At 66.8% G+C, this 57,141-nt stretch carries 50 protein-coding genes, 1 tRNA gene and 6 pseudogenes (2 of these 57 cut by a window edge); 28 read left to right on the top strand and 29 right to left on the bottom strand.

Features of this window, described 5'->3' with window-relative positions:
• Window positions 1-171 carry the 3' portion of a DUF2510 domain-containing protein gene (locus ACVWWN_RS18795; RefSeq protein ID WP_457149185.1) on the top strand. 204 nt of this gene lie to the left of the window's left edge, so 171 of the gene's 375 nt are visible here — the last part of the coding sequence; its start codon lies beyond the left edge, outside the window; it ends in the stop codon at window positions 169-171.
• Complete coding sequence (locus ACVWWN_RS18790; RefSeq protein ID WP_457145205.1) at window positions 168-497, top strand: DUF4352 domain-containing protein; 330 nt, start codon at window positions 168-170, stop codon at window positions 495-497. Before ACVWWN_RS18795 ends, ACVWWN_RS18790 begins: the two co-directional genes overlap by 4 nt.
• A 356-nt stretch (window positions 498-853) precedes the next feature.
• Here ACVWWN_RS18790 and ACVWWN_RS18785 read toward each other — a convergent pair whose 3' ends face one another.
• From ACVWWN_RS18785 to ACVWWN_RS18765, 5 genes are all read right to left on the bottom strand, one after another.
• Window positions 854-982 carry a hypothetical protein gene (locus tag ACVWWN_RS18785; protein WP_457145204.1) on the bottom strand — a complete coding sequence of 43 codons (129 nt, stop codon included), beginning with the start codon at window positions 980-982 and terminating at the stop codon, window positions 854-856.
• Window positions 983-1,744: 762 nt separating this feature from the next.
• Window positions 1,745-1,819: transfer RNA gene (locus ACVWWN_RS18780), tRNA-Val, on the bottom strand.
• Between the two features lie 44 nt (window positions 1,820-1,863).
• The gene (locus tag ACVWWN_RS18775; protein WP_457145203.1) at window positions 1,864-2,328 is read right to left on the bottom strand and encodes a peroxiredoxin; all 465 of its coding nucleotides are present in this window, start codon (window positions 2,326-2,328) and stop codon (window positions 1,864-1,866) included.
• A gap of 31 nt (window positions 2,329-2,359) precedes the next feature.
• A complete protein-coding gene (locus ACVWWN_RS18770; RefSeq protein WP_457145202.1) occupies window positions 2,360-2,785 on the bottom strand; it encodes a DUF3052 domain-containing protein in 426 nt (141 codons plus the stop codon).
• 104 nt (window positions 2,786-2,889) lie between these two features.
• Window positions 2,890-3,468, bottom strand: coding sequence for a hypothetical protein (locus ACVWWN_RS18765; protein ID WP_457145201.1), 579 nt, complete (start codon window positions 3,466-3,468; stop codon window positions 2,890-2,892).
• A 146-nt stretch (window positions 3,469-3,614) separates the two neighbouring features.
• Here ACVWWN_RS18765 and aceE point away from each other — a divergent pair, with 146 nt between their 5' ends.
• From aceE to ACVWWN_RS18730, 7 genes are all read left to right on the top strand, one after another.
• A complete protein-coding gene (aceE, locus tag ACVWWN_RS18760; protein WP_457145200.1) occupies window positions 3,615-6,404 on the top strand; it encodes a pyruvate dehydrogenase (acetyl-transferring), homodimeric type in 2,790 nt (929 codons plus the stop codon).
• Between the two features lie 52 nt (window positions 6,405-6,456).
• Complete coding sequence (locus tag ACVWWN_RS18755; RefSeq protein ID WP_457145199.1) at window positions 6,457-7,743, top strand: PucR family transcriptional regulator; 1,287 nt, start codon at window positions 6,457-6,459, stop codon at window positions 7,741-7,743.
• Window positions 7,744-7,870: 127 nt separating this feature from the next.
• On the top strand, window positions 7,871-8,779 hold the full coding sequence (locus ACVWWN_RS18750) for an ACP S-malonyltransferase (protein ID WP_457145198.1): 909 nt from the start codon (window positions 7,871-7,873) through the stop codon (window positions 8,777-8,779).
• Window positions 8,780-8,852: 73 nt separating this feature from the next.
• Window positions 8,853-9,152 carry a meromycolate extension acyl carrier protein AcpM gene (gene acpM / locus ACVWWN_RS18745; RefSeq protein ID WP_457145197.1) on the top strand — a complete coding sequence of 100 codons (300 nt, stop codon included), beginning with the start codon at window positions 8,853-8,855 and terminating at the stop codon, window positions 9,150-9,152.
• Window positions 9,149-10,399: a 3-oxoacyl-ACP synthase KasA gene (gene kasA / locus ACVWWN_RS18740; protein WP_457145196.1), complete on the top strand. Its 1,251-nt coding sequence runs from the start codon at window positions 9,149-9,151 to the stop codon at window positions 10,397-10,399. The genes acpM and kasA overlap by 4 nt, the downstream gene beginning before the upstream one ends.
• Window positions 10,400-10,438: 39 nt before the next feature.
• Window positions 10,439-11,701: a 3-oxoacyl-ACP synthase KasB gene (gene kasB, locus ACVWWN_RS18735; protein WP_457145195.1), complete on the top strand. Its 1,263-nt coding sequence runs from the start codon at window positions 10,439-10,441 to the stop codon at window positions 11,699-11,701.
• A gap of 62 nt (window positions 11,702-11,763) precedes the next feature.
• Window positions 11,764-13,185, top strand: a complete 1,422-nt coding sequence (locus ACVWWN_RS18730; RefSeq protein WP_457145194.1) for an acyl-CoA carboxylase subunit beta — start codon at window positions 11,764-11,766, stop codon at window positions 13,183-13,185.
• 10 nt (window positions 13,186-13,195) lie between these two features.
• Here the strand turns inward: ACVWWN_RS18730 and ACVWWN_RS18725 are convergent, their stop codons facing one another.
• A complete protein-coding gene (locus ACVWWN_RS18725) occupies window positions 13,196-14,755 on the bottom strand; it encodes a glycerol-3-phosphate dehydrogenase/oxidase (protein WP_457145193.1) in 1,560 nt (519 codons plus the stop codon).
• Window positions 14,752-15,333, bottom strand: a complete 582-nt coding sequence (locus tag ACVWWN_RS18720) for a TetR/AcrR family transcriptional regulator (RefSeq protein ID WP_457145192.1) — start codon at window positions 15,331-15,333, stop codon at window positions 14,752-14,754. Before ACVWWN_RS18720 ends, ACVWWN_RS18725 begins: the two co-directional genes overlap by 4 nt.
• 59 nt (window positions 15,334-15,392) lie before the next feature.
• On the opposite strand from ACVWWN_RS18720, the gene ACVWWN_RS18715 reads away from it, so the two are divergent.
• Both ACVWWN_RS18715 and ACVWWN_RS18710 read left to right on the top strand, forming a co-directional pair.
• Entirely contained in the window at window positions 15,393-16,973 is a 1,581-nt protein-coding gene (locus tag ACVWWN_RS18715) for an FAD-binding oxidoreductase (RefSeq protein WP_457149184.1), read from the top strand.
• A 20-nt stretch (window positions 16,974-16,993) separates the two neighbouring features.
• Window positions 16,994-17,890 (top strand): diacylglycerol kinase, encoded by an 897-nt coding sequence (locus ACVWWN_RS18710; protein ID WP_457149183.1) that lies wholly within the window; start codon window positions 16,994-16,996, stop codon window positions 17,888-17,890.
• On the opposite strand, the gene ACVWWN_RS18705 is transcribed toward ACVWWN_RS18710, so the two are convergent.
• The 7 genes and pseudogenes from ACVWWN_RS18705 to ACVWWN_RS18675 form a co-directional block, all read right to left on the bottom strand.
• A complete protein-coding gene (locus ACVWWN_RS18705; RefSeq protein ID WP_457145191.1) occupies window positions 17,785-19,035 on the bottom strand; it encodes a 4-hydroxybenzoate 3-monooxygenase in 1,251 nt (416 codons plus the stop codon). The genes ACVWWN_RS18710 and ACVWWN_RS18705 overlap by 106 nt on opposite strands.
• Window positions 19,036-19,068: 33 nt before the next feature.
• Window positions 19,069-20,059: pseudogene (locus ACVWWN_RS18700) on the bottom strand (IS481 family transposase).
• Window positions 20,060-20,187: 128 nt separating this feature from the next.
• Entirely contained in the window at window positions 20,188-20,697 is a 510-nt protein-coding gene (locus ACVWWN_RS18695; protein ID WP_457145190.1) for a DUF3145 domain-containing protein, read from the bottom strand.
• 107 nt (window positions 20,698-20,804) lie between these two features.
• Window positions 20,805-21,629, bottom strand: coding sequence for a serine hydrolase domain-containing protein (locus tag ACVWWN_RS18690; RefSeq protein WP_457149182.1), 825 nt, complete (start codon window positions 21,627-21,629; stop codon window positions 20,805-20,807).
• An 11-nt stretch (window positions 21,630-21,640) separates the two neighbouring features.
• The gene (locus ACVWWN_RS18685) at window positions 21,641-22,561 is read right to left on the bottom strand and encodes a homocysteine S-methyltransferase family protein (protein WP_457145189.1); all 921 of its coding nucleotides are present in this window, start codon (window positions 22,559-22,561) and stop codon (window positions 21,641-21,643) included.
• Between the two features lie 5 nt (window positions 22,562-22,566).
• Window positions 22,567-23,649: a class I SAM-dependent methyltransferase gene (locus tag ACVWWN_RS18680; protein ID WP_457145188.1), complete on the bottom strand. Its 1,083-nt coding sequence runs from the start codon at window positions 23,647-23,649 to the stop codon at window positions 22,567-22,569.
• A gap of 26 nt (window positions 23,650-23,675) precedes the next feature.
• Window positions 23,676-24,446 carry a dioxygenase family protein gene (locus tag ACVWWN_RS18675; protein ID WP_457145187.1) on the bottom strand — a complete coding sequence of 257 codons (771 nt, stop codon included), beginning with the start codon at window positions 24,444-24,446 and terminating at the stop codon, window positions 23,676-23,678.
• 38 nt (window positions 24,447-24,484) lie between these two features.
• Between ACVWWN_RS18675 and ACVWWN_RS18670 the strand changes: the two genes are divergently transcribed.
• Together ACVWWN_RS18670 and ACVWWN_RS18665 are read left to right on the top strand one after the other, a co-directional pair.
• Complete coding sequence (locus ACVWWN_RS18670) at window positions 24,485-25,573, top strand: S-(hydroxymethyl)mycothiol dehydrogenase (RefSeq protein WP_457145186.1); 1,089 nt, start codon at window positions 24,485-24,487, stop codon at window positions 25,571-25,573.
• Window positions 25,570-26,199: an MBL fold metallo-hydrolase gene (locus ACVWWN_RS18665; RefSeq protein WP_457145185.1), complete on the top strand. Its 630-nt coding sequence runs from the start codon at window positions 25,570-25,572 to the stop codon at window positions 26,197-26,199. Before ACVWWN_RS18670 ends, ACVWWN_RS18665 begins: the two co-directional genes overlap by 4 nt.
• A gap of 84 nt (window positions 26,200-26,283) precedes the next feature.
• Here the strand turns inward: ACVWWN_RS18665 and ACVWWN_RS18660 are convergent, their stop codons facing one another.
• Window positions 26,284-27,033, bottom strand: coding sequence for an SHOCT domain-containing protein (locus ACVWWN_RS18660; RefSeq protein WP_457145184.1), 750 nt, complete (start codon window positions 27,031-27,033; stop codon window positions 26,284-26,286).
• Between the two features lie 97 nt (window positions 27,034-27,130).
• On the opposite strand from ACVWWN_RS18660, the gene ACVWWN_RS18655 reads away from it, so the two are divergent.
• A complete protein-coding gene (locus tag ACVWWN_RS18655; protein ID WP_457145183.1) occupies window positions 27,131-28,222 on the top strand; it encodes an SAM-dependent methyltransferase in 1,092 nt (363 codons plus the stop codon).
• 10 nt (window positions 28,223-28,232) lie between these two features.
• Here the strand turns inward: ACVWWN_RS18655 and ACVWWN_RS18650 are convergent.
• A pseudogene (locus ACVWWN_RS18650) lies at window positions 28,233-28,993 on the bottom strand (GlxA family transcriptional regulator); the annotation flags it as partial.
• 42 nt (window positions 28,994-29,035) lie between these two features.
• Between ACVWWN_RS18650 and ACVWWN_RS18645 the strand changes: the two are divergent.
• Together ACVWWN_RS18645 and ACVWWN_RS18640 are read left to right on the top strand one after the other, a co-directional pair.
• Window positions 29,036-29,668 (top strand): annotated as a pseudogene (locus tag ACVWWN_RS18645) (DJ-1/PfpI family protein); the annotation flags it as partial.
• On the top strand, window positions 29,664-29,903 hold the full coding sequence (locus tag ACVWWN_RS18640) for a hypothetical protein (protein ID WP_457149181.1): 240 nt from the start codon (window positions 29,664-29,666) through the stop codon (window positions 29,901-29,903). The pseudogene ACVWWN_RS18645 and the gene ACVWWN_RS18640, both read left to right, overlap by 5 nt.
• Here ACVWWN_RS18640 and ACVWWN_RS18635 read toward each other — a convergent pair.
• The 5 genes from ACVWWN_RS18635 to ACVWWN_RS18615 are packed head-to-tail and all read right to left on the bottom strand — an operon-like array spanning window position 29,885 to window position 35,929.
• On the bottom strand, window positions 29,885-31,630 hold the full coding sequence (locus ACVWWN_RS18635) for an acyl-CoA dehydrogenase family protein (RefSeq protein WP_457145182.1): 1,746 nt from the start codon (window positions 31,628-31,630) through the stop codon (window positions 29,885-29,887). The genes ACVWWN_RS18640 and ACVWWN_RS18635 overlap by 19 nt on opposite strands.
• Window positions 31,631-31,657: 27 nt before the next feature.
• On the bottom strand, window positions 31,658-33,415 hold the full coding sequence (locus tag ACVWWN_RS18630) for an Hsp70 family protein (protein WP_457145181.1): 1,758 nt from the start codon (window positions 33,413-33,415) through the stop codon (window positions 31,658-31,660).
• 56 nt (window positions 33,416-33,471) lie between these two features.
• Window positions 33,472-34,560, bottom strand: coding sequence for an NAD(P)H-dependent amine dehydrogenase family protein (locus tag ACVWWN_RS18625; protein WP_457145180.1), 1,089 nt, complete (start codon window positions 34,558-34,560; stop codon window positions 33,472-33,474).
• Complete coding sequence (locus ACVWWN_RS18620; protein ID WP_457145179.1) at window positions 34,550-35,332, bottom strand: potassium channel family protein; 783 nt, start codon at window positions 35,330-35,332, stop codon at window positions 34,550-34,552. The genes ACVWWN_RS18625 and ACVWWN_RS18620 overlap by 11 nt, the downstream gene beginning before the upstream one ends.
• Window positions 35,333-35,344: 12 nt before the next feature.
• On the bottom strand, window positions 35,345-35,929 hold the full coding sequence (locus ACVWWN_RS18615) for a TetR/AcrR family transcriptional regulator (protein WP_457145178.1): 585 nt from the start codon (window positions 35,927-35,929) through the stop codon (window positions 35,345-35,347).
• Between the two features lie 129 nt (window positions 35,930-36,058).
• Here ACVWWN_RS18615 and ACVWWN_RS18610 point away from each other — a divergent pair, with 129 nt between their 5' ends.
• Window positions 36,059-36,829, top strand: coding sequence for a 3-oxoacyl-ACP reductase family protein (locus ACVWWN_RS18610; RefSeq protein WP_457145177.1), 771 nt, complete (start codon window positions 36,059-36,061; stop codon window positions 36,827-36,829).
• A gap of 3 nt (window positions 36,830-36,832) precedes the next feature.
• Here the strand turns inward: ACVWWN_RS18610 and ACVWWN_RS18605 are convergent, their stop codons facing one another.
• A complete protein-coding gene (locus ACVWWN_RS18605; protein ID WP_457145176.1) occupies window positions 36,833-37,918 on the bottom strand; it encodes a DUF4185 domain-containing protein in 1,086 nt (361 codons plus the stop codon).
• Window positions 37,919-37,928: 10 nt separating this feature from the next.
• Entirely contained in the window at window positions 37,929-38,450 is a 522-nt protein-coding gene (locus ACVWWN_RS18600) for a hypothetical protein (RefSeq protein ID WP_457145175.1), read from the bottom strand.
• A gap of 71 nt (window positions 38,451-38,521) precedes the next feature.
• Between ACVWWN_RS18600 and ACVWWN_RS18595 the strand changes: the two genes are divergently transcribed.
• The 6 genes and pseudogenes from ACVWWN_RS18595 to ACVWWN_RS18570 all read left to right on the top strand — a co-directional run bounded on the left by ACVWWN_RS18595 (window position 38,522) and on the right by ACVWWN_RS18570 (window position 44,356).
• Window positions 38,522-40,063, top strand: a complete 1,542-nt coding sequence (locus tag ACVWWN_RS18595) for an ABC transporter substrate-binding protein (RefSeq protein WP_457149180.1) — start codon at window positions 38,522-38,524, stop codon at window positions 40,061-40,063.
• Window positions 40,060-41,028 (top strand): ABC transporter permease, encoded by a 969-nt coding sequence (locus ACVWWN_RS18590; RefSeq protein WP_457145174.1) that lies wholly within the window; start codon window positions 40,060-40,062, stop codon window positions 41,026-41,028. The genes ACVWWN_RS18595 and ACVWWN_RS18590 overlap by 4 nt, the downstream gene beginning before the upstream one ends.
• Window positions 41,025-41,906 (top strand): ABC transporter permease, encoded by an 882-nt coding sequence (locus ACVWWN_RS18585; RefSeq protein ID WP_457145173.1) that lies wholly within the window; start codon window positions 41,025-41,027, stop codon window positions 41,904-41,906. The genes ACVWWN_RS18590 and ACVWWN_RS18585 overlap by 4 nt, the downstream gene beginning before the upstream one ends.
• A complete protein-coding gene (locus ACVWWN_RS18580) occupies window positions 41,903-43,519 on the top strand; it encodes a dipeptide ABC transporter ATP-binding protein (protein WP_457145172.1) in 1,617 nt (538 codons plus the stop codon). The genes ACVWWN_RS18585 and ACVWWN_RS18580 overlap by 4 nt, the downstream gene beginning before the upstream one ends.
• Window positions 43,520-43,549: 30 nt before the next feature.
• Window positions 43,550-43,908, top strand: a pseudogene (locus tag ACVWWN_RS18575) (SDR family oxidoreductase).
• A gap of 232 nt (window positions 43,909-44,140) precedes the next feature.
• Complete coding sequence (locus tag ACVWWN_RS18570; protein WP_457145171.1) at window positions 44,141-44,356, top strand: hypothetical protein; 216 nt, start codon at window positions 44,141-44,143, stop codon at window positions 44,354-44,356.
• A gap of 25 nt (window positions 44,357-44,381) precedes the next feature.
• Here ACVWWN_RS18570 and ACVWWN_RS18565 read toward each other — a convergent pair whose 3' ends face one another.
• The 4 genes and pseudogenes from ACVWWN_RS18565 to ACVWWN_RS18550 all read right to left on the bottom strand — a co-directional run bounded on the left by ACVWWN_RS18565 (window position 44,382) and on the right by ACVWWN_RS18550 (window position 48,196).
• On the bottom strand, window positions 44,382-44,945 hold the full coding sequence (locus ACVWWN_RS18565; RefSeq protein WP_457145170.1) for a TetR/AcrR family transcriptional regulator: 564 nt from the start codon (window positions 44,943-44,945) through the stop codon (window positions 44,382-44,384).
• An 81-nt stretch (window positions 44,946-45,026) separates the two neighbouring features.
• Window positions 45,027-46,048, bottom strand: a pseudogene (locus ACVWWN_RS18560) (NAD(P)H-dependent amine dehydrogenase family protein).
• A 59-nt stretch (window positions 46,049-46,107) separates the two neighbouring features.
• Window positions 46,108-47,143, bottom strand: a pseudogene (locus ACVWWN_RS18555) (Rieske 2Fe-2S domain-containing protein).
• Between the two features lie 84 nt (window positions 47,144-47,227).
• Window positions 47,228-48,196 carry a hypothetical protein gene (locus ACVWWN_RS18550; RefSeq protein WP_457145169.1) on the bottom strand — a complete coding sequence of 323 codons (969 nt, stop codon included), beginning with the start codon at window positions 48,194-48,196 and terminating at the stop codon, window positions 47,228-47,230.
• Here ACVWWN_RS18550 and ACVWWN_RS18545 point away from each other — a divergent pair.
• Window positions 48,174-48,713: a hypothetical protein gene (locus ACVWWN_RS18545; RefSeq protein ID WP_457145168.1), complete on the top strand. Its 540-nt coding sequence runs from the start codon at window positions 48,174-48,176 to the stop codon at window positions 48,711-48,713. The two genes, ACVWWN_RS18550 and ACVWWN_RS18545, sit on opposite strands and share 23 nt — an antisense overlap.
• Before the next feature lie 912 nt (window positions 48,714-49,625).
• Here the strand turns inward: ACVWWN_RS18545 and ACVWWN_RS18540 are convergent.
• The gene (locus ACVWWN_RS18540) at window positions 49,626-50,927 is read right to left on the bottom strand and encodes a glycosyltransferase (RefSeq protein ID WP_457145167.1); all 1,302 of its coding nucleotides are present in this window, start codon (window positions 50,925-50,927) and stop codon (window positions 49,626-49,628) included.
• Window positions 50,928-50,980: 53 nt separating this feature from the next.
• Here ACVWWN_RS18540 and ACVWWN_RS18535 point away from each other — a divergent pair, with 53 nt between their 5' ends.
• From ACVWWN_RS18535 to ACVWWN_RS18525, 3 genes are all read left to right on the top strand, one after another.
• Window positions 50,981-51,637, top strand: a complete 657-nt coding sequence (locus ACVWWN_RS18535; RefSeq protein WP_457145166.1) for a TetR/AcrR family transcriptional regulator — start codon at window positions 50,981-50,983, stop codon at window positions 51,635-51,637.
• A 123-nt stretch (window positions 51,638-51,760) separates the two neighbouring features.
• Window positions 51,761-52,510, top strand: coding sequence for a PAQR family membrane homeostasis protein TrhA (gene trhA, locus ACVWWN_RS18530; protein ID WP_457145165.1), 750 nt, complete (start codon window positions 51,761-51,763; stop codon window positions 52,508-52,510).
• 114 nt (window positions 52,511-52,624) lie between these two features.
• On the top strand, window positions 52,625-54,169 hold the full coding sequence (locus ACVWWN_RS18525) for a DUF222 domain-containing protein (RefSeq protein WP_457145164.1): 1,545 nt from the start codon (window positions 52,625-52,627) through the stop codon (window positions 54,167-54,169).
• A gap of 25 nt (window positions 54,170-54,194) precedes the next feature.
• Here ACVWWN_RS18525 and ACVWWN_RS18520 read toward each other — a convergent pair whose 3' ends face one another.
• Window positions 54,195-55,697, bottom strand: a complete 1,503-nt coding sequence (locus ACVWWN_RS18520) for a PucR family transcriptional regulator (protein ID WP_457145163.1) — start codon at window positions 55,695-55,697, stop codon at window positions 54,195-54,197.
• A gap of 278 nt (window positions 55,698-55,975) precedes the next feature.
• On the opposite strand from ACVWWN_RS18520, the gene ACVWWN_RS18515 reads away from it, so the two are divergent.
• On the top strand, window positions 55,976-57,141 hold the 5' portion of the coding sequence (locus ACVWWN_RS18515; protein WP_457145162.1) for an APC family permease. The gene runs 310 nt beyond the window's last position; 1,166 of the gene's 1,476 nt are visible here — the first part of the coding sequence; its start codon is at window positions 55,976-55,978; the stop codon falls past the right edge of the window.

Raw genomic sequence — 57,141 nt, 5'->3', positions numbered from 1 at the left:
ACCGTGACGGCTTCGACGACAACGACGTCGCCTGCACCGCTAGTCGCTGACACCGCGACACAGCCCGCGACGCCGCCAGCCCCGATGGCGACAGTGGGCCAGGAAGTACGAGACCGCAAGCTTGCGTTCACTGTCGCGAGTGTCGACCGGTCCAAAATTGGTGTGACGTGAGCAACCAGTTCATGCAGGTGACTGCTCAGGGCGAATTCATCAACGTGCACATGACGGTTCAGAATATCGGCGATCGCTCACAGACGTTCTTCGCGACCAACCAGAAACTGACCGCCGCCGGCCGTCAGTACGAGGCCGATGACATGGTGTCAGTGTGGACCAGCTCGGCGAACGTAGAGATCAACCCCGGCAACAGCATCGATGCGGTGGCGTCGTTCGATGTCCCGCCAGGCACTGTCCCCGACGTCTTAGAGGTCCACGACTCGATGTTCTCGGGCGGTGCTGAGATCAGCCTCAGCGACCCTAGCGGTGGCGGGTGGGGATAACCGACTCGCCATAGGTTCGGCGGACGTCACCGGCAAGAGCCCACGCACGCTGCTAGGCGGCTCGTGCCGCGATGGCCGCTCGCTCAACCTTAAGTTCGGCGGCGCGCTGGCGCTCCGCAGGACACGGTCAAGTTGTTGAGATCTCCCCTGTCCGTGCGGCAGACGTTAGTTTCAACTCTCCAACACCGCATAGCAGCCCGTGCTAATCGCCGCAGTGGCCAGCGCCGGCGATTCTGGCAAATCGTCCACGCAACCTTTGCAACCAGAAGACTCGGAGTCGTCAAGGCCACCGGAGCCCGGTGGGCGGGCCTGTCAGGGCGCCCCCGCACGTAGGAAACTGCTCAGACGTCTTGCGTCTACCCATCTTCTGCGGCTCTGACGCCCACCCAGGCGATCCACTGTTTGGCGACCACGCTGGGAACGTCGGCAAGCTGGCCGTCGCGCCACGTCTTGCCGTCGTGACAGACGTGCAGTCCGTCAGCCACCTCGAACCTTCACTACGCGGTCAGATCGCCGCCGACAACAACACCGAGCGGGCCGGAACACGCTTGTGCCGAAGCGGCCTAGCAGTGAGCACGGATCAATTTCTTGGACCAGTCGTCAGCGTTCTATGTCTCCGACCACTGCACACCCCACCCTGGTTGTCGGTGTCCACGACGACTGCATCCTGGGCACGGGTGTGTGGGAGACGCCAGCCGCCTGCGACACCGTCGTCACAATCGGCACACCAAACAGGCGCCGTGGCGGTCATCGTAGGGCAGGCTCATGTGCTCGACCGCGTTCGTCGTGGACAGCGGCAGCTCGACGCCCTCCCGGTCCGACGGGTCCAGCACGATTGCTGGCGGGCAGTCACACTCTTGCCTCGACTGCCATATTGGGGGGCGTAGCCCAGCTCGTTGGTCATGAACGCCTGCAGCGAATCGTTGTCGATGAATTAATACCGCGGCACCGCCGCAGACAGATGGGCCCCTACAGCGACCGACTGCTTAACGCTGGTCAACGAGTACACCGACGTGGGTTTCCTGTCGCCCGCAGCATTTGTGCGTGCGCGTTGTCTGCCGCAGATACGAATACTCGGCGCCGGGGTGCGCCTCCACCGGAAGGCCGTCGAGCAGCCCGCCACTACACCTGGATCATCGCCGCGGCATCCGCCAACAAGTTGGCACGCTGAAACTGCGTTGGCACATTCTTGGCACAACGGGGGTTTCGCAAATCCGGATCAAGTGGTCCTGACCTGCAGAACCATTTGGTGGGCGCGGACGGTATCGAACCGCCGACCGCTGGTGTGTAAAACCAGAGCTCTACCACTGAGCTACGCGCCCGTGCCGGAAAAACTACACGGCAACAACCTGCGACCGGAAATCCGTCAGCCCGATTTCAGCGCCCCCAGCGCCTCGGCCCATATCGACTGGTCCCGTTGCTCTCCCGGCTGCTTCATCTCGGCGAACCGGATGATGCCCGCGCGGTCCACGACGAACGTGCCGCGATTGGCGAAGCCGGTGTCGTCGTTGAAGACGCCATAAGCCTGCGCGACGGCACCGTGCGGCCAGAAGTCGGACAGCACCGGAAAGGCGAAGCCGCTCTGCGTCGCCCAGACTTTGTGGGTAGGCGGTGGACCCACGGAGATGGCGAGCGGCTGCGTCCGGTCGTTCTGGTATTCGGACAGCCGGTCGCGAATCTCGTCGAGCTCGCCCTGGCAAATGCCGGTGAAGGCGAGCGGAAAGAACACCAGCAGCACGTCCTTGGCATTGCGGAAACCGCTCAGCGTGACGGGCTGCTGGTTCTGGTCCTTGAGCGTGAAGTCGGGAGCCGGCCGGCCGACGTCCAGCACTAGCCGCTTCGCCCGCTCTTCGAGCCAGCGCTCATCGCCTACCGGCGGCTTTTGATTTCGGCTGCACCAGCCGGCTCGCGATCCAGTCCCCGAGGTTGGCCGACGATGTCTGCATCAGCCCAGCCGTCGGCGCCGACTCGGCGATCTCGGCGGGCTGGACGTGGCCTGGTTTGCCGGTCTTCGGTGTGACGACCCAGATCACCCCGTCGTCGGCCAGCGGGGTGATGGCGTCCATCAGCCGGTCGACCAGGTCGCCATCGTCGTCGCGCCACCACAGCACTACGACATCGACGACCTCGTCGGCGTCTTCGTCGAGCAGTTCGCCTCCGCACGCATCCTCGATGTCGAACCGGATGTCGTCGTCGGTGTCCTCATCCCACCCCAACTCCTGCACAACCTGATCTTTTTCGATGCCCAGCCTGAGGGCGTAGCTCGGGGCGTCATCCGCCGCGACCACGGTCGGTCCTCCTTCAGCCAACTCGGGCGCACGATGCGCCCCCCACGATGTCGTGAGCCCTATCGTCGCACGCCGGGCACGCGTGCACGTGCGTGGCGGCAGGTTTACCGGTACGCGGCGTCGCACTTGTTCAGTGCGTCGGTCTTCGAATCGTTCAGTTTGGTGATCGCATCGTTGAATTGATCGGCCCCGTAGTTGCCCCCGATCGCGGTGGCGACACCCCTCGCCGCGTCGACCCAGCTGTTCAGCGCGTCCCTCAATTCAGGCTGTAATGCGTCCGACAGGCTGCCTGCCACCACGTCGGCGCTGTGGTTGAGCGCGTCGACGGCGGGACCGGCGCTGGCCGCGGCACCGGCGGCGTTCTGGTTGAAGGCGTCGACATAGTTGTTGACCGCCGTGATCGCGTCCACGCTGCTGGAACTCAGCGCCTCACACGACGTGTGCACGGCCTCCGTGGTGAGCGAGGCCTGGCGCTGCGACTCCCGAGAACTCGAGCTGGCGGCCGACTCCTCGACCGACGCCGACACCGAGGCGCGGTAGACCTGGCCTTCTCCCGAGACCACCGTCGCGCTGCCGTCGGTGACGCTGGTGCAGCCGACGACGATCATTGCCAGTGCGGCCAGTGTGCCCACCACACGGGCGGCGATGCGCGTCCGCTTATCGCGTCGCCAACCGATCAGCACGGTCTGCAGACGTTACCGGTTCCATCCGCCGGTCGTCGGTTCATTCCACTCGCCACCCCAGCGATGCATATGCGGCACGATAGGGGGACGATGGTGCTGCTACGCCGATCGCGTACACCCCTTTACCGCCTAACAAGGAGCGGAAGTTGACCACCGAGTTCGTGCGCCACGACCTGGCCCAAAACTCCTCCCACGCACCCGAACCCGATCGAGTCCGGGTCATCAGGGAGGGCGTCGCATCGTATTTGCCCGATATCGATCCAGAAGAGACCGGCGAATGGCTGGAATCCTTCGACGAGTTGCTGGAACGGTCCGGGCCTGCACGTGCGCGCTACCTGATGTTGCGGTTGCTGGAACGCTCCGGCGAACAGCGCGTCGCCATTCCCGCGCTGACCTCGACCGACTACGTGAACACCATCCCGACCGAGCTGGAGCCGTGGTTCCCCGGCGACGAGGATGTCGAACGGCGCTACCGGGCATGGATCCGGTGGAATGCCGCCATCATGGTGCACCGGGCACAACGCCCGGGAGTTGGTGTCGGCGGGCATATTTCGACATATGCCTCATCCGCGGCGCTCTACGAGGTGGGCTTCAACCACTTCTTCCGAGGCAAGTCCCACCCCGGCGGCGGCGATCAGATCTTCATTCAGGGACACGCCTCGCCGGGCATCTATGCGCGCGCGTTCCTCGAGGGCAGGCTCACCGCCGAGCAGATGGATGGCTTCCGGCAGGAGCACAGCCATCCCGGCGGAGGATTGCCGTCCTATCCGCACCCGCGTCTGATGCCGGACTTCTGGGAGTTCCCCACGGTGTCGATGGGTCTGGGTCCGATGAACGCGATCTACCAGGCCCGGTTCAACCACTACCTGCTTGACCGAGGCATAAAGGACACCTCCGACCAGCACGTATGGGCGTTCCTCGGCGACGGTGAGACGGATGAACCGGAGAGCCGCGGCCTGGCCCATGTGGCAGCACTGGAGGGCCTCGACAACCTCACCTTCGTGATCAACTGCAACCTGCAGCGCCTGGACGGCCCGGTGCGCGGCAACGGCAAGATCATCCAGGAGCTGGAGTCGTTCTTCCGGGGCGCCGGCTGGAACGTGATCAAGGTGGTGTGGGGACGCGAATGGGACGCCCTGCTGCACGCCGACCGCGACGGCGCCCTGGTCAACCTGATGAACACCACCCCCGACGGTGACTACCAGACCTATAAGGCCAACGACGGCGGCTACGTGCGTGACCATTTCTTCGGCCGCGACCCCCGGACCAAGGCCCTCGTCGAGCCGATGACCGACCAGGAGATCTGGAATCTCAAGCGCGGCGGCCACGACTACCGCAAGGTGTATGCCGCCTACCGCGCGGCCACCGAGCACAAGGGCCAGCCGACGGTGATCCTGGCCAAGACCATCAAGGGCTACACGCTGGGCAAGCACTTCGAGGGCCGCAATGCGACGCACCAGATGAAAAAGCTTGCGTTGCAAGACCTCAAGGACTTCCGCGACAGCCAGCGCATCCCGATCAGCGACGAGGAGCTGGACAAGAACCCCTACCTGCCGCCGTACTACCACCCCGGACCCGAGGCCCCCGAGATTCGGTATCTGCTGGAGCGGCGGCGCGCACTCGGCGGGTTCCTGCCAGAGCGGCGAACCAAGTCCAAGGTGCTGACCCTGCCGGGCCGTGACACCTACAAGGCGCTGAAGAAGGGCTCGGGCAATCAGGAGGTCGCCACCACCATGGCGACGGTCCGCACATTCAAGGAACTGTTGCGCGACAAAGAGATCGGGCCGCGCATCGTGCCCATCATCCCGGACGAGGCACGTACGTTCGGCATGGACTCGTGGTTCCCGAACCTCAAGATCTACAACCGCAACGGACAGCTCTACACCGCCGTGGACGCCGAACTCATGTTGGCGTACAAGGAAAGCGAGAGCGGCCATATCCTGCACGAGGGCATCAACGAGGCCGGCTCGACGGCGTCGTTCACCGCCGTCGGCACGTCATACGCCACGCACAACGAGCCGATGATCCCGCTCTACATCTTCTATTCGATGTTCGGGTTCCAGCGCACCGGCGACGGGCTATGGGCGGCCGCCGACCAGATGGCCCGCGGCTTCATCCTCGGGGCAACGGCGGGCCGCACCACGCTGGTCGGTGAGGGGCTTCAGCACGCCGACGGGCATTCGTTGCTGCTGGCCGCCACCAACCCGGCCGTGGTGGCCTACGACCCGGCGTTCGCCTACGAGATCGCCTACATCGTCGAGAGCGGCCTGCACCGCATGTTCGGGGAGAACCCGGAGAACGTCTACTTCTACATCACCATTTACAACGAGCCCTACGTGCAACCCCCGGAGCCCGACGGCATCGACGTCGAGGGACTGTTGCGCGGCATCTACCGCTACCGTCGCGCACCCGAGCAGAAGGCGAACGTCGCGCAGATCCTGGTGTCCGGCGTGGCGATGCCCTCGGCGCTGAAGGCGGCGCAGTTGCTCGCCGACGAGTGGGATGTCGCCGCCGACGTCTGGTCGGTGACCAGCTGGGGCGAGCTCAACCGCGACGGCGTGCAGATCGAGAAGGAGGCACTGCGCCATCCCGAGCGCCCTGCTGGCACGCCGTACATCACCACGGCGCTGGCCGATGCGGCCGGGCCGGTGATCGCGGTGTCCGACTGGATGCGTGGGGTCCCCGAGCAGATCCGCCCGTGGGTGCCGGGCACGTACATCACGCTCGGCACCGACGGGTTCGGCTTCTCTGACACCCGGCCCGCCGCACGCCGGTACTACAACACCGACGCCGAATCGATCGTCGTTGCCGTCCTCGAGGGCCTGGCCAGGGACGGGAACATCGACCAATCGGCCGCGATCGAGGCCGCACGCAGGTACGAAATCGACGACGTGATGGCGGCACCCGAACAGACCTCAGACCCGGGCGTCGCCTGACCGGACACCGCGTTTGGAGATAACCACCAGAAGAATCGCGTAGCTTTTAGGCGTGACGGACAATCGGTTCATCCCGCCGAAGTCCACGGTGGAGGTGCTGGAGACCGTCCCGGAATCCGTGCTGCGACGGATGAAGCAGTACTCGGGGCGACTGGCCACCGAAGCGGTGCATGCCATGGAGGAGCGGCTGCCGTTCTTCGCCGAGCTCGAGGCGTCGCAGCGGGCCAGCGTTCAGTTGGTGGTCCAGACCGCGGTCGTCAACTTCGTCGAGTGGATGCGTGACCCACGGAGCGACGTGAGTTATACGGCCCAGGCCTTCGAGGTGGTCCCGCAGGACCTCCGGCGGCGCATCGCGCTTCGGCAGTCCGTCGAGATGGTGCGAACCACGATGGAGTACTTCGAAGAAGTGGTGCCCATGCTGGCCCGCACCGAGGAGCAGCTGACCGCGCTGACCGCCGGAATCCTGCGCTACAGCCGCGACCTGGCGTTCGCGGCGGCCACTGCCTACGCCGACCAGGCCGAGGCACGTGGCGCCTGGGACACTCGGATGGAGGCCAACGTCGTCGACGCCGTCGTGCGCGGAGACACCGGACCCGAACTGCAGTCCCAGGCCGCCGCGCTCAACTGGGACGCCACGGCGGCGGCCACGGTGATCGTCGGGTTGCCGCGGCCCGACCGGATTGACCTCACCACCGAGGACGTCCACGACGTGGTGACCCGCCACGGCCGCGCGGCGCTGTCCGACGTGCACGGCACCTGGCTGGTGGCCATCGTGTCGGGTGCCCTGTCACCGACCGACCGCTTCCTGACCGAGATGATGGGCGTCTTCGCCGACGGCCCAGTGGTGATCGGACCGACGGCGACCGCGTTGAGCACGGCCCATCTCAGCGCGGCCGAGGCAATCGCCGGCATGAACGCGGTCGCCGGCTGGACCGGCGCGCCCAGGCCGGTATCCGCCCGTGAGCTGCTGCCCGAACGGGCCCTGCTGGGTGACGGCACGGCGGTGGCCACGCTGGAGACCGAGGTGATGCGTCCACTGGCCGACGCCGGCCCGGCGCTGACCGAGACGCTGGACGCCTATCTGGACTCCGGAGGCGCCATCGAGGCGTGCGCTCGCAAATTGTTCGTTCATCCAAACACCGTCCGCTACCGGCTCAAACGGATCGCCGATTTCACGGGCCGCGATCCCATGCTTCCCCGCGACGCCTATGTCCTGCGCGTCGCGTCGACCATGGGCCGTCTTAGCCGTCAAACGAACCATGCCAGCACGACAAACACCGCGATGCAGCTCCTGCCTGTGACCCGTCGCACACCCGCAAAGGGAAATCGGGCGGGCTGACAGATTGCAGCAAGGTATCGATGGAGTCGCATCACATGCTGTTTTGTGGAGAGTCCACAAAAACATAAGACAAGGTTCATAATCTCTTACACCGCGCAAAACCGTCTTCACAGTGTTCTCTTAAACAGTGCTCGCACTGCTTGCGCCCGGACAGGGCTCCCAGACACCCGGCATGCTCGCCGCTTGGCTCGAGCTGCCGGGTGCGGCTGACCGTCTCGCAACCTGGTCGGAGATCAGCGGCCTCGACCTGACCACCCTGGGCACCACCGCGACCGCCGACGACATCACCGACACCGCGGTGACCCAGCCGCTGGTGGTGGCCGCGACGCTGCTGGCCTACGAGGAGCTGACCCGGCGCGGGCTGCTCGCCGGTAAGGACATCACCGTGGCCGGCCATTCGGTGGGCGAGATCGCCGCATACGCGATCGCCGGGGTCATTTCCGCCGACGATGCGGTCAAGCTGGCCGCCACCCGCGGCGCCGAGATGGCCAAGGCATGCGCGCTGGAGCCCACCGGCATGGCCGCGGTGCTCGGCGGCGAGAAGACCGAGGTGCTGGGCCGGCTCGAGGCGCTCGATCTGGTGCCCGCAAACCGCAACGCGGCGGGTCAGATCGTCGCCGCGGGCGCGCTGGCCGCACTCGAGAAGCTGACCGAGGATCCGCCGGAGAAGGCCCGTGTTCGCAAATTGGCTACCGCAGGCGCGTTCCACACAAAGTTCATGGCCTCTGCCATGGACGGCTATTCGGCCGCGGCCGACGGTGTGGCGACGGGCGAGCCAACGGCGACGCTGCTGTCGAATGCCGACGGCAAGCCCGTGGCCTCGGCTGCCGACGCGATGACCAAGCTGATTTCACAGCTGACCCGGCCCGTGCGCTGGGATTTATGCACCGAAACAATGCGTACAAACAATGTGACGGCGATCGTCGAGTTCCCGCCGGCCGGAACGCTGGCAGGAATCGCCAAACGTGAACTTCGGGGGGTGCCGACGCACGCCGTCAAGTCCCCCGCTGACCTGGACGGGCTGGCGGGTTTGTAACCCACCGGCCGACCAGACAACCGCATAACCAACGTCAATTTCGCAATATCAACACGAATAAGAAGGAGCCACTGTGGCCACCACTCAGGAAGAAATCATCGCTGGTATCGCCGAGATCATCGAAGAGGTCACCGGTATCGAGCCCTCCGAGGTCACCCCGGAGAAGTCCTTCGTCGACGACCTGGACATCGACTCGCTGTCGATGGTCGAGATCGCCGTGCAGACAGAGGACAAGTACGGCGTGAAGATCCCCGACGAGGACCTCGCCGGCCTGCGCACCGTCGGTGACGTGGTCGCCTACATCCAGAAGCTCGAGGAAGAGAATCCCGAGGCCGCCGCGGCCATCCGGGCGCAGATCACGGAGCCCAAGTGACCAAGCCTTCCACTGCTAACGGCGGTTTCCCCAATGTTGTGGTGACCGCCGTCACGGCGACGACGTCGATCGCGGCGGACATCGAGAGCACGTGGAAGGGTTTGTTGGCCGGCGAAAGCGGCATCCACGTCCTCGAGGACGAGTTCGTCACCAAATGGGACCTCCAGGTGAAGATCGGTGGGCACCTCAAGGAGCCGATCGACCCTCAGATGACTCGCCTCGACATGCGCCGCATGTCCTATGTGCAGCGGATGTCGAAGCTGCTCGGCAATCAGTTGTGGGAGACCGCGGGCACACCCGAGGTCGATCCCGACCGGTTCTCCGTCGTCATCGGCACCGGACTCGGCGGTGGCGAGAAGATCGTCGAGACCTATGACGCGATGAACGAGGGCGGACCCCGCAAGGTGTCCCCGCTGGCCGTTCAGATGATCATGCCGAACGGTGCCGCGGCTGTCGTCGGGCTGGAACTCGGAGCCCGGGCCGGGGTCATCACGCCGGTTTCGGCCTGTTCCTCGGGTTCGGAGGCCATCGCCCACGCGTGGCGTCAACTCGTCATGGGCGATGCCGACATCGCCGTCTGCGGCGGCGTCGAGGGCGGCATCGAGGCGCTGCCGATCGCGGCGTTCTCGATGATGCGGGCGATGTCGACCAACAACGACAACCCGGAAGGGGCGTCGCGGCCGTTCGACAAGAACCGCGACGGATTCGTGTTCGGCGAGGCCGGCGCGCTCATGATCATCGAGACCGAGGAACACGCCAAGGCCCGGGGCGCCAAGCCGCTGGCCCGCTTGTTGGGTGCGGGTATCTCCTCCGACGCGTTCCACATGGTGGCGCCTGCGCCGGACGGACTGCGGGCCGGACACGCGATGAAGCGGGCCATGGAGACGGCGGGACTGTCCCCCTCGGACATCCAGCATGTCAACGCGCACGCCACGGCAACACCGATCGGCGACACCGCAGAGGCCAACGCCTTGCGGGTCGCGGGTGTCGGGCACGCCGCGGTGTACGCACCCAAGTCGGCACTCGGCCACTCCATCGGTGCGGTCGGTGCGCTCGAATCCATCCTGACGGTGTTGACGCTGCGGGACGGCGTGATCCCACCGACGCTGAATTATGAGACCCCCGATCCCGAGATCGATCTCGATGTCGTTGCGGGCGAGCCTCGATATGGCGAATATCAGTACGCCATCAACAACTCGTTCGGATTCGGTGGACACAATGTCGCCCTGGCTTTCGGGCGCTACTGAAACGTCAACTGAGGCACTAGAGGAACCATCGGAGCAGTAATGGCAGGCCTGAAGCAGTTATCGACGGGAGACGGTTTCCCCAACGTAGTCGTCACCGGTATCGCGATGACGACGTCTGTGGCGACCGACGCGGAAGGTACCTGGAAGGCATTGCTGGACGGGCGCAGCGGGATCCGCAAACTCCAGGATCCCTTCGTCGAGCAGTACGACCTACCGGTTCGCATCGGTGGCCATCTGCTCGAGGACTTCGACGACCAGCTGTCACGGGTGGAGCTGCGCCGGCTGTCGTACCTCCAGAAGATGTCGACGGTGTTGAGCCGGCGGGTGTGGAAAGACGCCGGCACACCTGACGTCGACACGCGTCGGCTCATGGTCTCCATCGGTACCGGGCTGGGCTCGAGCGAGGAGCTCGTGTTCGCCTACGACGACATGCGGGTCAAAGGCATGAAGGCGGTTTCACCGCTGGCCGTGCAGAAGTACATGCCGAACTCGCCTGCCGCCGCGGTCGCCCTCGAGCGGGAAGCGAAAGCCGGTGTCATCACCCCGGTTTCGGCCTGCGCGTCGGGTTCGGAAGGCATCGCTCATGCGTGGCGCAACATCGTCCTCGGTGAGGCCGACATGGCGATCTGCGGCGGTGTGGAGTCCAGGATCGAGGCGGTGCCGATCGCCGGCTTCGCACAGATGCGAATCGTGTTGTCCAACAGCAACGATGACCCGCCCGGCGCGTGCCGTCCGTTCGACAAAGACCGCAACGGCTTCGTGTTCGGTGAGGCCGGTGCGCTCATGGTGATCGAGACCGAGGAGCATGCGAAGGCACGAGGCGCCACCATTCACGCGCGGCTGATGGGAGCGAGCATCACCTCGGACGGCTACCATATGGTGGCACCGGACCCCAACGGTGAACAGGCGGGCCATGCGATGATGCGGGCCATCCAGCTCGCGGGTCTGCAGCCGGCCGACATCGATCACGTCAACGCCCACGCCACCGGCACCTCGGTCGGCGATGTCGCGGAGGGGGTCGCGATCAACAACGCGCTCGGTTCGCATCGGCCCGCGGTGTACGCGCCAAAGTCGGCGCTCGGCCACTCGGTCGGTGCGGTTGGCGCAGTGGAGTCGATCCTCACCGTGATGGCACTGCGCGATGGAATCATCCCGCCGACACTCAACCTGAAGAATCTCGATCCCGAGATCGACCTCGACGTCGTCGCAGGTGGTGCTCGGCCCGGAAATTACCAGTACGCGATCAACAACTCGTTCGGATTCGGTGGGCACAATGTCGCGCTCGCCTTCGGAAAGTACTAGGAAGCGTGTTCCAGGTATTCCGGTGGCGCAAGCCGACATCCGACCGGCAACAGGAGGTTTAGATGACCATCATGGCTCCCGAGGCCGTCGGCGAATCGCTCGACCCCCGCGATCCGCTACTGCGCCTGAGCACATTCTTCGACGACGGCAGCGTGGAGTTGCTGCACGAGCGTGACCGCTCGGGCGTGCTGGCCGCGGCCGGCACCGTCAACGGCGTGCGCACGGTGGCGTTCTGCACCGACGGCACCGTGATGGGTGGCGCCATGGGTGTCGAGGGGTGTGCCCATATCGTCAACGCCTACGACACCGCGATCGAGGAGCAGAGCCCCATCGTGGGCATCTGGCACTCGGGTGGTGCCCGGCTGGCCGAGGGCGTCAAGGCGCTGCACGCGGTCGGTTTGATGTTCGAGGCGATGATCCGGGCGTCCGGCTACGTCCCGCAGATCTCGGTGGTCGTCGGCTTCGCCGCGGGCGGTGCCGCCTACGGCCCGGCGCTGACCGACGTCGTCGTGATGGCGCCGGAGGGCCGGGTCTTCGTCACCGGGCCCGACATCGTGCGCAGTGTCACCGGTGAGGACGTCGACATGGCGTCGCTCGGCGGCCCCGACACCCACCACAAGAAGTCCGGTGTGTGCCACATCGTCGCCGACGACGAGCTCGACGCCTATGAGCGTGGCCGCCGGCTGGTCGGTCTGTTCTGCCAGCAGGGACACTTCGACCGCAGCAAGGCCGAGGCCGGGGACTCCGACCTGCACGCCCTGCTGCCGGACTCCTCCCGTCGCGCCTACGACGTGCACCCGCTGATCAGCGCTCTGCTCGACGAGGGGGTGGAGTTCGAGGAATTCCAGGCCAAGTGGGCACCGTCGATGGTGGTGGGCCTCGGCCGACTGTCCGGACGCACCGTCGGCGTGCTGGCCAACAATCCGCTTCGGCTGGGCGGGTGCCTGAACTCCGAGAGCGCCGAGAAGGCCGCACGTTTCGTGCGACTCTGCGACGCGTTCGGCATACCGTTGATCGTCGTGGTCGACGTGCCGGGGTACCTGCCGGGTGTCGACCAGGAGTGGGGCGGCGTGGTGCGCCGCGGCGCGAAGCTGCTGCACGCGTTCGGTGAGGCGACGGTTCCGCGGGTCACACTGGTCACCCGGAAGATCTACGGCGGCGCGTACATCGCGATGAACTCCCGGTCACTGAATGCGACGAAGGTGTTCGCGTGGCCGGACGCCGAGGTGGCGGTGATGGGCGCCAAGGCGGCCGTCGGCATCCTGCACAAGAAGAAGCTGGCCGCTGCGCCAGCGGACGAGCGCGAGGCGCTGCACAACCAGCTCGCCGACGAGCACGAGCGGATCGCCGGCGGGGTGGATTCCGCGATCGAGATCGGCGTGGTCGACGAGAAGATCGATCCGGCGCACACCCGCAGCAAGCTGACGCAGGCCCTGGCCGAGGCGCCGGCCCGCCGCGGTCGTCACAAGAACATTCCGCTGTAGGTTTTCCGCGTCATTGGTGCTTCGCGGTGGCGAGCAGTTCCTCGGCCACCGCGACCACCCGATTGCGGTCGGCCTCGACCAGCCCGATGCGGGTGCGGCGGTCCACGATGTCGTCGACGGTGAGCGCGCCCTCGTGGGTGACGGCGAACTCGAATTCGGCCCGGGTCACGTCGATGCCGTCGGCGACGGCTTCCGTTGGCCGGTCACAACTCGCGGCCGCGATCACATTGGGCGCCTCCGCGCCGTAGCGGGCGACCAACGAGCCGGGCAGTTCGACCGGTGACCGAAGCGTGGCAACGGGATTCGAAGGCGCGCCGACCAACGGCAGATTGCGGGTGCGGCACGCGGTCGCGGTCAGTCCGCGCAGCGCAATCGTGTGGTCGAGCACGTCCTCGGCCATATAGCGGTACTCGGTGAGCTTCCCGCCGATCACGCTGACGACACCCGACGGTGACTCGACCACCGCGTGATCCCGGGACACGTCAGCCGTCCGGCCTCTTCCGGCGTCCGCGGCTCCCGCGTCGATCAGCGGCCGAAGCCCCGCGTACGCGCCGATCACATCGGCGGTGCCCAGCCCGACGTCCAGTGCGGTGTTCACCGTGTCGAGCAGGAACGAGACCTCCTGTGGGGTGGGTTCCGGCACGTCGGGAATCGGTCCCGGGGCATCCTCGTCGGTCAGCCCGAGGTAGACCCGGCCGAGCTGTTCGGGCATGGCGAACACGAATCGATTGATCTCGCCGGGAATCGGAATGGTAAGTGCGGCAGTGGGATTACCGAACGCCTTGGAGTCGAACACCAGGTGTGTGCCGCGGCTGGGCCGCAACCGGATCGACGTGTCGACCTCTGCCGCCCACACGCCGCTGGCGTTGACGACCGCCCGGGCGGTGACCTCGAACGACTCGCCGGAACGCCGATCGGTCAGCGTGACCGTGGTGCCCGTCGCGTTGGACGCCGCGACCTGGGTGAGGATGCGGGCGCCGTGCTGCGCCGCGGTGCGGGCGACGGCGGCGACAAGCCGGGCATCGTCGATCAACTGGCCGTCGTAGGCGAGCAGGGCGCCGGCGAGGCCGTCCCGGCGGACGGTGGGCGCCATCTCGATCGCGCGTGGGGCGGCGACCCGCCGGGACCGCGGCAAGATCGAGGCCGGCGTGCCCGCCAGCTTGCGCAGCCCGTCACCGGCGGCGAAGCCGAAGCGGACCAATGCCCGTGACGCCACGGTCATTTCGGGCAGCAGCGGAACCAGCTGGGGCATCGCCTTGACGAGGTGGGGGGCGTTGCGGGTCATCAGGATTCCGCGCTCGACGGCGCTGCGCCGGGCGATGCCGATGTTGCCGGTGGCCAGGTAGCGCAGACCGCCGTGGACGAGCTTGGAACTCCACCGGCTGGTGCCGAACGCCAGGTCGTGTTTCTCGACCAGGACGACCGCCAGCCCACGGGTCGCGGCATCCAGGGCGATGCCGGCGCCGGTGATGCCGCCGCCGATCACGATCACGTCGAGTGGCTCGCCGTCGGCCAGGGCCGCGAGGTCGGCGGCGCGGCGTGCGGCATTGAGGGCGGTGGAGCCGGTCATGGTTTGAGGTATCCGTTCAGCGAGTGCGCCAGTTCAACGGCGAGGGCATCGGCGTCGAGGATCGGCGCGACGATCTGGCCGGACTGGATCACCGACTGGCTGATCAGCAGACACATCGCCGCGAGTTGGCGCGGATCGCCGGGCCGTACGCTGCCCTCATCCTGGGCCAGCTTCACATCCGACGCCACCGCGTCGATGAGGATCTGCTGACTGGTGCCCAGCCGTTCGGCGATGTAGACCATGGCCAGGTCGGGCGCGTTGCGCAGCACCGACATCACGACCTCGTCATGCCGCAGGTGTTCGGCCACGGCGACGATGCGGCTGACCAGAGCCTCGCGGCCGACACCCCGATTCGGCGCCTTGTCGAGTGCGCCGGTGATCCGCGCGGTCAGCAGTGCGGCCAGCACCGACCTGGTGTCGGGCCAGCGTCGGTACACCGTGGGTCTGCTGACCCTGGCGCGGCGGGCGATTTCGGCGAGAGTGACTCGGTCCACCCCGTAGGCCACGACGCAGTGTGCGGCAGCATCGAGGATCCGGTCGCCGATCGTCGGCGACGTGTCGTTACTGATTGACAGCATATGTAAGACTGTAATGCATGACGCGTACGGATGACCAACAGACCGCATTCCTGCCTCCGATGAAGTGGAACGCGTGGGGTGATCCGGCGGAGGTGAAGCCACTCTCCGACGGGATCCGCGCGCTGCTGAAGCAGGCGCTCGGGGTCGACGGTCCGGCGGCGGCCGAACTCCAGCAGGACGAGGTGCGGTTGCGGCCATCCGCGCTCTCGGCGGCCGACCGCTCAGGACTGGCCGGAATCGTCGGTGCAGAGTTCTGCAGCGTGGCCGATCGCGGCCGACTGCTCCGCGCCGGGGGCAAGTCCACTCTGGACCTGTTGCGCCGCAAGGATTCCGGGGTCCAGGATGCACCCGACGCGGTGCTGTTCCCCGGCGATGACGAGCAGGTGGCCGAGCTTCTCCGGTACTGCGCGGACCACAGCATCGCGGTGGTCCCGTTCGGTGGCGGCACGAGCGTCGTCGGTGGTCTTGATCCGATCCGCGGCGACTTCAAGGCGGTGATATCCCTCGACCTGCGCCGGCTGGATCAACTGCACGCGCTCGACGAGGTGTCCGGCGAGGCGGAACTTGGCGCCGGACTCACGGGGCCGGAGGCCGAGCGCCTGCTGGGCGACCGCGGCTACTCCCTCGGTCACTTCCCGCAGAGCTTCTGTTTCGCGACCATCGGCGGGTTCGCCGCGACGCGGTCGTCCGGCCAGGACTCCGCAGGTTACGGCCGCTTCAACGACATGGTCAGGGGCCTGCGCGCGGTCACCCCGGCGGGCGTGCTCGATCTCGGTCGGGCGCCCGAATCCGCGGCCGGGCCCGATCTCCGGCAACTGCTGATCGGTTCGGAGGGCGTGTTCGGGATCATCACCCGGGTCCGGGTCCGCGTGCACCCCGTGCCGGCGGCGACGCGGTACGAGGCGTGGTCGTTCCCCGACTTCGCCGCCGGCGCCGATGCGCTGCGCGCGGTCGCCCAGAGCGCCACCGGCCCGACGGTGATCCGGCTGTCCGACGAGGCAGAGACCGGCGTCAATCTCGCCACCACCGACAGCATCGGCGAACAGCAGATCACCGGGGGCTGCCTGGCGATCACGGTGTTCGAGGGGACCGAGGCGCACGTCGAGAGCCGACATGCCGAGACGCGGTCGGTGCTTGCCGCCTGCGGCGGCGCATCGCTGGGTGACGCACCGGCGCACGCCTGGGAACACGGGCGCTTCGGCGCGCCGTATCTGCGCGATTCGCTGCTCTCGGCGGGCGCGCTGTGCGAAACGCTGGAGACCGCGACCAACTGGTCCAATCTGCCCGCGGTCAAGGCCGCCGTGACCGAGGCACTCACGAATTCACTCGCCGAGTCGGGAACGCCGGCGCTGGTGCTGTGCCACATTTCGCATGTGTATCCGACCGGCGCCTCGCTGTACTTCACCGTCGTCGCCGGGCAACGAGGCAATCCAATCGAGCAGTGGCGCAAGGCAAAGAGCGCCGCTTCCGATGCGATGGTGCGCACCGGCGCGACCATCACCCATCACCACGCCGTCGGCGCCGATCACCGGCCGTGGATGCGCCACGAGGTCGGCGATCTCGGCGTCGCAGTGCTGAGGGCGGTCAAGGCGACGCTGGATCCGATTGGAATCATGAACCCGGGCAAGCTGATTCCGTGACGATCAGCGGTCGCGTCACCATGCTGACCAACCCCGCGTCGGGGCATGGCAGCGCGCCCCACGCAGCCGAACGTGCAGTTGCGCAGTTCCACAAGCGCGGCGTTGACGTCGTCGCGATCGCAGGCACGGACGCCGTGCATGCGCGACGCCTCGTCGAGGGCGCACTGGAGCGCGGTATGGACGCGCTGGTGGTCGTCGGCGGTGACGGCATCATCTCGCTTGCGCTGCAAGTACTCGCCCAGACCGACATCCCGCTGGGCATCATCCCGGCGGGCACCGGCAATGACCACGCCCGGGAATTCCGGGTTCCCACATCCGATCCCGAGGCCGCCGCCGACGTCGTCGTCGACGGAGTCGTCGACACGGTTGATTTGGGCCGCATCAAGGCCGCCGACGGCACCGACAAGTGGTTCGGCACCGTCATGGCCGCGGGCTTCGACTCGCTGGTGACCGACCGGACCAACCGCATGCGGTGGCCGCACGGCCGGATGCGTTACAACGTCGCGATGGTTTCCGAGCTCTCCAAGCTTCGGTTACTCCCGTTCCGGCTGTCATTCGACGGGCGCCCGTTGGAGACTGACCTGACGCTGGCCGCGTTCGGCAACACCCGAAGCTACGGCGGCGGCATGCTGATCTGCCCCGACGCGGACCCGACCGACGGCCTGCTCGATGTCACCATGGTGCAGTCGGCGTCGCGCACCCGGCTGATCCGGTTGTTCCCCACCGTGTTCAGGGGCACTCACGTGGATCTCGACGAGGTGCGCACCGAGCGCGCCCGCACGATCACGGTGGACTCCCCCGGCATCAATGCCTACGCCGACGGCGAGTACGTCTGCCCCTTGCCCGTCGAGGTGTCGGCCGTCCCCGGCGCGCTGAAGATCGTGCGATCCGGCCCCTGGAGGGGCAAGCCCGCGTAGTTCTCGGCCAACCCCGTGGCTGCGGCGTCGCTGCTGAACACCCACCTCAGCTGCGACAGCTGCAGCTGCGCATCGAACGGGTCGCCGCTCTGATGCAGCATCCGGGTCATCCACCAGGAGAAGTGCGTACAGCGCCAGACCCGATGCAGGGCGGCGTCGGAGTACGCGTCGGCCGGTCCGCTGTGGTGCTTCAACAGCGCGGTCAACGCGGGGGCCAGGAGGGCGACGTCGGCGATGGCGAGGTTGAGTCCCTTGGCGCCGGTTGGCGGCACGATATGGGCGGCGTCGCCGGCGAGGAACAGCCGGCCGTAGCGCATCGGGCTCTGCACATAGCTGCGCATCGGCAGCACACTGCACTCGGTGATCGGGCCGGTCTGTAGTGACCAGTCGTCGATGCCCTCGCCGAGCCGGCGCGCCAGCGCATCCCAGATCTGCCCGTGCGACCAGTCATTGACGTCCGTGTCGTCGGGCACCTGCAGATAAAACCGGCTGACGTCGTGCGACCGCATCGAGTGCAGCGCGAACCCGTCGGGATGCCAGGCGTAGATCAGCTCGTCGGTCGAGGGTGCGACATCGGCGAGCACGCCGAGCCATGAATACGGATAGGTGTACTCCCAGACCTGCTTGAAGCCGTCGGGGATCGCGGAGCGGCTTGGCCCGAACGAGCCGTCACAACCGACGACCACGTCGGCGTCGATCCGCTGCGGTGTGCCGTCTGCGGCGGCAAACGTGACATGCGGACGTTCGGTGGTGACGTCGTGCAGGGCGACGTCGCCGGCTTCGTAGAAGATTCGTTGACCGCCGGCGGTACGGGCGCCCACCAGATCCTTCTGCACCTCCGTCTGCCCGTAGACCCAGACGCTGCGGCCCACCAGGTCGACGAAGTCCAGATGGTGACGCTCACCCGGTGTCTGCAGATAGATCCCGCGGTGCTCCATTCCCTCGTGTTCCAGCCGGCGGCCCAGCCCGGCCGAACGCAACAGCTGCACCGAGGACTGCTCGAGAATTCCGGCACGAATACGCGCCAGCACATAGGCTTCCGAGCGGGCTTCGATGATGACCGATTCGACTCCGTCGGCCGCAAGCAGGTGGGACAGCAACATGCCGGCCGGGCCGGCTCCGATGATGACGGCGGGCACTCGCATGACAACCAGTGAACGTCATACCCGCGTCGTCGGCTAGCTGTACTGACCTGAGAGGTTAGGTACGCGGCTGGCGGGTGGTTGACCCTTGAGTGCTGTGTGGCCGCGGTGGTGATTGTAGGTGTGGAGCCATCGCGGGAACTCGTCGCAGCGGTCGGCGTCGCTGCGGTAGAGCCGGGCGTAGGCCCATTCGTCGGCCAAGGTCCGGTGGAATCGTTCGACCTTGCCGTTGGTTTGCGGCCGATAGGGGCGGGTACGGCGGTGCCTTATGTCACTCAAAGCGTCGCGGAATTTATGTGAACGATAACAGGATCCGTTGTCAGTCAATATGGTTCGGACCGTAAAGCCGCACTCGGTGAACCAGGCGTTCGCGCGCAGCCAGAATGCTGCGGCGGTCTCTTTGCGTTCATCTGCGAGCAGTTCGGAGTAGGCCAGCCGCGAGTGTGCGTCGATGGCGGTGTGCAGGTAGTGGTAGCCGCGCAGTGAGTCGCCGTTACGGCTGCGCTTACCGGAGCTCCTATCGGCCCAGGCGTTGCGTTTACCGGCGGCGCGGCCCAGCATCCGCCAGCCCCCGCCTGCGGGAATCTTGCCGAGTTTCTTCACATCGACGTGGACCCAGGTCCCCGCAGCGGGCGGCCTCCATGCGTCGGATCACCCGCCCGGTCGGACGGTCCAGCCAACGCAATTTGGCCAGCCGGTACCGGGTCAGCACCCGATGCACCGTCGAGGGATGCAGTCCCAGCAGATAGCCGATGCGGGCAGGTCCCCACCGGCGGATAACCCGCACCTTGATGATTCGTCGCTCGGTGCGTGTCGGGGTCTGGTTGGGGCTGCGATGTGGGCGCGATGACCGATCAACCATCCCGGCCCGGCCCTGGGCACGGTAGCGGCGCGCCCAGCGGGCCGCGGTAGTCGCGGACACCTGAAACCGTTCCGCAGCTCGGCGCAACGGCCAGCCGTCCTCCACGACACAACGAGCCAGACGCAGCCGACCAGTTTCCGACAATGGGGCATTACGGTGGGACACGAAGACCTCCGGTGAATGAGTGCGTTCCTAAGCAGCTCGCACTTCACTCGGAGGTCTTCGTCTTGTCACCCCGCCACGCCGTCACCAACGTCCGTGGTCAGTACACCTAGTCCACGCTTGGCTGTTGCCTAGCCCACGCCACTGAGCCAGCTCACCTCCGCGGTGTCCCCGCCGTCGCGGTACGGCTCAAGAGCATCGTCCCACGCGGTGCCCAGCACCGAATCAAGTTCGGCCGCCAACATGTCGGCGCCCGAGGCCATCAAGGTCCGCAGTCGCATCTCCCCGACCATCACGTCACCGTTGGCGCTCATCGCGCCGCTCCACAGACCGAGCTGCGGGGTGTGACACCAGCGATGCCCGTCGACTCCGGCGCTCGGGTCCTCGGTCACCTCGAACCGCAGCACCGACCACGACCGTAACGCGTTCGCGAGCTGGGCTCCCGTTCCGACCGGCCCGAGCCAGTTCGTGACGGCACGCAGCTGCCCCGGCATGGCCGGCTGCGGGGTCCACTTCAGATTCGCCCTCGCCGACAGGGTCGACGACAGGGCCCACTCGACATGTGGGCACACCGCCGCGGGTGAAGCATGGATGTAAACCACGCCCGTCGCCGCGTCGGCGAATTGGTTCGCTGCACGCATTTGCTGCTCCTCCGGCTCCACGAGGGACGTCTTCCCCAACGACCTGGTGTTTCCGAATTACAGCTGTGTCGTGCGTGTCTATTGTGCCTTGTGATACACCTGTTGCGCTAGTCTGCGCCGAATTCTTTCAGGACTTCGTCAGACAGTGGCGGCCACAGGGGGTTGGCCCAGCCGTCGAAGTTGCGGTCGGTCAGTACGACGAGCGCCAGATCAGCGACGGGATCGACCCACAAAAACGTCCCTGACTGGCCGAAATGTCCGTAAGTACGGCCCGAGTTGCCCGACCCGGTCCAGTGCGGCGTCTTGCCGTCCCTTATCTCGAAGCCCAGCCCCCAGTCGTTGGGCCGCTGCACCCCGTAGCCGGGCAACACGCCGGCCAGTCCCGGAAATTGCACATCGGTGGCGTCGGCGTGCATCTGCTCAGACACCGTCCCCGGCCGCAACAGGTCGCCGGCGAACGAAACGAGGTCGACGACGGTCGATGTCGCGCCGTACCCGGCGGCCTCCGTTCCGCCCTCCAGAAACGTGTCGGCCATGCCGAGGGGTTCGAAGACGGCCTCGGCCAGATAGCGGGCGAAGTCGATCTCGGATGCCTGCTGCACGGTGTCGGCGAGCACTCCGAAGCCGTAGTTCGAGTACACCCGCCGTGCGCCGGGAGCGTTCAGCACCTCGGGCGAGTGCATCGAGTAACCCGAGGCGTGGGCGAGCAGATGCCGCACGGTCGACCCTCGCGGTCCGGCCGCAGTGTCGAGGTCGATCACGCCCTCTTCGATCGCGATCTGGGCGGCGCGCGCGACGAGCGGTTTGGTGACCGACGCCAGCGGGAAGCGGCGGCGGGTGTCGCCGTGCGTGGCCAGCAGACCGGACGGCCCGATCACCGCCGCGGCGGCAGTCGGGACTGGCCAGTCGTCAAGGGCATCCAATGCGCTCATCGCGCTGGAGCCTAGTTCCTCCTCCATGCCGACACGATGGCCGCCACGTGCCGGGCGTCGGTGCCGCAGCAGCCGCCGAGTATCCGGACTGCCGGCAGCCGATCGTGCAACGCGGCGATCTGCGCACCGAGTGCCTCGGGGTCGCCCTCGTCGAGTTCGGTCGCCTCGTCGAGCTCGGCGTGGCTTTTCGTCGATGCGTTGGCGCGTACGCCGGCGAGCCGCTGCCGCCACGCCCCGTCCTGTGTCAGCGTCGAGGAGAAGTGCGTCGGGTGGGCGCAGTTGACCATGAAGTAGGCGGCAGCCGCGTCGGTGGCCGCGTCCACGTGCTCGATCGCCTCACGCAGAGTCTGGCCGGTGGGAAGACTGCCGTCGGTCTCGACCGTGAAGGAGATGGCCGCCGCAATGCCGGCTGCCGAAGCAGCGCGGACGATACCGATCGCCTCTTCCGCATTGGTCATCGTGATGGCGGTGACCTGGTCGGCGGACGTGTCGGCGAACGTGCCGATCTGCACGGCGTGGTACCGCTCGGCTTCCTCGGGTGTCATCACACTGCCGGGGTCGTAGCCGTCGCCGCGCGGGCCGATGCAGCCACTCACCACCGCGGTGACGCCGTCGGCCGCCGCCGCCGCCCGAACCTCCTCGGCAAAACCCACTGCCGAGCGATTGACGGCGTCGAGCTGCTCGGCCGGATAGCCGAGTTGCTCGGCCCAATCCGGGTTGGCGCGCCATGTCGGTGTCTCGATGACGAAGCCCGCGCCGTGTTCGCGCGCGATGCTCAGGTAGCTGTCGTAATAGCGACGCAACCGGGCGCGGCCGTCGGGGTTCTCGAGCAAGGGGAAGGCGGCAAACAACGGCAGATCGATGCCGTGGTGGAAGATCAGCTCGGTCTCGATACCTCCGTCGGTGACGAAGAATCCGTCCGTGGTGGTCATGGTGGCTACTTCCGGGCGATGTAGTAGTAGTTCGCCGGGTCCGACTCGATCTCGCTGATCGTCACGTCGCTGAATCCGGCATCCGCCAGCATCGACACGGCGAGCTGGCGACCCCAGCAGGTGCCCAGCCCGGCACCGTCCAGCGCCAGCGACACCGTCATGCAGTGCATCGTCGACACCGTGTACTTGTAGGTCGCCAGCGGAGCGCCGATGTTGTCTTCCACATTGCTGGAGGCCTTGATATCGACCATCAGCAACACTCCACCCGGGCGCAGCGCACGGTGAATGTTGGCCAGCACCTGCGCGGGTTGCGCCTGATCGTGAATCGCGTCGTAAACCGTGATCACGTCGTACGCGTCATCCGCATCGATTCGCGCCACGTCGGCTCGGGTGAACGTCGCGTTGGTCAGGCCGAGTCCTTCGGCCTCGGCGGCGCCCGCCGCCAATGCCTCCTCGGAGAAGTCGATGCCGGTGAAGCGGCTCGCCGGGTACGCCTTCGCCATGACATTGACGGCATGTCCACTGCCGCAACCGATATCGGCGACGTCCACGCCGACCTTAAGACGCTCGGGCAGACCGTCGACCAGGGGCAGGATCACGTCGACGAGCGCGGCGTCGAACACCCCGGCCGTGTGCTCGGCCTGCAACGCGTGGAAGCGCGGATACTCGCTGTAGGATAGGCCGCCGCCGTTGTGGAAGCAACCGATGATCTTCTGCTCGACCTCACCCATCATCGGGAAGATCTGTGCGATACGCGAAAGATTGTCCGGCTCGGCGGCCCGCGTCAGCACCGCCGCGCGGTGGCGCGGAAGGGAATACGTCTGGGCCGCCGGATCGTAATCGATTACCCGACTGGCGACTACGCCACCGAGCCACTCACGCACATAGCGTTCGTTCAGGCCGGCGGCGTCGGCGATCCGGGTGCTGGTGGCCGGTGGAAGCTCGGCCATGGTGTCGAACAACTTGGTCTGATGTCCGATGGACAGCAGCAGCGCGAGCGCGGCGCTGTCGATCACTCCGACCATGCGTTCGGCGAACTCTTCGGTGGCCTCGGCGGCCGTGGACCGGTTTTCGTCAAGTGTCGTCATAGCATTCCGATAAACGGTGCAGCCCGTCAGATAAGTTCAATCGAGCGCTTCGCCAGACCCATCCAGAAGCCGTCGATCACCTGCTTGGCGGACTGAGCGGGATCGCTCGACGCGCCGAGCGAGACGAAGAGCGGCGAGAAGTGCTCGATCGTCGGGTGCGCGTACGGCATGCCCGGGGCCTTGTTCCGAAAGTCGATGAGCGCATCGACGTCTCCGGCGGCGAACAGCTCGCCCGCCCATCCGTCGAATTCCGTCGACCATCCCGGCGGGACCGCATCGGGCGACGGGTCGTCGAGGAACGGCAGCCCATGCGTGGTGAATCCGGAACCGATGATCAGCACCCCCTCGTCGCGCAGCGGCCGCAACCGTTCGCCGAGCTGCAGCAACCGTTGCGGGTCGAGAGTGGGCATCGATATCTGCAGCACCGGGATGGTGGCCTCCGGGTACATGACGGTCAGCGGCACATAAGCGCCATGGTCAAGTCTGCGGTGCGGATCGTGGGCGACGGGCTCGTCGTCCGGCATCAGCGCCTCGATCCTGGCCGCCAACTCCGGTGCGCCCGGCGAGTCGTAGGTGACCTCGAAGTAGCGCTGCGGGAAGCCCCAGAAGTCATATGTCAGCGGGGTATTGGTGGTGGTCGATCCGATGGTCAACGGAGCGGCCTCCCAATGAGCCGAGACGACGAGGACGGCGCTCGGTTTCGGAAGGTCGTCGGCCCACGCCGTCAGTTCGGACACCCATCGCTGGCTGTCGACCAGCGGCGGTGCGCCGTGCGAAAGATAAATGGTGGGAACCATACCCCTAGCCTCCCATTCCGGGCGCTAGGTTGTAATGCATGACTCAGACGGTGCGCGGTGTGATTTCACGGAGGAAGGGTGACCCGGTCGAGGTGGTGGATGTCGTCATCCCCGACCCCGGTCCGGGGGAGGTCGTCGTGGACATTCTCGCCTGCGGTGTCTGCCACACCGACCTGACCTACCGCGAGGGCGGTATCAACGACGAGTACCCCTTCCTGTTGGGCCATGAGGCCGCAGGCACCGTGGAGTCCGTCGGTGCCGGCGTCACGCATGTGGAGCCCGGCGACTTCGTGATCCTGAACTGGCGCGCGGTATGCGGGGAATGCCGCGCGTGCAAGCGCGGACGGCCGTGGTACTGCTTCGACACGTTCAACGCCGAACAGAAGATGACGTTGACCGACGGCACCGAACTGACTCCCGCGCTGGGCATCGGCGCGTTCGTCGAGAAGACGCTGGTCCACGAGGGCCAATGCACGAAGGTCGACCCCGCCGCCGATCCAGCGGTGGCGGGCCTGCTGGGGTGCGGGCTGATGGCTGGAATCGGCGCGGCGATCAACACCGGCGCGGTCAACCGTGACGACACCGTTGCGGTGATCGGCTGCGGCGGTGTGGGCGATGCCGCGATCGCGGGGGCGCGACTGGTCGGGGCCAAGCGGATCATCGCGGTCGACACCGACAACAAAAAGCTGGACTGGGCTCGCGGCTTCGGCGCCACCCACACCATCAACGCCCGGGAACTGGACCCGGTGGAGACCATCCGGGACCTCACCGACGGTAACGGGGCCGATGTGGTGATCGACGCGGTCGGCCGCCCGGAGACCTGGAAGCAGGCGTTCTACGCCCGCGACCTGGCCGGAACCGTTGTGCTGGTAGGTGTTCCGACCCCGGACATGACCCTGGAGATGCCGCTCGTCGACTTCTTCTCCCGCGGCGGGTCGCTGAAGTCGTCCTGGTACGGCGATTGCCTGCCCGAACGCGACTTCCCCACTCTGATCAGCCTGTACCTGCAGGGCCGGTTGCCGCTGGAGAAGTTCGTGTCCGAACGCATCGGCCTGGACGACATCGAGGAGGCCTTCCACAAGATGCACGCCGGCGAGGTGCTGCGCTCCGTGGTGGTGCTGAAGTGAACGGCGGCCCGATCACCCGCGTGGTCACCCACGGCACATTCGAACTCGACGGCGGCAGTTGGGAAGTCGACAACAACATCTGGATCGTCGGTGACGATTCCGAGGTGATCGTGTTCGACGCGGCGCACGAGGCGGCCCCGATCCTGGCGGCCGCCGGTGGCCGCAACGTGGTCGCCGTGGTGTGCACGCATGGCCACAACGACCATGTGACCGTCGCGCCCGAGCTCAGTGAGGCCCTGGACGCCCCGATCCTGTTGCATCCCGCCGACGACGTGCTCTGGCGGATGACGCACCCGGACAGCAACTTCCGCCCAGTCGAGGACGGCGAGACACTGCGCGTCGCGGGCACCGAATTCCGTGCGATCCATACTCCCGGGCACTCACCGGGGTCGGTCTGCTGGCACGCCCCCGACTTGAACGCCGTCATGAGCGGCGACACGCTCTTCGAGGGCGGTCCCGGCGCGACGGGCCGTTCGTACTCCGATTTCCCGACGATCCTGACCTCGATCTCGGAGAAACTCGGCAGCCTACCGCCGCACACCGTGGTCTACACCGGTCATGGGGACTCCACCACCATCGGCGACGAGATCGTGCACTACGACGAATGGGTCGCCCGCGGCCACTGACTACCACTCCCCGCCCCCGTGAGCGTGCGTCGACTTCGACAATCCGTCGGCGTGTCGGCCACAGACACGCACGCTCGGCGGGGTTCAGCTGTCGAGGAGGCGGCGCTTCTCGGCCTCGAACTCGTCTTCGGTCAATGCGCCCGAGTCGCGCAGCGCGGCAAGCTGCTTGAGCTGCTCGATGCGGATGCCCTGGTCGCTCGGTGTGTAGATGGGTGCCAGCGATATCAGTCGTGCGTTGCCGGCCGGCTCGTCGAAGTTGCGCAGTTCATGCTGCTCGAACGGCTCGAGAGGTACCTTCTTGGCCGACCGGGCCGACGAGACCAGCGCGACGACGAGCTCCAGCACGCCCCACCCGAGCAGCCCGGCGAACACCCACGTCAACCAGCCGTACGAACTGCCGTGGCCGAAGGCCAGCCGGGGACTGATGTACCCGCCGATATTCCCGTTGGTCACAATGTCGTAGGTGCCCTCCTGGGCGATCTGAACCACCCACACCCGTACGTGCGTATCGCTGTTCACCGTCGTTGTGCCGCCGACGCTCTCGGCCACTCGAGGTTGCGGGGCGCCCTCGGGCGGAGTGATCGTGAACTGGAGGTCGGGGATCGGAAACCCACTCGACGGGCTGCCGGTGACCACCGTGTGGAAGCTGACCGTCACCTCACCGGCGGGTAGCTGCAGGCTGGTCGAACCCGGGACCTTCACCTCGCCGTACGCGTCGTAGTCGTCGAGCACGAACGCGTTGAGGACCAGCATGGCGACCAGCCCGACGCCGGCGGTGACCAGCGTGACGACCGCTGAGATGACGGCGATCCGTGGAGCGGACCTTCGGCTCATGGCCGAAGTCTGTCACGGCTCGGGTTGCGCCGAGGCGCCAATCAGCGTTGTCGCGGCTTCGTCGGTGCCGACCGCGACCGCCAGCTACCGTCGTAGTGTGCCGGAATCCAGCATCGTCGTGCGGCCGGAGCCGATCGAGAGCGGTTCCTATTCGGCCAGTTCGCGGCTTCAGGCTGCCGGATTGCGTCCGGCGATCAAGCTTTTCGAGGAAGCGGCGGCCGCCGTGCCGCTGCCGGCACCACCCCAACCGGTCGTGATCGCCGACTACGGCGCATCGACCGGACACAACTCGCTGCTGCCGGTCTGTGCGGCAATCACCGTGCTACGTAAGCGCACTCGACCCGAGCATTCGGTGCTGGTCGCCCACACCGACGTCCCGGACAACGATTTCACCGCGATGTTCCGGACGCTCGAGGAGGACCCCGACAGCTACCTGCGCCGCGATGCGGCCACCTATGCGTCGGCCGTCGGCCGCTCCTTCTACACGCAGATACTGCCGTCCAACAGCGTCAATCTCGGGTGGAGCGGCTGGGCGATCCAATGGCTGAGCCGGGTGCCCGCCCCGATCCCCGACCATGTCCAGGTCGCCTACAGCGGCGACGAGGGTGTCTGCGGTGCGTACGCCAGACAGGCCGCGCACGACTGGCATGAGTTCGTGGCGTACCGCGGCAGGGAGTTGTGCCCCGGCGCCCGTCTGGTGGTGATGACGATGGCCGTCGACGGCGAAGGTGAGTTCGGCTACCGTCCACTGCTGACCGCCCTGATGGATACGCTCGGCGAACTGGTCTCGGCCGGGTCGATCACCACCGACGAGCAGCACCGGATGTGCATCCCGACGGTCGGCAGACGCGCCGCGGACTTTCTGACGCCGTTCGCGCCGTCGGGCAGGTTCGAGGGACTGGAGATCGAGCACCTCGAGGTGTTCGATGCCGAAGACCGCTACTGGGGCAAGTACCAAGCAGACAGGGACGCAAAGGCTTTCGGTTCGAAATGGGCGGCATTCGTCAGGGCGTCGGTTTTCCCGACGCTGGCGCTGGCACTTGAAGGCGGCGGCCGCGACGACCCGCGCAGGACGTCGTTCTTCGACCAGTTGGAGGCGGGCGTCGCCGCGCGGTTGGCGGCCGCGCCGGACCAGATGCAGATCCCGTTGGCCCACCTGGTGTTGACCAAGCGGCCGAAGGCGAAGTAATCATCGCTCATCACGTCCGCGTGAATCGCCCGGCCATCCGGTCACGAAAGGTGTTGCGGTAGCCCTGCGGTACGATGCCGGTCAACCGGCGGAACTGGTCGCGGAAGTTGGCGGCCGAGGTGAACCCGACTTCGCGGCCGACCCGTTCGACGCCGTGGGACGGGCTCTCGAGAAGCTGCTGGGCGTGGCGGACCCGCACGCCGGTCAACCATTGCATGGGCGTCTGCCCGGTCTCGGCCGCGAAGCGGCGATTGAGGGTGCGCACGCTGACGGCCGCCTTGGCCGCGATGTCGCGCAGCGTCAGGTCGCGGTGGGCCTCGCGTTCGAGCCACGCCAGCACGTCATCCAATTCGGTCCGGGCGGCAATGCGATTGACGGGGAACCGGTTCCGGAGGATGAACTGTGCCTGGCCGCCGCTGCGGTGCAAGGGCGCGACGGCCTGGCGGGCGGCGTCAGCGGCGACGCCGGCTCCGTAGTCGCGCTGCACCATGTGCGGGCAGAGATCGAGACCGGCCGACGCGCCCGCCGACGTCAGCACCTGGCCCTCGTCGACGTAGAGCACGTCGGGGTCGAGGTGCACAGCGGGATGCATGGCGCGGAACAGATCGGCCGCCGGCCAGTGCGTCGTCGCCCGCCTGCCGCCGCAACCGTGAACGCCGCCGAGCAGATCGAGGCGATGCGCGTTCCCGCCGCGAACGCCGAACGCAACGCGGCCAGCACCGCCGCGGGCTCGTCGGTGGTGACGTCGTTGCGGCCGGGCACCACGATGGTGTGCCACTGGCACCGGGGCCGGGATGCCCCGACGATGGCCGGGTGCACGCTCAGATTCTGTTGTTCGACGGCTTCGATCCCCTGGACGTGGTCGCACCGTTCGAGGTCCTCGCCGCGGGCAGCGACGCCGTAGGGGGCACGCTGCACGTGGAACTCGTCTCCGCCGAGGGGCCGCGGCCGGTGGTGAGCGGAACCCGCGGCCTCGTCCTCGACGCCACCGCGCTTCTGGATCCCGGGAAGGCCGGCTATGTCGTCGTGCCGCGAGCGTCGGGTGCCCTCGACGGGGATCCCGACGACGGCGCCGTGACCATCCCGGTGCTGCTCGCCCGGTTCGGTGAAACCGCCGCGGTCCCGTTGATGCGCCAGGCACTGGCCAACCCCGATATCACGGTCGCCACCGTGTGCGGCGGCTCACTCGCCCTGGCGATGGCCGGCCTGCTCGAGGGCCGCCACGCCGCCACCCACCATCTCGGCATGGATGTGCTCGAGGCGACCGGGATGAACATCATGCACGCCAGGGTGGTCGACGACGGCGACCTCATCACCGCGGGCGGTGTGACGTCGGGCCTCGACCTCGCGCTGTACCTGCTGGACCGCGGCTACGGTTCACGTGTCGCACTCGCCGTGGAATCGCTGTTCGCCTACGAGCGGCGAGGAACGGTATGGGCCGATCGGCGAGTGGGACGTCACCATCAAGACCTCGGTCGGGTCGTTGACAGTCCTCTACGAGTTCAGCGAATCCTGCGGCGGTACAATCGGTTCGGCGTCACTCAAGGGGGAGACCGTGCCGCTGCGCGACCTGCAGGTCGACGGCACGATCGACGGGGACACGTTGAGCGGTCACTCCCGCGCCGGCAGGCTGCCACGGTCAGCGGTGACGGGCGTGCGGCGTCAGGGTGCCATTTCGTAGGCGCCGTCGTAGGCCTTGACGCGTTCCCAGACGCGGTCGAACCGCGCCGCGTCGGGCACCGGCTTGCGGATCGCCCCGAGCGCCCAGTCCTGTTGCGCCTGTGTCGACGTCGGCTTGCCATGCAGCGCAACGGCATACATGCCGAAGTCGCGGATCTGGAAGTCGAAGATCGCATCGACGATGTCGTCGTCCAGTCCGGTCAGCGCCGCCTGCTCGAGAATCAGCTGGCCGTAGACGATCAGCGAGAACAGGTGCCCCACATTCAGCAGGAAATCCAGATCCTTCTGCTGGTCGCCATCGGGAGCGGCGGCCGTCAGCAGGCCCCGGAAGGCCAGCGCCTGCTCGTAGAACCTGGCGACATTCGGGATGTGCACGTGGCTCTCGTACACCGGGTTCCAGTCGGCGAACTGAATCGCACCGGCCCCGCGGGTCGGGCCCTGATTCCAGAAGAAGGTGTCATCGGCGGCGTCGTTGCGCGTCTGAATCTCCGGATACTGCTTCGGATTGAGCATGTAGTTCGGCATGAACTTCAGCACCAGTCCCACATTGACGTGCACGGTGCCCTCCAGTCGCGGCAGGCATCCAATGAGTTGGGCGACTTCCCGGAACATGGTGTTCTTTTCGTAGCCTTTAGCCGCGATGATGTCATGCAGGGAGCGCATGACGGTCTCGCCCTCCATCGTGACCTTGGCCTTGGTCATCGGGTTGAACAGCAGGTAGCGCCGGTCCTCCAGGCTCGCGCTGCGGAAGTAGTCGACCGCTCGCCTGCTGAACGCCTTCATCGCGATCATGCGCGCGTACGCGTCGACGAAATTGGCCCGCACATGGCTGAAGTCGGTGACCGGGTTGCCGTAGAGGATGCGGTTCTGCGCGTGCGTGATCGCCTCGTAGAAGGCGTGCTCGCACATGCCGATCGACGACGAGCACAGGTTGAACTTGCCGACGTTCACCGTGTTGAGCGCGGCGGCGAAGGCTTCGACGCCGGTGTGCAGGATGTCCTCGGCCCGCACCGGATAGTTCTCCAGCCGGAACGTGCTCACGTAGATCTGCATGTGCACGACGTTGTCGACCAGGTGGTAGTTCTGGTGGCGGCTGTCGGCGGCAAAGAACACGTACCCTTCCTGACCCTCGACGTCACTTCGCCTACCGAAGACCGATACCAGGCTGGCGACGTTGCCGTTGCCGATGTAGTACTTCTCCCCCGTTGCCCGGTACAGGATTCCGTTGGCCCGGTCCTCCTCGCCTGCGGGGGTCAGCACCATGTCGGTGCTGTAGACGTCGGCCCCGTGTTCGCGCTCGGACAGCCCGAACGCCATCACCTCCCCGGCCTCGAGATCGTCGGCAGCCCGCAGCTTGGCGTCCTTGTTCTCGCTCTGCCAGACCGGCCCGAGGCCCAGGATGGTGACCTGCTCGGTGTACCAGTAGGTCAGCCCGTAGAAGCCGAGGATCTCGGCCAGCGCGGCGTTGCGCGCGCCGTCCCAGCGCTTGTCGGGATTGCCGTCGGCGAATTCCGACGGGGTGAGAAAAGTGGCGAACAGCTTCTCCCGCTTGACAAAGTCGACGAAGTCGGCGGGCCACTGCGCGCTCAGGTCGTCATCGAGGATGCGCTTCTTGCCCCGGCCTTCGAAGAAGTCGATGGTCGCCCGCAACAGCCGCCGCGTCTCGGCGTCGAACTCCCTCGGGTCATACGTGTTCGGATCGAAAAGCAAACCGTCCGTCTCAGTCATGGCGCACAGCCTAGGTGCGCACCGAGACTAGGGAGGGGGTTGCGGGCCAATCGGGATCGTGGGCCCACCAGGGAACAGGGTGATGGGTGGCAACGTGAACGGGGGCGGCGGGGTCGGCTCCGGCGTCGGCTGAGGGGTCGGCTCCGGCGTCGGCTCAGGTGTCGGCTCAGGGGTCGGCTCGGGGGTCGGCTCGGGGGTCACCGGTGGAGGCTCCTCGCCGGTGGCCGGAGGGGGTGGCGCCTCCGTGACGGTCACCGGCGGCGGTGGCGCCTCCCGTGTCACGGTGCGCGTCTCCGGCGCCTGAGTCTCGGGCGCGGGTGCGGGTGCGGCCGGCGGGGCGACGGCCGCGGTGGGTGCGGTCGTGGTGGCCGGCGGCACCGAGGACACGGTGGTCGATGCCGGCGACGGCGTGTCGTCGCCGCGCATCACGAACATCACACCCACCGCCAGCGCCGCCAGCAGGACGAACACCCCCGCACCCACCGCGGCTGCCGGACGGCGGTACCACGGTGGCGCAGCCACCTGCTCCTGATCGGCCTCGTGGTCGAACTGCATCTGTGGCCTGGGGACCGGGGCGCCGTCACCGGTGGCAGCGCCGTCGTAGTCGTACGGGTCGTTCGGCATGACGTCGGGAATGTCGTCGGCGTCCGACCATGCCAGCGCGGGCGCAGCCTCAGGCGCCATCTCGGTGGCCGCACCTGCCGCCACCGCAGGCGCCGCGGCGGCGATGGTCGGGCCCTCCCCGAACGTGCCGCGCACGGCGGTGAGCCCGGCCCCGATCGCCGCTGTCAACTCCGGCTGAGCGGTCGTGATCACCGGCACGCGAAAACGTTCGGAAAGCGTCGTGGTGATGATCGGGATCCGGGCCCCGCCGCCCACCGTCGCCACCGCTACCAGATCGCGAATTCCGGTGGGCTCCAACTGTTCGGAAGCACCAGCGATCAGACCGACGAAATCTGCAAGCGGAGCGCGGATGGCCTCGTCGAGTTCGGCGCGGGTGAGTCGCACCTCCCCGCGGTGTCCGGGAAGTTCCGCGGACAGCGTCGTGACCGCAGCCGTGGACAACCGTTCCTTGGCGCCGCGGCATTGCGCACGCAATCGGCTCAACGACCCGATCGCCGACGTGCCGGAAAGGTCGATCGTGCCCGCGGCGGTGAGGTCGTCGATGACATGGGTGAGCAGGGCCTGATCGATGAGATCGCCGGAGAAGTCGGTGTGCCGGACCGTCGGCCCGATCGGTTGGAAGTTGGCCGCGTCGGCGAACGTGACGCTGGTGCCGCTACCGCCGAAGTCGCACAACGCAATGACGCCACGGGTCGGCAGCCCGGGGTCGTTGTGCAACGCGGTCAGGGCGGCAGCGGCATCCGACACGACGGCCGCCCGCTTCGGGCTGTGGAATTCCGCGACGTCCGCCAGCGCCCGGTGCAGGGCGTCGACGGCGGTGGGTCCCCAGTGCGCGGGATAGGTCACCCCGACCGGATCAGCGGGTGGGCGGCCGCGGCCCAGCGCATAGAGCATCGACCGCAACGCACCGGCGAGCACCGACTCGGCGCGGTGGGCCGATCCGTCGGAGGCCACGATGTCGACCGGGTCACCGACGCGGTCGACGAAATCGGTGATGATCAGGCCGCGTTCGTCCAGATTCGGATTCTGGCTCGGCACGCCGACCTCGGGCGGCCGGTGTCCGAACAGCGTCACCACCGAGGACCTCATCACTGCGGTCCTCGCCACCACGACGGCTGCCAGGTTGGTGGACCCAACCGACAGCCCTACCCCATCAGCCATGTCATCCCGTCTCGCAGCAACCTTATCCGGCAGTCGATCGGGTTCGACGGCGTTACTCAGCGAATGGTGCCGACCCCCGGAATCAGCGGTAGATCCAGTGCGGTCACCCACCCTGGTGAGAGTTCGTTGACGGCGGGCACCGCGTTCAGCGCGCGCAGGCCGGTGGCCAGGCAGCCCGCGGCTGCGGCGTCACGCCCGGAGCCGTCAGTGAAGCGGAAGGCCGTCTCCTGGGAGATGCTCGGGGTGCCTTCGATGTCGACCCGGTAGACGTCGTTCTCGTTGCCCGACGGCCACTCGGGCGCGGCGTCGTTGCCGATTCGATTGACGTGCTCGAGCTGGATGCGGGTCTCGCCTCGATAGATTCCGTTGATCGTGAACCGAACGGCCGCAACATTTCCCGGCGCGATAATCCCCTTGGCGGTCTTTCGCTCGTTGGGGGTGACCCACTTGTGCCACGTGGTGGTGATCTCGTCGAGCATGATGCCTGCCGCATGCGCGATCATCGGGACCGTGGCGCCCCAGGCGAACACCAGGATGTCGGGTGTCTCGAGCAGCGGCCGGTACTCCGGCGGCCTGCCGATGCCCATCTCGAATTCGTAGTCGCCTTCGTAATTCGTGTAGTCCAGCAGTTCAGAGGCGCGGACCTTGCGGACCTCGGAGCACAGGCCCATCAGCGTCATCGGGAACAGGTCGTTGGCGAAGCCGGGATCGATGCCGGTGGTGAAACATGACGATTCGCCCAATTCGCAGGCTTCGGTGATGGGTTCGATCCAGTCCGGCGGATTGAGGTGCATGGTGGGCCACACCCACGGCGTCATGGCCGTCGAACAGACGTCGATACCGGCCCGCAGGAATCGGGTGATCAACGAGATGTTGTCGTCGGCGTGCGCGGCCGTCGGCCCGTAATGCACCAGCGCGTCGGGTGCCGCGGCGATCAGCGCGTCGACGTCATCGGTGGCGGTCACCCCGATCGTCGTGCCGAGGCTGCAGATGTCGCCGGCATCGCGGCCCACCTTCTCCGGGTTGCTCACCCCGACGCCGACCAACTCGAACAACGGATGCTCGACGATCTCCGCGATCACCATCCGGCCGACGAATCCGGTACCCCAGACGACGACTCGTTTCTTGCCCGAATTAACTGCCACGCTCGCCAGTTACCTTCCGCTCGACCCCCGTACGGCCTTCACCATAGGCGGGCTCGGCTTCATCCGTGATCGACTTGGAGAGCCGCCTGATCTCGGCTCGCAGTTCCTCGATATGGGCCACCGTGACCGATTGCTGGGCGGCGTCCTCGACGGAAATGCTCTCGATGATCCACGACGCGAGGGTCGCCGTGACGACGCCGAGCAGGCTGATGCCACCGATCATCAGGGCCGCGGCGACGAGCCGCCCCTGGCCGGTGATGGGTATCAGGTCCCCATAGCCCACGGTGGTCACCGTCGTCATCGCCCACCAGAGCGCGTCGGGAAACGTGGTGATCTTCGAGCCGGGCTGATGCCGCTCAGCCTGCAGAATCGCCAGAGCGGCGGCGTAGATCATGACGACGGCGCCGCATGCGGTAAAGACGATGACCCGGCCCCGGATCGTGTGACTGATGGCCCGCTCCAACACCTCGATCACCACGGCCAGGCTCAACAGCCGCAGCGGCCGCAGGAACGGCAGCACCACGATCGCGAGGTCGAACAGGTGCCGCACGAACCATGTGAAGCGGGGCTCGGCGAGGTACAGCCGCGCGAGGTAATCGGCGACGAACACCAGATAGGTGATGCGCATTGCGAGGCTCAGCATGGCGGCGGCGCGCCCACGCGGTTCGGCGAGCACCTCCACCGAATACATACCGAGAAACACCATTGCCACAGCGGCCAACGGCCATTCCGTGCGGTGTTCGAAGCGTTTGAGACGAGTTTGCGTGGTCATCAAGCGCTGACCTTAATGCGGCCAGCCCGCCAGCGCGGTGTCGGCGACCTCGTGCAGCTCTTCCAGGCTGGCGCCGCTGCGGGCTTGAACCGAAATGCCCTGGCAGACCGCGTTTATCCACCGCGACAAGGCAAGGGTGTCGGCGCCGGGCAACTCACCGGCCGCCTGTGCGTCGTCGAAGCGCCGGGCCAGCGTCTTGACACTGTCGTCGCGCCATTCGGCCAACGCCGTCCGGACGGCTGCGGACTCTTCGTCCGCCGCTAGCGCCCCCTGCACCAGCAGGCATCCGCGCGGGCGGCCTCGACAGGCGGTGGCGTCGGCCGCGCCGTGCACCATCGCGCGGGCCACCTCCCAGGCCGTCGGCCGGAACAGCGCGTCGGCGATGTAACCGCCGGGACCCGCGACATATCGCTGGACGGCCTGGACGAACAGTTCCTTCTTGGACCCGAATGCGGCATAGAGGCTTCGGCGATTGATTGCAGTGGCGGCGGTGAGGTCGGTGATGGACACACCGTCGAAACCGTGTTCCCAGAATAGTTCCATCACCGTCTCCAGAACCGCATCCGGATCGAACTCACGCGGGCGTCCCACCGCCACGGCACACCTCCTATCCTGACCGTGACACCCGTCACAGGCGGGAATGTTCCTCCGTCTCCCCACGATTAACCACATCGTACTTAGTAACCAATCGGTTCGAAAATGACAGGCACCCGAAAGGACGAAAGCATGACGGCAACCACTGAGGGCGTAGCGAAAGTCCAGCCTCTGGCCGGGCGGCGCGCGCTGGTGACGGGGGGTGCCCGCGGCATCGGCGCGGGGATCGTGCGGCGGTTGGCGGCCGACGGGGCCGCGGTCGCATTCACCTACTCGTCGTCGGCGGCAGACGCGGAGAAGCTGGCCGCCGAGCTCACCGCCGACGGCGCGACCGTCGTCGCGATCCACGCCGACAGCGCCGATCCCGAACAGGTCGTCAAGTCGGTGGACGAGGCGTCGTCGAAGCTGGGTGGACTGGACATCCTGGTCAACAACGCGGGTGTGGCGTATGCCGGTGACGTCGCGACGTTCCCGCTGGAAGACTTCGAGCGATCGGTGGCGGTCAACATCCGCGGCGTGTTCCTGGCGAGCCAACGAGCGCTCGCGCATCTGGGTGACACCGGCCGCATCATCAATATCGGCAGCATCAACGCCGAGCGGGTGCCCGGTCCGGGACTTGCGGTGTACGCCATGACCAAGGGCGCCGTCGCCGCCCTGACGCGCGGGTTGGCCCGCGACCTCGGGTCCCGTGGCATCACGGTGAACAACGTCCAGCCCGGGCCGGTGAACACCGACATGAATCCAGACGTAGGCGATTTCGCCGACGAAATGCGGTCGGTAATGGCGCTGGGCCGTTACGGGCACCCCGACGACATCGGTGCCGCGGTGAGCTTCCTGGCAGGACCGGACGCCGCCTACATCACCGGCGCGCAGTGGAACGTCGACGGCGGTTTCACGGTCTAGCGATCAGAGGTTGATCGGGTCGGGCGGGGTCACCGCTGTGGAGGTGTCCCTGAGGGTGGCTCTGAATTGCATTGCGCGATAAGGCCACCCGTTGGTGATGTGCCATTGGGACACCACCAGCCCGACACCACCCTCGATGTCGAGGCGGGAGCCCGGGAGCAGATAGCCGCCGTAGAGCTGAGCGACCTGGTTCGCCATGTGATCCTCATCGTTCCACGCGGATCCGACGACCGGAGTCTGGATAGGCGTGGTGTGCAGGTCGGCCAGCGGTGAAGCCACCACGCGGTACCCGAGTGCGTACTGCGACGCCAGGAACCCGCCGAGAATCCACGCGCCGCGAGCCGTGCGGCGAAACGTCAACTCGCCCCACCTCTCGGCGGCGGGCGTGATCGGCGTCGCCCGCTCCCCCCAGCCCCATCGGCGACCGTCCCAGCCCCAGCTCGAATAGCGTGACCGGTCCCCGATGTGCTCGGGACGCACCCGCATCAGGATGATGCCCTTGTCGCGCTGAAATCCGGTAGCCACCACATATACCCACCCATGGTCGGGGTCGTGGTCCCAGGACCAGCACTGCGCGAATCCGTTGTGCAGGTCGGCGGGGAACTTGGCGTCCCGCCCCATGTGTGTCCACGACACACCGCTGTCGTCGGACCGCCAGATCTCGGTCCACACGACGTGGCCGATCCCGCGGTTGACGATGGCGTGCAGATAGATCGAATCATCCACCCGCAGTAGGTCGGACGGGATCACCGTACTGATGCCGCCACGCCTCCAGCCGGTTGCGGCGTCGTCGTGGATGTAGTGCCAGAGCTGGTGCGCGTAGTCGGGATCGGCGCCTCCGGCGCGTTCGTAGACGATCTCGTGGCCGGCGTCGCCGGTTCCGATCAACACGACTGGCGAACGCCAGTCGCCCTCCCCGACCCGACGTCCCGAAAAGGTGTCACCGAACACCGACACCAGCGTGCCGTTCGGCGCCACCACCGACGCCCCGAGATCGGCGCAGGTGACGCCCCAGCGTCCGGTGCGGTCAGGGCCGGTCAAGTCGGCGACCTTGCCGTTCGGTAGCGGGACGCTCGACCGTTGCGGCATTCGTGTCCCCTCAGAAGCAGCGCTTCAATCCGCCCGGCTCGCAGTAGAGCGGATACTGCTCGACCGGAATCGGCAGCGGCTCCTTGAACGACAGCGTGAACGGGAAATCCATTCGGCCCGGCGGCAGACCGCAGACATCGGTGTGGAAGACAGTGCGATTACCCGTCATCGTGACATCGTCGAACGTGAAGGTTTCGACGGTCGGCACCCAGCTACCGTCGGAGCATTGCATGCCCTCCTTCTGGGGCGAGGAATACGACCACTGGCCACCCGTGAGAACGGCATCACCGCCGACGAGTCCGTCCGTGCCCGCCACGTGAAGCCGGCATGCGACAGGCAGATTCAGCGCCTCACGCAGATCGCCGACGACCGGAACGCACGACGGATAGATCGTCCACTCACCACCCCTGCCCTGCTGCGGTGTGTAGTTGTAGATGCCCTGCATCACCTGGTCCGCGTGGCCGGGCCCGGCGACTCCCAGCGCGGCGCAGGCGAGGACGGCGGCTGCGGCGAGCGCCCGGATGGTCTTCACGACGGTGAGTATTTCAGCGAAGGTCCGGCAAAGTCACGGGTTTGCCGGCGACACGTTTCGACGGCGCCGCAATGCGGGTAAAGATCCGGGTGCAGGTTTTGACCGCCCTCAGCGTGGTCGCCTCGCTCGTCATCGCACTCGGCGGCTGTTCCGCCGGCGAGCGGGTGGACCTCGGCGATCAGGCGTCGGGAAATCTGATCGCGGCGATCGCCGGTGAGCCCGACCAACTCGACCCCGAGAAAACCAGCGCTTACTTCTCGTTCGAGGTCCTCGAGAACGTCTTCGACACACTTGTCGAACCCGACGACAACCTCGAGATGCGTCCTGCCCTCGCCGAGTCGTGGAATGTCAGCCCGGATCAACTGACCTGGACATTCCATCTGCGTAAGGGCGTCACATTTCACGACGGCAGCCCGTTCACCGCGGACGACGTCGTCTACTCCTACCGACGCATCATCGACCAGCAACTGGCGCACGTGGACAAGTTCAGCGCCGTCACCGGCGTCACCGCACCCGATCCCGCCACCGTCGTGATCACCGTCAAGCAGCCGACCCCGAATCTGCTGACCAACCTGGGCGGGTTCAAGGGCATGGCGATCGTGCAGCGCAAGAACGTGGAAAGCGGCCAGATCGCCACGCACCCCGTCGGGACCGGACCGTTCGCGTTCAGCAGCCAGAAAAGCGGCGACTCGATCATGCTGAAGGCCAATCCGAATTACTGGGGTGGGCCGCCCAAGGTTTCTGGTGTGACGTTCGAGTTCATCTCCGAACCGTCGACCGCGCTATCCGCGCTGCAGGCCGGCGAAGTCGACTGGACCGACTCGATCCCGCCCCAACGCGTCGCGCAGCTCTCCGACGACGACTCCATCCGGCTTGCGGTGACGCCGAGCAACGACTATTGGTACCTGGCCCTCAACCAGGCGCGTAAACCCTGGGATGACGTCCGGGTCCGGCAGGCCATCGCCTACGCCGTCGACCGCGACGCGATCGTGCAGGCCACCAGCTATGGCACGGCCACCGCCAATGAGCTCGCGATCCCGAAGGGCAACCCCTGGTACACGCCATACGACACCTACCGCCATGACGTCGACAAGGCCAAGGAGTTGCTGAAAGAAGCGGGAGCCACCCCAGCCAACCTCGACATGCTGGTCACCACCGAATACCCGGAGACGGTGACCGCCGCCCAGATCATTGCGGATAACCTTGTGCCACTGGGGATCACGGTGAACATCCGGACCGTCGACTTCGCCACCTGGCTCGACGAGCAGAACAACGGCAACTTCGACATGCTGATGATGGGCTGGCTGGGCAACATCGACCCCGACGACTTCTACTACGCCCAGCACCACTCCAAGGGCTCGAGCAACGCGCAGAAGTTCTCCAACGCCGAGGTGGACCGGTTGCTGGATGCGGGGCGCGTCGAGACCAACCGCTGTGCCCGAGCCGACGATTACGCCAAGGCGGCGACGCTCATCGCCGACGAGGTGAGCTACATCTATCTGTACAACCCGTCGGTCATCCAGGCCTGGACCACGGGACTGTCCGGATACCAGGCGCGCCGCGACGGCGCCGTCCGGTTCCGTACCGCAACTCTGACTTCGGATGCGTCATGACAAACGTCGTCACCAGCCCGGTCGTCCGCTTCGTCGCACGCCGCGTGCTGTATTCGCTCGTGGTGCTGTTGGGGGTGCTCGTGGTGGTCTTTGTGCTGGTGCAGCTGGTGCCAGGCGACCCGGTCCGCATCGCGCTGGGGACGCGCTATACGCCGGAGGCCTACAACGCGCTGCGGTCGGCCAGCGGACTCGACCGCCCGATCGTCACGCAGTTCTTCGGCTACCTCGGTTCGGCGCTGACCGGCGATCTCGGGGTGAGCTTCCGCAACGGCGATCCGGTCACCGTGACCTTGCTCGAGCGGCTGCCCGCGACCGTCTCACTTGGCTTGGTGGGCATCGTGATAGCGCTGCTGATCGCGCTGCCCGCCGGCATCTGGTCCGCGCTGCACGAAGGCCGGTTCTCGGACGCGGTCGTCCGGGTCACCAGCCAGTTCGGGGTGTCGATACCCGATTTCTGGATGGCGATACTGCTGATCGCGTTGTTCGCCTCCACCCTCGGTTGGCTACCGACGTCGGGATACCGTCCGCTGTTCGACGACCCGGGCGGCTGGCTGCGCCACATCGTGTTGCCCGGCCTGACGGTGGGCCTGGTCGCCGGGGCGATCATGACGCGCTATGTCCGCGCCGCAGTACTGGAGGTGGCGGCGATGGGATACGTCCGGACCGCGCGGTCGAAAGGGCTGTCCCCCTGGGTGGTCACCTTCCGGCACACCGTACGGAACGCCCTGGTGCCGGTACTGACGATCACCGGCATCCAACTCGCGACGATCCTCGGTGGCGTGATCGTCGTCGAGGTGGTCTTCGCGTGGCCGGGCCTCGGGCGGCTGGTCTACAACGCCGTCGCGGCGCGCGACTATCCCGTGATCCAGGGTGCCGTGCTGTTGATCGCGGCACTGTTCCTGCTCATCAATCTCATCGTCGACGTGCTCTACGCGGTGGTGGATCCGAGGATCCGGTTGTCATGACGGTCGAGGCCGGGGAATCGACACGGGTCGCGTCGTGGCGTCTGCTGCTGCGCAATCCGGTGACGGTCGCCAGTGCGGCCGTGCTCGCCGTGGTCGTGTTCATCGCGGTTGCGGCCTCTTGGATCGCGCCGTTCGACGTCAACGACATCGACGTGCCGAACGCCCTGCGACCGCCGAGCTGCGGCCACTGGTTCGGCACCGACGAACTGGGCCGCGACGTGTTCTCCCGGGTGCTGGTCGCCACTCAGGCCTCGATGCGGGTGGCGACCGTGAGTGTGGCGTTCGCGGTGGTGGTCGGTGTGACCATCGGCGTGCTCGCCGGTTATCGCGGCGGGTGGATCGACACCTTGTTCATGCGGGTGGCCGACGTGATGTTCGCGTTTCCGGTGCTCCTCCTGGCGCTGGCCGTGGTCGCGATCCTCGGGCCGGGCGTCACGACGACGATCCTGGCGATCGGCATCGTGTACACCCCGATATTCGCCCGGGTCGCCCGGGGCAGCACGCTCAGCGTGCGCGTCGAGCCGTTCGTTGCGGTGTCGCGGGCAATGGGCACCGGGCACCTCTATATCCTCGGCCGCCACATTCTCCCGAATATCGCGGGGCCCTTGGTCGTGCAGACCTCGCTGTCGCTGGCGTTCGCAATCCTCTCGGAGGCCGCACTGTCGTTCCTCGGGCTCGGCATCCAGCCACCGCAGCCGTCGCTGGGCCGGATGATCTTCGATTCTCAGGGGTTCGTGACCCTGGCGTGGTGGATGGCGGTGTTTCCCGGTGCCGCCATCTTCGTGATCGTGCTGGCGTTCAATCTCGTCGGTGACGGACTGCGCGATGCACTGGATCCCAAGCAGCGCACCATGATCGAGGCGCGGAGGAAGCAATGACCGATGCTGTCCTCGGCGTGCGCGACCTGCGGGTGCGGATCGGCCGACGAGAAATCGTCCGCGGTGTGTCCTTCGATGTGCACCGCGAGCAGACGCTCGGCATAGTCGGGGAGTCCGGCTCCGGCAAGTCGATGACGGTACTGGCTGCGACGGGCCTGCTGGATACGCCGGGCGCCGGTGTCACCGGCAGTAGCACGCTGGGCGGCGCGGCAGGCTCGACGGAACTCGTGGGCGCCTCACCCAGATTGCTGCGCAGCGTGCACGGCAGCCGGATCGGTTTTGTGTTCCAGGACCCCGGCACGTCGCTCAACCCGTTGCTGACCCTCGAGCGTCAGATCACGGAATCGCTTGAGACGCATCAGAACTTGACGCGCAGGCAGGCGAGCGGCCGCGCGCTCGAGCTTCTGGATGCGGTCGGGTTGCCGGACCCGCCGACCCGGCTGCACGGGTACCCGCACCAGCTGTCTGGTGGCCAGCGGCAGCGGGTGATGATCGCCATCGGCCTGGCTTGCAGTCCCGAGGTCTTGATCGCCGACGAGCCGACGACGTCGCTGGACGTCACGACACAGGCCCAGATCATCGACCTGGTGCGCGACCTGCAGCGGGATTTCGGCACCGCGGTGGTGTGGATCAGCCACGATCTCGGCGTCATCGGACAAGTTGCCGATGAAGTGACGGTGCTGCGGAACGGCGAAGCCGTCGAAGAGGCGACGATCACCGACATCTTCGACACCCCGCGTAATCCCTATACGCGTGAGCTGCTGGCTGCCAGGCCGCTGCTCGGCGGGGCCGGTCCCCCGGCGGCACCCGAGGATGCCGAGGCGCTGTTGCGTGTCAAGGGGCTTGACGTTCGGTTCTCGGTCTCGACGCCCACGGGGAGGTCCACCGTCCATGCGGTGAAAGATTTTTCGTTCGAGGTGCGGCGCGGCGCCACCCTGGGCCTGGTCGGCGAATCGGGTTCGGGCAAGTCGACCGTCGCGGCGGCCCTCGCCGGCCTCGTCAAGCCCGACGCGGGGACGGCCATGCTGGACGGAAACGAGGTGTTCGGCGTCCGCGGCGGGCCGCAGAAGACACTGCGCCGCCGGATCGGCCTGGTTTTCCAGGATCCGTTCTCGTCGCTGAACCCCCGGAATCGGGTGGGTGGCACGATCGCCGAGCCGCTGCACGTGCACGGGCTCGCAAAGGGCAAGAAGGCGCGGCTGGCACGGGTGGCCGAACTCCTCGAACTCGTAGGTATGCCAACGTCTTTCGCCTCCCGTTACCCGCACGAACTCTCCGGCGGGGAGCGGCAGCGGGTGAACGTCGCCCGCGCGCTGGCCGCCGAACCGGAACTGCTCATCCTTGACGAGGCAACCGCATCGCTGGATGTCTCGGTGCAGGCACACGTCCTCGCCCTGCTGGCCGACCTGCAGCGCGAACTCGGGCTCACCTATCTGTTCATCGGCCACGACCTGGCGGTCATCCAGCAGATGAGCCACGACGTGTTGGTGATGCAGAACGGGGCCGCGGTCGAGTACCGGCCGGCGACTGAGCTTTTCGCCGCACCCGAACAGGAGTACACCCGCGCGCTGCTGGCGGCGGTTCCGCCGGAGCGCCCGCGCGCCGAGGTCTGATCCCCGGAAGGCCCCTGAGAGGGTCGTGCCATGACACAACTGGATGGCAATGTCGCGTTGGTCACCGGTGCTTCGGCCGGACTCGGCGCCGCGACGGCGAAGCTGTTCGCCGAGCGGGGCGCTAAGGTCTTCGGAATCGCGCGCGACGCCGACCGGATTCCGATCTCGCGGTGAACGCCGTATGCCCGGGCGGTATGCCGACCGCGCAGGCCACGGAGTTCACCGCGCCCGAGGGCGCCGACTGGGATCTGATCATGCGTATCGCATCGCCACGCGGGTTCATGCAAACGGTCGACGTCGCCAAGGCGATCGCCTTCCTGGCCAGCGACGACGCCGCCGCGGTCCATGGTGCGGTCTACCGCGTCGACAACGGGAAGGGTGCGGGCTGAACCCGTGACCGCGTCCGCGGAGTCCTTTGCCCCGTACTCTCGGCAACATTTGCGTGACCTCGGTCACGCAAACGATGATTCCGCTGCTCCCCGTCGCACAGTGTGATACAGCCAACCGCCAGCAAAATGCTGCCGGCGGAATTAATGCGCTGACCTCCGGGTTTAACAAGACATAGCCGGTAAGGGTTCACTAACTCGATCCGGTGAACAGAGGAAGGGAAAGACGCTCCACATGAAGAGGTTGGGATTTGCCGCCATAGCAGCCAGCGGATTGGCTGCTGTGCTGATGGGTTTTGCGGGGCCGGCTCAGGCCGAGCCTGACGCCGTGACCGACGTGGCACCGGTCATCGTCCCCACGGGGATCCATCATCACCACGACTGGCTCGATCACGTCGGCCCGCACGTCATCGTGCCGCAACTCGACGCGAACATGCACCAGAGCCGCTGACGCATAAGCACACGAGAGGGACACCCTAGGAGGGTGTCCCTCTTTTGTTGTCTAGGTAGGCGGTGATCGCATCGGTCAACGCAGACAGTTCGCGACCGACATCACGTGGTTCCGGGACAACCATTCTCGCCACCATCGTACCCATCAACGTGGTCCACATCAGATTGCCGACGGCATCGGCATGCTCGGCTTCGAGTCCTTCTGCGACGTAACGGCCCAAATCGGTCAGGGTGGAGAACAATTCCATCAGATGGCGTTTATCGACATCGGCGCGTGCGGTACGGGTAGCGATCAAAATCTCCAGTGCCGCAATCGATGTCGGACTCAGAAATGCCTCAGCGACCGCATTGACCACAAGCTCTGTCCTGACCCGGCCGGACTTGTCATGCAGCTTCGGCTGCACATCCCGCAGGCGGGCGAGCAGATCGTTGAAACCATCATCGACGACGGCCATCAGCAGTCCGTCACGATCGCCGAAGTGGTACTGGACGACTCCCCATGTCACCCCGGCACGTTCGGTGTTGTGCTTGGCACTTGCGGCGCCGAATCCCTCTTCGAGAACGCAGCGCACCGTCTCGTCGATCACCATCGCGCGCGTGCGATCGGCCCGAACCTGTCTTCCGCTCACGGGGCGCCGCGGGGTGACGTTGGTGGTCATCGCCCAAGCCCGTTACTTGAAACGGCCGGCGCAGCCCCGCAGTGACAGATCGGCACTCGTCAGGAGCCCCGGTGGCGCCGCCACCACCGACCGGATCGCGTTGAGCGCGGGCAGACCGGTGATGGTCATGCCGATCGAGGGGAAGTTGGCCGGGTTCGACAGGCCGACACCGGGCTTCGGGAAAATCATGTGCTTGTTGTAGATGCGGGGGTCACCCTTTATCTGAGTGATGTAGCAGCCCTTGATATCCCAATTGGGGTCGGTGTGCGGGTCATCTGCCATTCCAGATGCGTCTCGACCCGCGCCACCCCGTTCACCATGCCCTGATACTTGAGGTAGTTGCCGCCGAGCGATCCCCTGGGCAGGGTGTACCAGCCGAGATTCACGTCCTTGGTTCAGGCGCCCAACTCGTAGGAGAACTTGACCTCGTCGAGCTGGAGGTCGAAGCAGTCGGCCATCATCAGCACGCTGTCCGCGAAGACGCGGGTGTACTTCTCCAGCTTGCCGGGAATGCTCGGGTCATCCACCGGAAGCCCGTAACCGACCTCGATCCAGGTGTCCCTGCTGTGGTGGCACGACACGTCGACCGACTCGATCGTGGTGACGTTCTCGATCTCTGCGACGTCGGCCGAGCAGACCACACCGAGGATCTGGTTCACTCCGGGGTTCATCCCGGTGCCGTAGAAGCTGGCTCCGCCCTTCTCGCACGCCTCGGAGAGTAGTTGTGTCACCGGCTTTCCCGACGGGTGTGGATGGTTGGTGTCACGGTGCCAGCCGGTGATCCAGTCCGCGGTGGTGACGACGTTGATACCGGCCTGGAGAACTTTCACGTACAGGTCCTCGTCGGGAAAGACCCCGTGGAAGGTCATCACGTCAGGACCGGCAGCGATGATTTCCTCGACCGTGCCGGTGGCCGTGACCCCGATGGGTCCGAGGCCGGCGATCTCACCGGCATCACGACCAATCTTTTCCGATGTGTAGCAATGCAATCCGACCAGCTCGAGATCGGGGTGGGTGCCCAACCGCTTGATCATCTCGGTTCCGACGTTGCCGGTCGCCACCTGGAAGACGCGGACCGGTTCATGGGTTGCGATCAATTGTTTCGGCCTTTCTCGGATCCGGCGTGCAGTTCGGCAGCGCTGCCGCCGAGACCGACGGGGTAGAACTGGGTCGCCCACTTGCGGATGGCCGTGAAGCCTTCCATCTCGGAATTCGCCAGCGCGGGCGGATCCGAGTAACGCTGGTGCTGCCAGATGTGCACGTCCTGGGAGAACTGCCGAATGACCTCCTGCCCGAATTCACGGGCCTTGCTTTCGGCCATCGGCGAGGAGTCACCGGGCTTGCGGCCGATGTAGACCATTGAAGCGGACATCAGAGGTGCGTTCGTCGACCGGCGTGACGGCGGAGATGGTCCGGTTGTCGATCATGCCCCAACTCTTGGTCACGGCGATGCCGAGTCCGCCGTTGACCGCCTCGACGCCGCTCCCGACATCCTCGATCGACTGGCCCTCGTCGCCTTCGAAGGTGATGGTGAAGTCGACATAGGAAACGACGTCGTCGAAGTCGTGGCGGGTGAATACCGGCACGATCGGCGTCTGGTGCACGAACTTGAAATGCGCGAAGTCAACCCCGTTTTCGAGGACGTACTGCGGATGCAGTTCCAGCGTTTCGCGATAGAGCCGCTGTTGCGGGTAATAGGCGCCCACACAGCTGCCGTCGACGAAGCTCGCGAACACGTCGGGTGCGTCGAAAAACGGCTCTCGCCCCTAGATGTCGTGCCAGATGTACACCGACTCGTTGCGTTCGACGACGGGGTACGTGCGGATGCGGCGGCCCCGGTTCGGCCGCTCCTGGTACGGGATACAGACGTTGCGGCCCTCGTGATTCCACTGCCAGCCGTGGAACGGACATTGCAGGACGTCGCCCTCGACATGTCCCCCATACCCGAGATGCGCGCCGAGGTGTTCGCAGTACGCATCCATCACGGTCAGCTGTCCCGACCCGGCGCGCCAGCCGATCATCTCGCGGTCGAAGTACTTCATCACGCGGACGTCGCCGGGCTTGATCTCATCGGACCAGGCGACCTGGAACCAGCCCGTCGGCTTCATCGACAGCGGCGGCTTCGCCATGCGCAAAATGATAGAGGACTCAATGTAAAATCCCAGTGCGCGGTCGGCAGCCCTGCCTAGTGGACCGGACGGTGGCCGGCGGCCTCAGTGCTGAGGCCGCCGACGTCCGAGATAGACGGCCATCCCGATCGCACCGAAGCCCAATACCGCGATCACGGCCGCGGCGACGATCAGGAAGATGTCCCTGGCGGTGAGACCGGAGGGCGCATCGTCCGACGCGAGCACCAGGTGGTAGTCGCCGGGCAGCGGCGCCTCCTGCGGGTTGTCCAGGCCCGGATATTGCTGGGTCCGGTGTACCTCGAATTGCCGTTCCCCGGAGGGAGTCTGCGTCCACACGCCCCATGCCGGCGTGGCGCCGTCGAGCAACACCTTGCGCTCACCGAACTGAGGATCGTCACCGACGTCGACGATCCGCTGCACCCGGAACGGCTCGTAGGTCGCCTGCGAATAGCGCACCTGCACGGGGACGTTGTCGTAGCGCAGCACGGGCGGCGGAGGAGGCGGCAGCGGCAACCCGACTCCCGGGTAGTAGCCGCCGCCAAAGAAGCTACCGACCGCCACATCGACGGCCGTCTGCACGGCCGTGTTGACGATGTTGGCCGCGGTCGCGACCACGGCCGTGAAGCTGTACGCGGCGAATTGGGCGACCTCCAGCACGACGCGCGCCAGCGGGGGGATCCACACGATGCGCGGAGCGTTCTGATAGACGTAGACGACACGCACCGGGTCCCGATAGGGGTTCATCAGGATCGGCCGGTAGTAGTCGTCGTATTGGACCCAGTCCGGACTCCACTGCCGGATGGTGCGGTCCCGCACGCGGTCCACGCGGTCACTGCCCAGCCGGACCTCTGCGCTGGCCGCTGCGTCCACCCGCCGTTCGTTCACATCGAGGTTGAGCGAGCTGGCGAGCGCGTCGATGTCCTGTTCCGGCGCCGGATCCGGCTTCGCCTCAACGACTTTCGCGGTCTTGGCGATCTCGACGTCCTCTTTCGGCGCCTGCAGGGTCTGCGGCTCCGACCGCTCGATCGCCTTGGCCGCCTGCGAGACGCTCACCGTCGAGTCACCCGACGCGTCCGGCGATGCCGAGGCGCTCGTGGGGATCGCGGAGGCGGCTGAGGTTTCTCTGGCGGCTGAGGTGTCTCTGGCGGCTGGTGCCTGGCTCGTCTCCATACTGTTCTCGCCGGGCGCGAGCGCAGCGGTCGGGGCCACGCTCGCGGTGGCTGCCGCCGACGTGGTGGCGGGTGCGGTGCTGGACGGGCTCGGCACGGCGGATGTCGCCGGCGCGCGCTCTATGGTCACCGGCGCCTGTTCCGACGTCTCGGACGCCGGCCCGGTCGTCTCGGGCGTCGCGGGGGCCGCGACCCGCGGCGAAGGCCGCTCGGCGCTCGTCGCCGGCGGTGCGGTGGTCGTCGCCGGCGGTGTCACGGTCGTAGCCGGCGGGGCGACCGCGGTGGGTGCGGTCGTCATCTGGACGACTTGCGGAGGCGGGTCAGGCGCCTGCGTCTGGGGTGGCGCCTCGACTGTGGGCGCCGCCGTCTCCACGACGGGCGCCTTCGGTGGCGCCTCCTGAACCGGAGACTCCTGAACCGGCGCCTCCTGCACGATCGGAGCCTCGGGGGTCTTCGGCTGCGGCGCCGGTGCTTCCGGTTGGGGAACGGCGACCGTGGTCGTCGGCCCGGAGGGGTCCGTATTCGGCTTCGCATACGCCGGAGCAATGCCCCCGGTCAGGGCCGTCAGTGAAATCACAAGGCCGGACGCGAGACTGACGACGGCCGTTCGCTTTGAGCACAAATCACTCGGTGCACGCATGTGCATCGACTCCTATTACCTCACGGAGCGTGGCGGTTCCCGCCACGCGCCATGCGCAGACAACTCCCCCGACGCTGGGCCTGGACCAGCAGATGCCGCGGCTATCGTGCAGGTGCGGTCGCCGAAGCGCCGCCCAGCGCACTCAGAAAATTCATCGTTGATTCGGAGGAACCGTTACAGCCGCGGACGCCCGAATTCGAGAGGTGTTCCTCAGATCCTCGTCAGCGGCAAGTACACCGGCTGCGACCAGCCCGGCGCGAGCTGGCACGGCGCGGCATCGCTGTTGTGGAACGTGCCGTGCTGCGCTGGGACGTCGACCTTGTAGATGACAGTTCCGGGCGCGGTGCCGTCGTTGTTGCATTTGGTGCCGTACGGAAGATGACCACGAACGTCTACAGTCCGTCCACTGGGTGGGCGTTCGCGCTCCAACCTGTGCTGTCGGCGACGTGCGCGCAGCCGGCACCACACGAACTGACTGTCCACAGCGACTGCAGACCGGGCGCGATATGCAGGAAGGTGCCTGCGAAATCGTCCGCGTTGGCCGGCCCGGCCAAGCCGATTGCAGCGCCGGTAAGGAGTGCACCCGCGGACGCTGACGTGCTGACTCTCATGGCGCCTGCTGCGTGCCGCACGACTGACGACGTGATGAGGCTGTCACGTTCGGCCACCGTCTTCAGGGGTATCGGCCTGTCACGGCGTCGGCGTCGGCGGCGAGGCGGTCGACGACGTCGGCCAGACCGGCGAAACCGGGGGCCGCGGCCATGTCGTCGGCGATTCGCCGGCTGGCCTGGCGGTATCGCGGCTGTTTCAGCACGGCAAGAATGTTGCGGTGCAACGCGCCCGGCGCCGGGCGCTCGCTGCGGATCCGGCGTCCGACACCGGACCATGCGACGCGCGCGCCGACTTCCGGTTTGTCCTCTTTGCCTCCGGTGACCACGATCGGCACGCCGTAGCGCAGGGCGTACTGCACACCGCCGTATCCGCCGTTGGTGACAAAGACGGCGGTCCGCGGGAGCAAGTCGTCGTACGGCAGGAACACCGCCGCGCGCGCATTGACCGGAAGGGGTGGCAGCGTGTCGAGCGGGCGACCACCCGTGGCAACCGTCACCAGGACATCCTCGTCGGCAAGGGCGCGCAACGTGGGAGCGATGACCTGGCCATAGTCGGTATTGGCGACTGTGCCCTGACAGACGTGCACCACCGGCCGTGTCCCGTCGAGATCGCCCCACCACTCCGGCAAAGGAGCTTGTGAACCGGTGGCGTTGAGTGGCCCGATGAAATGAAGTTCCTCAGGGGCATCGGACCGGGGATATTCGAACGCCGGCACGGTGAACTGCACGATCGCGTCGGCCCGCGTGGGCCAGTTCATCAGCCAATACGGCATACCCGTGCCGTGCACCTCCCGGTAGAGATCATCGACAATCTGGTTGGCCCTCAAGACGATCCGGCGGTTCAGCGCGCTCAACGCGTTGTTGCGTTGCTTGTTGAACCAGCGGGCAGGCGTCAGCCCGAGACCGAACGGAGCGGTGTCCGGGCTGTCGAAGGTCAGTGGAATGACGCCGCACACGATCGTGGCGGGACGCTGCGGCCGTGGGTGCCCGAGGAGCAGTGCGCCGCCGAGGAAAGCGGGATCAGTCAGCACCGCATCGGCGGGCTCTGCCGCATGGGCCGCCATTACGGTTCGGTACTGCGCTGTGGCCGGGTGGGCGAACACACGCTCGACGTCGAAGGCGACGGCCTTGACTCCCTTCAACTTCGCCCGCTCGGGAAAGCGGGTGTCGAGATCCAGGGCGGCGAAGTCCGCTTCGGGCGGCAAGGGGGTGTGCGAGGCGCCCGTCGCGACGACCTTGTCGGCGAACTGGGATCCAGTGATGAACCGCACTTGATCGCCACGCTCGACGAAGCCCCGCGCGGCGCTGAGCAGCGGCGTGACGTGGCCATGGGCGGGAACGCTGGCGATGATGATCGACGACACGGTCACACCCCCGCGGGCTCGTGCTTCGCTACATTGCGATAGTATTCATTACTATGGCACCGCAATCAATTTCTGGCAAGGCCGGCGCCAGGGTCTACCGGTCAGATTTACGGCAGCAGCAGGCCGAGCAGACGCGGTCGCGGGTTGTCAGCGCGGCGGCGGAGCTGTTCGCCGACCACGGGTACGCCCGCACGACCCTGGCGAAGATCGCCGCCGCCGCAGGTGTGTCGCCCGAGACGGTGCAGGGCCACGGGCCGAAGGCGGCGCTCATCGTCGCCGCGATCGAAACGGCCGCGTTCGGGGTTTCGGGCGAAGAGAACATTCTCAACCTCGAGGTAGGACGGCGGTTCCTGGCCATCGACGACCGTGAAGAGGCCATCGACTTCATCGTCGATGCGCAGACCGACGTGCACGAACGGACCGCACGGTTGGCGCTGGCGCTGTTCGGTGCCGCGGCGTCGGATCCCGAGCTGGATCGCTACCTCAACCGCATTCTCGCCGGCATCAATGGGCAGATCGGGCGGGTGCTCGCGGTTTGTCGGAACCGGGGATGGCTGCGCGAGGATGTCCCATTTGACGAAGTCGTCGAAACTGCGGCCGTGATCGCCGGCGTCGAGACCTATCTTCGATTCGTTCACCGCGAGGGGTGGTTCGCGGTCACCTACAAAGCGTGGTGCCGACGTATGCTCGCCGAGACCGTCTTTCGCTGACCGCCGACGTTCAGCCCGTGTCGCCGACACCCCGCTCCACAGCCACGGCGATACGCTGCCTTGACGGCATCCCTCGATCGTGTTCGGAGACGTTGTGAGCTATCGCTCATCGGAAAGCGCAACATGATCGTCGGAGATGCCGAGGTGAGGTTGCCGGTTCTGGCGACGCGCGACGAGGGCGCCCGCGCCGACGACGACTTGCCTCAGGTTCTCGCCGACACCGTCACCGAACTCATCGGCGAGCCCCGCCTGCGCGGCTGGATCCACGTCTGCCTGGCGGCGATCTTTATCGTGGCGGGGGCAGCGCTGGTGCCCGTGGCGTGGAGCTTGTCGTCACCGAAGGCCGGTTGGGCGACGCTGATCTACAGCGCGACCATCGTGGCGATGTTCAGCGTCAGCGCCGTCTATCACCGTGTGCGATGGCGCTCCCGGACCGCCAGGCGATGGATGAAGCGGGCGGATCACTCGTTGATCTTCGTGTTCATCGCGGGCAGCTACACACCGTTCGCACTGTTGGCGATGCCGGCGGCCACCGGGCGACTGGTTCTCATCCTGGTGTACGCCGGAGCGGCCGCGGGTGTCGCACTCAAGATGCTGTGGCCGTCGGCGCCCAGAGAGATCGGCGTGCCGCTGTACCTGCTACTCGGCTGGGTGGCGATCTGGTTCGCCCCGACGCTCCTGCACGGCGCCGGCGTCGTGGCCGTCGTGTTCCTCGTCGCGGGGGCCGTGCTCTATAACATCGGCGCGGTCCTCTACGGAATGCGCTGGCCCAACCCGTGGCCGCAGACGTTCGGCTATCACGAGTTCTTTCATGCCTTCACCGCCGCCGCGGCCATCTGCCACTACATCGCCATCTGGCTGGTGGTGGTCTAGGAACACGCCACCTGTCGACACGTCTCAGGGCGGGTTGTCCACAGTGGTGTTTTTGTGCACAGGCTGGTGGTTGGTGGGGTGTTTTCGTTGTGGTGGGCGCCTAGATTCGATCGTGTGTTCGATGAGTTGGTGGCGGCGGCCAGCGTGCCGGGTGGCGGTGTGGTGGGGGCGTGGGGTCGGGTGGAGAACGCGGCGTGCGCCCGCAAGCTGGCGGCGATGGCCGATGGGCTCGCGCGGCGGTGGGGCGCCGAGGGCAGCGCCGAGCGCGAGCAGTGGTGTCTGGACAACTGGGATGCGGTGTGCGCCGAGATCGGCGCGGCGTTCAATGTGTCGTTGGGGGTGGCCTCGCATCAGCTGACGCTGGCCTGGGCGCTGCGGGAGCGGTTGCCGCGGGTGGGTGAGGTGTTCACCGCCGGACTGATTTCTGCTCGGCTGGTCCACACCATCGTCTACCGCACCGCCCTGATCACCGACCCGGATGCCCGCCCCAAGGTCGACATCGAGATCGCCGCCCAGGCCGTGGGGTGGGGGCCGTGGTCGGTGGCCAGGACCGAACGGGCCCTCGATGAACTGGTGGACCGTCACGACCGGCAGGCGCTGCGGCGGTGGGAACGCCGGGCCCGGGGCCGCCACTTCGACGTGCTCGACGGTGCGGGGGGTGCCGGCACGGCCGGGGTGGAGGGGGTGTTGTTCGCCCCGGACGCCGCGGTGCTGGATCAGCGTCTGGCGGTGATGGCCGCCGCGGTGTGCGCCGCGGATCCGCGCACCGGCCAGCAGCGCCGCGCCGACGCGCTGGGCGCGTTGGGCCGCGGCCAGGACCACCTCGCCTGCCTGTGCGGGGCGACGGCGTGCCCGGCCGGCGGCGGGGGCGGCCCATCGGCGGCGGCGGTGGTGGTGCATGTGATCGCCGAGGCCGACAGCCTGACCGACGACACCCCGGCCCTACTCGACGGGGCCCCGCCGGCGCCGGACCGAGCCGCCCCACCGCTGCGGGAGCAGACCCCGGCCGAGGCGCTGACCGAACCGACCCCGCCGGCCCCGAGCGCAACCGCGCATACCAGCCCGGCGGTGATCGTGGGCGGTGGGCTGCTGCCCGCGCCGCTGCTGGCGGCCAAGGTGGCCGGCGCGGCCACCCTCCGGCGGCTGGTCCATCCCGGCGCCGCGGGGCCCGAACCGCGCTACACCCCGTCGCGGGCGCTGGCCGATTTCGTGCGCTGCCGGGATCTGACGTGCCGGTTCCCGGGCTGTGAGGAACCCGCCTACATCTGCGACCTCGACCACACCATCGCCTACCCGGCCGGCCCGACCTGCGCCTCAAACCTGAAATGTTTATGCCGAAAACACCACCTGCTCAAAACGTTCTGGGACTGGTCAGACCGCCAACTACCCGACGGCACCGTGCAATGGACAGCCCCCAGCGGCCAGACCTACACCACCCACCCCGGCAGCCGGCTACTGTTCCCCACCCTGTGCACACCCACCACACCCATCAATGCGCCGGCCGCGCGGGTCGATATGCCCGCCGCGGAGCCCACTCGTGGCCTGGCCATGCCCCGACGCACCCGCACCCGTGCACAGAACCGCGCCCACCGCATCCAAGCCCAACGCCAACTCAACAACGAGCACGCCGCCGAACACAACAAGCCCCCACCCTTCTGACGATGGGGCGACCGGTCGCCTCACATCATCGTGGAGGCGTCAGTAAGTCCTTGGCCCGCAAGGCCAACCAGAATTCCGCGATAGTCGCGGTTTCACCGACCCGCCGTCCGGTGATCTCCTCGACCCGCTGGATCCGGTAGACCACGGTCTGCCGGTGTACGTCGAGCGCCTTCGCCGTTTTGACCCACGACCGGTTACACGACAGGAATGCGTCGAGCGTGCGGACCATCTCGCTCGATCGGGCGCTGTCATAGGCGATCAGCGTGCCGAGCACACGGTCGACGACGACCTGCGCCTCCTCGGCGTCACGCAACACCGCCAGCATGGTGGCATCCGCGTATCTGGCGGTGCGGTCGGTGGTGGTCTCGGCCGCTCGCACCGCCCAGGTCGCCTCCCGCAGTGCGGCAGGTCCCCGCCGCGGATGCCCGAGCGGATCGCTGATGCCCAACAACGCCGACTCGCCGAGCCTGCGTCGCAGTGCCGTCAGGGCGATCTCACCGGCCGGCATCAATGCGTACAGGACCTGTCCTCTGCGCAGCAACAGGTGTGGCACCCCGCGCCGGCCCAGGCTCAGGTGCAATTGTCGCTCCGCGTCCGGCGAGGCGCCGTTGACCGCGACCAGCGACGCCGACGCGGCACGCAGGCCACGGCCCGCGAGTGTGATCACGGCCTCCCGCCCGGCCAGTCGCCCGTCGCACAGCGCAGCCATCACCTCCGCCCCGATTCTGCGATCGTGTTCCCGGCGGACATTCTGCTGCGCCAGCAGCACGGCCACCGCTGATGCCAGGTGCTGCAACTGGACGATATCTGGTGGGGCGGAACGGAACTCATAGGCAACCAAAACCGTCGGCTCCTCGTCGGGCACCTCGACGACCATGCCGCGCAGCTCACCGGCCGCGATATGCAGCACGCCGGGCACTGCGCCGCGCCGCGCCGCGATGTCGGCGACCAGAGCTCGGCGAAGCCCGCTGGGTATCGGATCGGAGGCGTCAAGGGCGACATCTCCGGTGGCGGTGTCCAACACCGCCAGGCGGCAGGCGATGTCGCGGCCGAGCTGGGCGAGCACATTGGCCGACAAGGGGTTGCCGACCGACTGACGGATGATGTCGTACACCCGCTCCGTGATCGCGATCCGACGACTCTCGCCGGCACCGGCGCCCTCGGCGACGGCTCGGCCGATCGCCGCGAAGCCCACCGAGTAGGGAACCGTCAGCACCGGGAAATCCAGCTCATCGGCGGCCGCGGTGGCCGGCGCGGTCAACTCGGGGGTTGCCGCGTCCAGGCCGATGACGATTCCGCAGATGCCGTTGTCGGCCAGCCCGCGAACGAGCGCCGTCTGCCCGCGCGCCGACTCGGGCAGCGTCCTGCCGTTCTTCATCAGCAGCTCACCGCCGGCCAACCACGACCACGGTTCGTCCAGATCGGAGGTCTGCGCCCAGGACACCGGCCGCGAAAGACCGGCCGAGCCGGCGCGCACCTCGAGGCGCAGATGTGGAGTCTCCACCAGATCGGCCACTCGGTAGACCATCCGCACCGCCTTTGCTCGGGTTCCGTGCCGTCGGGCCGCGCTGTTCACACCCTGGTAATGCGATGCGCCCGGACCGCCGTCCCGACCCCGAAAGGCCAGGTCGCCGTGCCGAATCGGGCTCGCCGGCCTCGGCGGTGGGAACCAATGGCGGTGCCGACAAGCCTTGACCTTAGATGATCGTCTAAGACGGGCTTGTATATCTAGACGATCTGCATCTTCAGTTCTGGGCTGACCAGGCACAAGGTTGCCCACCAACAGTGGATTATGAGGAGCAGCAGATGACCGAGTCCGATGCCATGAAGTCCACCGCCGCCATTGACCATCCGCTGCGGCTCAGCCAGGGATTCAGTTTCCGCTCGGCGCTGTCGTTGGCCTTCGCCGACGTTTCGCCGATCGCAGCGGTCTACGCGATCTTCACCCTCGGCCTGTTCGCGGCAGGCCCCAAGTTCTTCTGGGCGTTCCCGATCGTGCTGGTCGGTCAGCTGCTGGTCGCCCTGGTGTTCGGTGAGCTCGCATCCAGGTGGCCCTATGCCGGCAGTGTCTACCAGTGGTCGCGCCACGTCCGCGGCACCACATGGGGCTGGACCGCCGCGTGGGCGTACATGTGGGGCCTGACGATCGCGCTCGGCACGCTGTCGTACGCGGCAAGCGGATTCCTGCTGCAGATCTTCGGGGTCGCCGAACCGAGCCGCTGGCAGACCGCGACCGTGGCCGTCCTGATCATCCTGATCGGCAGCGCGGTCAACATGGTCGGCCGCAAGGTGCTGAAGGTCATGGTGGTGGCCAGCATCACCTGCGAGATCATCGGCTCGGTCGGGTTGGGTCTGGTGCTGCTGATCTTCTACCGGGAGAACTCATTCTCGGTGCTGTTCTCGAGCGCGGGCATCCCCGACGCCGCCTCCTGGACATCCGGCCCCATGCTGTTGGCGATCGCCTACGTCGGCTGGTCATTCCTGGGTTTCGAGGCCGCCGGCTCCATCGCCGAAGAGGTCGACGAGCCCGAGCGCAACGTTCCCAAAGCCATCTTCTTCGGTCTGCTGCTGGTCGGCATCATCGTGATGTTCTCCAGTGCCGCACTGATTCTGGCGATCCCCAACCTGAACGACGTGGTGGCATCGCAGACCGGCGACGTGGTGGCCCAGACGCTGACAACGCACCTGGGGGCGGGCATCACCAAGCCGCTGCTGGCGATGTTCGTGATCGGCTTCATCTCCAGCTTCCTCGCCGTGCAGGCCGCGGTGTCGCGCTGCATCTGGGGCGCCGCCCGGGATCACAGCCTGCCGGGCTCGAAAGTGCTTGGCGGGCTTGCCGGCCCGGAGCGGCTGCCGGTGAACGCGATCGCCCTGACCGCCGTGATCGCGGTCGTGTTCATCCTGTTGGCCGGCTCGCAGTTCTACAACATCCTGGTGAACTTCAACATCATCGGCTTCTACATCGCGTTCGG

The organism is Mycobacterium sp. URHB0021, assembly GCF_054057895.1.
Note: the sequence above shows the minus strand (reverse complement) of the source record. Positions and strands in the feature narration are given on the sequence as shown.

What these genes read in the sequence shown, in the direction of transcription:
- ACVWWN_RS18610 (WP_457145177.1), top strand. Translation starts at nt 36,059, where the DNA reads ATGACGGCAACCACTGAGGGCGTAGCGAAAGTCCAGCCTCTGGCCGGG.
- ACVWWN_RS18730 (WP_457145194.1), top strand. Translation starts at nt 11,764, where the DNA reads ATGACCATCATGGCTCCCGAGGCCGTCGGCGAATCGCTCGACCCCCGC.
- ACVWWN_RS18695 (WP_457145190.1), bottom strand. Translation starts at nt 20,697, where the DNA reads ATGCGTGCAGCGAACCAATTCGCCGACGCGGCGACGGGCGTGGTTTAC.
- ACVWWN_RS18670 (WP_457145186.1), top strand. Translation starts at nt 24,485, where the DNA reads ATGACTCAGACGGTGCGCGGTGTGATTTCACGGAGGAAGGGTGACCCG.
- ACVWWN_RS18715 (WP_457149184.1), top strand. Translation starts at nt 15,393, where the DNA reads ATGAAGTGGAACGCGTGGGGTGATCCGGCGGAGGTGAAGCCACTCTCC.
- ACVWWN_RS18630 (WP_457145181.1), bottom strand. Translation starts at nt 33,415, where the DNA reads ATGGCTGATGGGGTAGGGCTGTCGGTTGGGTCCACCAACCTGGCAGCC.
- ACVWWN_RS18660 (WP_457145184.1), bottom strand. Translation starts at nt 27,033, where the DNA reads ATGAGCCGAAGGTCCGCTCCACGGATCGCCGTCATCTCAGCGGTCGTC.
- ACVWWN_RS18620 (WP_457145179.1), bottom strand. Translation starts at nt 35,332, where the DNA reads ATGACCACGCAAACTCGTCTCAAACGCTTCGAACACCGCACGGAATGG.
- ACVWWN_RS18680 (WP_457145188.1), bottom strand. Translation starts at nt 23,649, where the DNA reads ATGACGACACTTGACGAAAACCGGTCCACGGCCGCCGAGGCCACCGAA.
- ACVWWN_RS18710 (WP_457149183.1), top strand. Translation starts at nt 16,994, where the DNA reads ATGCTGACCAACCCCGCGTCGGGGCATGGCAGCGCGCCCCACGCAGCC.
- kasB (WP_457145195.1), top strand. Translation starts at nt 10,439, where the DNA reads ATGGCAGGCCTGAAGCAGTTATCGACGGGAGACGGTTTCCCCAACGTA.
- ACVWWN_RS18570 (WP_457145171.1), top strand. Translation starts at nt 44,141, where the DNA reads ATGAAGAGGTTGGGATTTGCCGCCATAGCAGCCAGCGGATTGGCTGCT.
- ACVWWN_RS18675 (WP_457145187.1), bottom strand. Translation starts at nt 24,446, where the DNA reads ATGGTTCCCACCATTTATCTTTCGCACGGCGCACCGCCGCTGGTCGAC.
- ACVWWN_RS18580 (WP_457145172.1), top strand. Translation starts at nt 41,903, where the DNA reads ATGACCGATGCTGTCCTCGGCGTGCGCGACCTGCGGGTGCGGATCGGC.
- ACVWWN_RS18585 (WP_457145173.1), top strand. Translation starts at nt 41,025, where the DNA reads ATGACGGTCGAGGCCGGGGAATCGACACGGGTCGCGTCGTGGCGTCTG.
- ACVWWN_RS18685 (WP_457145189.1), bottom strand. Translation starts at nt 22,561, where the DNA reads ATGACCACCACGGACGGATTCTTCGTCACCGACGGAGGTATCGAGACC.
- ACVWWN_RS18565 (WP_457145170.1), bottom strand. Translation starts at nt 44,945, where the DNA reads ATGGTGATCGACGAGACGGTGCGCTGCGTTCTCGAAGAGGGATTCGGC.
- ACVWWN_RS18690 (WP_457149182.1), bottom strand. Translation starts at nt 21,629, where the DNA reads ATGAGCGCATTGGATGCCCTTGACGACTGGCCAGTCCCGACTGCCGCC.
- trhA (WP_457145165.1), top strand. Translation starts at nt 51,761, where the DNA reads ATGATCGTCGGAGATGCCGAGGTGAGGTTGCCGGTTCTGGCGACGCGC.
- ACVWWN_RS18595 (WP_457149180.1), top strand. Translation starts at nt 38,522, where the DNA reads ATGCGGGTAAAGATCCGGGTGCAGGTTTTGACCGCCCTCAGCGTGGTC.
- ACVWWN_RS18605 (WP_457145176.1), bottom strand. Translation starts at nt 37,918, where the DNA reads ATGCCGCAACGGTCGAGCGTCCCGCTACCGAACGGCAAGGTCGCCGAC.
- ACVWWN_RS18720 (WP_457145192.1), bottom strand. Translation starts at nt 15,333, where the DNA reads ATGCTGTCAATCAGTAACGACACGTCGCCGACGATCGGCGACCGGATC.
- ACVWWN_RS18520 (WP_457145163.1), bottom strand. Translation starts at nt 55,697, where the DNA reads ATGGTCTACCGAGTGGCCGATCTGGTGGAGACTCCACATCTGCGCCTC.
- ACVWWN_RS18725 (WP_457145193.1), bottom strand. Translation starts at nt 14,755, where the DNA reads ATGACCGGCTCCACCGCCCTCAATGCCGCACGCCGCGCCGCCGACCTC.
- ACVWWN_RS18705 (WP_457145191.1), bottom strand. Translation starts at nt 19,035, where the DNA reads ATGCGAGTGCCCGCCGTCATCATCGGAGCCGGCCCGGCCGGCATGTTG.
- ACVWWN_RS18590 (WP_457145174.1), top strand. Translation starts at nt 40,060, where the DNA reads ATGACAAACGTCGTCACCAGCCCGGTCGTCCGCTTCGTCGCACGCCGC.
- ACVWWN_RS18535 (WP_457145166.1), top strand. Translation starts at nt 50,981, where the DNA reads ATGGCACCGCAATCAATTTCTGGCAAGGCCGGCGCCAGGGTCTACCGG.
- ACVWWN_RS18635 (WP_457145182.1), bottom strand. Translation starts at nt 31,630, where the DNA reads ATGACTGAGACGGACGGTTTGCTTTTCGATCCGAACACGTATGACCCG.